Source organism: Amycolatopsis sp. H20-H5 (assembly GCF_035828755.1).
Classification (GTDB): domain Bacteria; phylum Actinomycetota; class Actinomycetes; order Mycobacteriales; family Pseudonocardiaceae; genus Amycolatopsis.
This window is the reverse complement of sequence record NZ_JAYMZS010000068.1, coordinates 1-47,356: the sequence shown is the minus strand read 5'-3', so window position 1 is coordinate 47,356 and position 47,356 is coordinate 1. Positions and strand designations below refer to the sequence as shown.

General features: G+C 70.5%; 38 protein-coding genes and 3 pseudogenes. 13 read left to right on the top strand and 28 right to left on the bottom strand.

Features of this window, described 5'->3' with window-relative positions; all coding sequences use genetic code 11:
- Positions 1 to 61 precede the first annotated feature (61 nt).
- The 5 genes and pseudogenes from QMK34_RS30110 to QMK34_RS30090 form a co-directional block, all read left to right on the top strand.
- Positions 62 to 697 (top strand): annotated as a pseudogene (locus QMK34_RS30110) (AMP-binding protein); the annotation flags it as partial.
- Between the two features lie 81 nt (positions 698 to 778).
- Positions 779 to 2,614, top strand: a complete 1,836-nt coding sequence (locus QMK34_RS30105) for a thioester reductase domain-containing protein (protein ID WP_326417897.1) — start codon at positions 779 to 781, stop codon at positions 2,612 to 2,614.
- The gene (locus QMK34_RS30100) at positions 2,611 to 3,972 is read left to right on the top strand and encodes an MFS transporter (RefSeq protein ID WP_326417894.1); all 1,362 of its coding nucleotides are present in this window, start codon (positions 2,611 to 2,613) and stop codon (positions 3,970 to 3,972) included. The genes QMK34_RS30105 and QMK34_RS30100 overlap by 4 nt, the downstream gene beginning before the upstream one ends.
- Positions 3,969 to 4,577 (top strand): response regulator transcription factor, encoded by a 609-nt coding sequence (locus QMK34_RS30095; RefSeq protein ID WP_326417893.1) that lies wholly within the window; start codon positions 3,969 to 3,971, stop codon positions 4,575 to 4,577. The genes QMK34_RS30100 and QMK34_RS30095 overlap by 4 nt, the downstream gene beginning before the upstream one ends.
- Before the next feature lie 538 nt (positions 4,578 to 5,115).
- Complete coding sequence (locus QMK34_RS30090; protein ID WP_326417892.1) at positions 5,116 to 6,012, top strand: HNH endonuclease signature motif containing protein; 897 nt, start codon at positions 5,116 to 5,118, stop codon at positions 6,010 to 6,012.
- Positions 6,013 to 6,140: 128 nt separating this feature from the next.
- Here the strand turns inward: QMK34_RS30090 and QMK34_RS30085 are convergent.
- A pseudogene (locus QMK34_RS30085) lies at positions 6,141 to 7,198 on the bottom strand (aldo/keto reductase).
- On the opposite strand from QMK34_RS30085, the gene QMK34_RS30080 reads away from it, so the two are divergent.
- A complete protein-coding gene (locus tag QMK34_RS30080; RefSeq protein WP_442785247.1) occupies positions 7,188 to 7,667 on the top strand; it encodes an MmyB family transcriptional regulator in 480 nt (159 codons plus the stop codon). The pseudogene QMK34_RS30085 and the gene QMK34_RS30080 sit on opposite strands and share 11 nt — an antisense overlap.
- Before the next feature lie 4 nt (positions 7,668 to 7,671).
- Here the strand turns inward: QMK34_RS30080 and QMK34_RS30075 are convergent, their stop codons facing one another.
- The 4 genes from QMK34_RS30075 to QMK34_RS30060 all read right to left on the bottom strand — a co-directional run bounded on the left by QMK34_RS30075 (position 7,672) and on the right by QMK34_RS30060 (position 17,441).
- Positions 7,672 to 7,887 (bottom strand): response regulator transcription factor, encoded by a 216-nt coding sequence (locus QMK34_RS30075; protein ID WP_326417891.1) that lies wholly within the window; start codon positions 7,885 to 7,887, stop codon positions 7,672 to 7,674.
- Between the two features lie 39 nt (positions 7,888 to 7,926).
- Positions 7,927 to 10,857: an amino acid adenylation domain-containing protein gene (locus QMK34_RS30070; RefSeq protein WP_326417890.1), complete on the bottom strand. Its 2,931-nt coding sequence runs from the start codon at positions 10,855 to 10,857 to the stop codon at positions 7,927 to 7,929.
- Positions 10,854 to 17,147 carry a non-ribosomal peptide synthetase gene (locus tag QMK34_RS30065; RefSeq protein ID WP_326417889.1) on the bottom strand — a complete coding sequence of 2,098 codons (6,294 nt, stop codon included), beginning with the start codon at positions 17,145 to 17,147 and terminating at the stop codon, positions 10,854 to 10,856. Before QMK34_RS30065 ends, QMK34_RS30070 begins: the two co-directional genes overlap by 4 nt.
- 84 nt (positions 17,148 to 17,231) lie before the next feature.
- A complete protein-coding gene (locus QMK34_RS30060; RefSeq protein ID WP_326417888.1) occupies positions 17,232 to 17,441 on the bottom strand; it encodes an MbtH family protein in 210 nt (69 codons plus the stop codon).
- Between the two features lie 171 nt (positions 17,442 to 17,612).
- Here QMK34_RS30060 and QMK34_RS30055 point away from each other — a divergent pair, with 171 nt between their 5' ends.
- The gene (locus tag QMK34_RS30055) at positions 17,613 to 20,612 is read left to right on the top strand and encodes a non-ribosomal peptide synthetase (RefSeq protein ID WP_326417887.1); all 3,000 of its coding nucleotides are present in this window, start codon (positions 17,613 to 17,615) and stop codon (positions 20,610 to 20,612) included.
- A 165-nt stretch (positions 20,613 to 20,777) separates the two neighbouring features.
- Here the strand turns inward: QMK34_RS30055 and QMK34_RS47965 are convergent.
- From QMK34_RS47965 to QMK34_RS30040, 3 genes and pseudogenes are all read right to left on the bottom strand, one after another.
- Positions 20,778 to 22,202, bottom strand: a pseudogene (locus QMK34_RS47965) (amino acid adenylation domain-containing protein); the annotation flags it as partial.
- A 142-nt stretch (positions 22,203 to 22,344) separates the two neighbouring features.
- Positions 22,345 to 23,586 (bottom strand): lipase family protein, encoded by a 1,242-nt coding sequence (locus QMK34_RS30045; protein ID WP_326417885.1) that lies wholly within the window; start codon positions 23,584 to 23,586, stop codon positions 22,345 to 22,347.
- A gap of 162 nt (positions 23,587 to 23,748) precedes the next feature.
- Entirely contained in the window at positions 23,749 to 23,913 is a 165-nt protein-coding gene (locus QMK34_RS30040; RefSeq protein WP_326417884.1) for a hypothetical protein, read from the bottom strand.
- Here QMK34_RS30040 and QMK34_RS30035 point away from each other — a divergent pair.
- From QMK34_RS30035 to QMK34_RS30025, 3 genes are all read left to right on the top strand, one after another.
- Positions 23,912 to 24,898 (top strand): hypothetical protein, encoded by a 987-nt coding sequence (locus tag QMK34_RS30035; protein ID WP_326417883.1) that lies wholly within the window; start codon positions 23,912 to 23,914, stop codon positions 24,896 to 24,898. The two genes, QMK34_RS30040 and QMK34_RS30035, sit on opposite strands and share 2 nt — an antisense overlap.
- Positions 24,899 to 25,064: 166 nt before the next feature.
- On the top strand, positions 25,065 to 25,670 hold the full coding sequence (gene sigK, locus QMK34_RS30030) for an ECF RNA polymerase sigma factor SigK (RefSeq protein ID WP_326417882.1): 606 nt from the start codon (positions 25,065 to 25,067) through the stop codon (positions 25,668 to 25,670).
- Complete coding sequence (locus QMK34_RS30025) at positions 25,667 to 26,383, top strand: anti-sigma factor (protein WP_326417881.1); 717 nt, start codon at positions 25,667 to 25,669, stop codon at positions 26,381 to 26,383. Before sigK ends, QMK34_RS30025 begins: the two co-directional genes overlap by 4 nt.
- Positions 26,384 to 26,438: 55 nt before the next feature.
- Here the strand turns inward: QMK34_RS30025 and QMK34_RS30020 are convergent, their stop codons facing one another.
- Together QMK34_RS30020 and QMK34_RS30015 are read right to left on the bottom strand one after the other, a co-directional pair.
- On the bottom strand, positions 26,439 to 26,762 hold the full coding sequence (locus tag QMK34_RS30020; protein ID WP_326417880.1) for a winged helix-turn-helix domain-containing protein: 324 nt from the start codon (positions 26,760 to 26,762) through the stop codon (positions 26,439 to 26,441).
- Positions 26,759 to 27,229, bottom strand: a complete 471-nt coding sequence (locus QMK34_RS30015) for a hypothetical protein (RefSeq protein ID WP_326417879.1) — start codon at positions 27,227 to 27,229, stop codon at positions 26,759 to 26,761. Before QMK34_RS30015 ends, QMK34_RS30020 begins: the two co-directional genes overlap by 4 nt.
- Positions 27,230 to 27,338: 109 nt before the next feature.
- On the opposite strand from QMK34_RS30015, the gene QMK34_RS30010 reads away from it, so the two are divergent.
- Entirely contained in the window at positions 27,339 to 28,109 is a 771-nt protein-coding gene (locus tag QMK34_RS30010; RefSeq protein WP_326417878.1) for a class I SAM-dependent methyltransferase, read from the top strand.
- Positions 28,110 to 28,218: 109 nt separating this feature from the next.
- Here QMK34_RS30010 and QMK34_RS30005 read toward each other — a convergent pair whose 3' ends face one another.
- The 3 genes from QMK34_RS30005 to QMK34_RS29995 form a co-directional block, all read right to left on the bottom strand.
- The gene (locus QMK34_RS30005; protein ID WP_326417877.1) at positions 28,219 to 29,487 is read right to left on the bottom strand and encodes an HNH endonuclease signature motif containing protein; all 1,269 of its coding nucleotides are present in this window, start codon (positions 29,485 to 29,487) and stop codon (positions 28,219 to 28,221) included.
- 501 nt (positions 29,488 to 29,988) lie between these two features.
- Positions 29,989 to 30,363, bottom strand: coding sequence for a hypothetical protein (locus QMK34_RS30000; RefSeq protein WP_326417876.1), 375 nt, complete (start codon positions 30,361 to 30,363; stop codon positions 29,989 to 29,991).
- A gap of 194 nt (positions 30,364 to 30,557) precedes the next feature.
- Complete coding sequence (locus tag QMK34_RS29995; RefSeq protein ID WP_326417875.1) at positions 30,558 to 32,048, bottom strand: DUF2867 domain-containing protein; 1,491 nt, start codon at positions 32,046 to 32,048, stop codon at positions 30,558 to 30,560.
- A gap of 299 nt (positions 32,049 to 32,347) precedes the next feature.
- Here QMK34_RS29995 and QMK34_RS29990 point away from each other — a divergent pair, with 299 nt between their 5' ends.
- Both QMK34_RS29990 and QMK34_RS29985 read left to right on the top strand, forming a co-directional pair.
- A complete protein-coding gene (locus QMK34_RS29990) occupies positions 32,348 to 33,292 on the top strand; it encodes an ATP-binding cassette domain-containing protein (RefSeq protein ID WP_326417874.1) in 945 nt (314 codons plus the stop codon).
- Between the two features lie 36 nt (positions 33,293 to 33,328).
- Positions 33,329 to 34,171 (top strand): ABC transporter permease, encoded by an 843-nt coding sequence (locus tag QMK34_RS29985; RefSeq protein WP_326417873.1) that lies wholly within the window; start codon positions 33,329 to 33,331, stop codon positions 34,169 to 34,171.
- A 377-nt stretch (positions 34,172 to 34,548) separates the two neighbouring features.
- Here QMK34_RS29985 and QMK34_RS29980 read toward each other — a convergent pair whose 3' ends face one another.
- The 15 genes from QMK34_RS29980 to QMK34_RS29910 form a co-directional block, all read right to left on the bottom strand.
- Entirely contained in the window at positions 34,549 to 35,052 is a 504-nt protein-coding gene (locus tag QMK34_RS29980) for a YbaK/EbsC family protein (RefSeq protein WP_326417872.1), read from the bottom strand.
- Between the two features lie 32 nt (positions 35,053 to 35,084).
- On the bottom strand, positions 35,085 to 35,831 hold the full coding sequence (gene fabG, locus QMK34_RS29975) for a 3-oxoacyl-[acyl-carrier-protein] reductase (protein ID WP_326417871.1): 747 nt from the start codon (positions 35,829 to 35,831) through the stop codon (positions 35,085 to 35,087).
- A gap of 11 nt (positions 35,832 to 35,842) precedes the next feature.
- Complete coding sequence (locus QMK34_RS29970; RefSeq protein WP_326417870.1) at positions 35,843 to 36,334, bottom strand: 3-hydroxyacyl-ACP dehydratase FabZ family protein; 492 nt, start codon at positions 36,332 to 36,334, stop codon at positions 35,843 to 35,845.
- Positions 36,331 to 36,726 (bottom strand): 3-hydroxyacyl-ACP dehydratase FabZ family protein, encoded by a 396-nt coding sequence (locus QMK34_RS29965; protein ID WP_326417869.1) that lies wholly within the window; start codon positions 36,724 to 36,726, stop codon positions 36,331 to 36,333. The genes QMK34_RS29970 and QMK34_RS29965 overlap by 4 nt, the downstream gene beginning before the upstream one ends.
- Positions 36,723 to 36,986 (bottom strand): acyl carrier protein, encoded by a 264-nt coding sequence (locus QMK34_RS29960; protein ID WP_326417868.1) that lies wholly within the window; start codon positions 36,984 to 36,986, stop codon positions 36,723 to 36,725. The genes QMK34_RS29965 and QMK34_RS29960 overlap by 4 nt, the downstream gene beginning before the upstream one ends.
- 40 nt (positions 36,987 to 37,026) lie before the next feature.
- Positions 37,027 to 38,124 carry a beta-ketoacyl synthase N-terminal-like domain-containing protein gene (locus tag QMK34_RS29955; protein ID WP_326417867.1) on the bottom strand — a complete coding sequence of 366 codons (1,098 nt, stop codon included), beginning with the start codon at positions 38,122 to 38,124 and terminating at the stop codon, positions 37,027 to 37,029.
- 89 nt (positions 38,125 to 38,213) lie between these two features.
- On the bottom strand, positions 38,214 to 39,158 hold the full coding sequence (locus tag QMK34_RS29950) for a beta-ketoacyl synthase N-terminal-like domain-containing protein (RefSeq protein WP_326417866.1): 945 nt from the start codon (positions 39,156 to 39,158) through the stop codon (positions 38,214 to 38,216).
- Positions 39,158 to 40,297, bottom strand: coding sequence for a beta-ketoacyl-[acyl-carrier-protein] synthase family protein (locus QMK34_RS29945; RefSeq protein WP_326417865.1), 1,140 nt, complete (start codon positions 40,295 to 40,297; stop codon positions 39,158 to 39,160). Before QMK34_RS29945 ends, QMK34_RS29950 begins: the two co-directional genes overlap by 1 nt.
- Complete coding sequence (locus QMK34_RS29940; protein WP_326417895.1) at positions 40,294 to 41,526, bottom strand: beta-ketoacyl-[acyl-carrier-protein] synthase family protein; 1,233 nt, start codon at positions 41,524 to 41,526, stop codon at positions 40,294 to 40,296. Before QMK34_RS29940 ends, QMK34_RS29945 begins: the two co-directional genes overlap by 4 nt.
- 139 nt (positions 41,527 to 41,665) lie before the next feature.
- Complete coding sequence (locus QMK34_RS29935) at positions 41,666 to 41,923, bottom strand: acyl carrier protein (protein ID WP_326417864.1); 258 nt, start codon at positions 41,921 to 41,923, stop codon at positions 41,666 to 41,668.
- 80 nt (positions 41,924 to 42,003) lie between these two features.
- The gene (locus QMK34_RS29930; protein WP_326417863.1) at positions 42,004 to 43,710 is read right to left on the bottom strand and encodes a phytoene desaturase family protein; all 1,707 of its coding nucleotides are present in this window, start codon (positions 43,708 to 43,710) and stop codon (positions 42,004 to 42,006) included.
- Positions 43,711 to 43,720: 10 nt separating this feature from the next.
- Complete coding sequence (locus tag QMK34_RS29925; protein ID WP_326417862.1) at positions 43,721 to 44,440, bottom strand: 2-hydroxychromene-2-carboxylate isomerase; 720 nt, start codon at positions 44,438 to 44,440, stop codon at positions 43,721 to 43,723.
- Positions 44,441 to 44,481: 41 nt separating this feature from the next.
- Positions 44,482 to 45,483 (bottom strand): thioesterase family protein, encoded by a 1,002-nt coding sequence (locus QMK34_RS29920; protein ID WP_326417861.1) that lies wholly within the window; start codon positions 45,481 to 45,483, stop codon positions 44,482 to 44,484.
- 18 nt (positions 45,484 to 45,501) lie between these two features.
- Positions 45,502 to 46,326: an alpha/beta fold hydrolase gene (locus QMK34_RS29915; RefSeq protein WP_326417860.1), complete on the bottom strand. Its 825-nt coding sequence runs from the start codon at positions 46,324 to 46,326 to the stop codon at positions 45,502 to 45,504.
- Between the two features lie 269 nt (positions 46,327 to 46,595).
- The coding region (locus tag QMK34_RS29910; protein ID WP_326417859.1) for an FAD-dependent oxidoreductase at positions 46,596 to 47,356 on the bottom strand (761 nt) is incomplete at its 5' end.

Here is a 47,356-nt window from a genome sequence, read left to right as displayed (position 1 = left end):
CGCCGAGGACACCGAGCCCGCCGAGACCGCGCCCGAGGTCACGGTCTGACCGGACGACCTCGCCTACGTCATCTACACCTCAGGCTCGACCGGCGCCCCTAAGCCGGTGGCCGTACGGCACGGCCCGCTCGCCGAGCTGGCCGAGACCTTCCGGCGGCTGCACGGGTTCGGCCCCGGCGAACGGGTGCTGATGATCCCGCCGCTGACCTTCGACGCCGCCGCCGGGGACGTCTTCCCCGCGCTGATCAGCGGCGCGGCCGTGCTCCCCTGGCGCGACCCCGCCGCATTGACCGGCCCCGGCCTGGTCGAGCTCTGCCGGGCGCACGGGGTGACCATGGTCGACACCGCGTCCGCGCTGTGGCAGAAGTGGGTCGCCGAGCTGGCCGCGGCGGAGACTCCGTTCGACTGTCCACTTCGGACGATGATGGTCGGCGGCGAGGCCGTCCCGGTCGCCACCGTCGCGACCTGGGCGCGGCTCACCGACGGCCGCGTCGAGCTGCACAACCACTACGGCCCGACCGAAGCGACCGTCTGCGCGACCAGCTATCGCACGGTCGACGGCTCGGAGCTGGGCGGCGCGGTCCAGCTGCCGATCGGCACGCCGCTCCCGCATGTCCGCGCCTACGTGGTCGACGAGCGGCTGCGTCCCGTGTTGCCCGGCGTCCCCGGCGAACTGTGCCTCGGCGGCGACGCGCCCGCGTGCGGCTATCGCGGCCGGCCCGGCCTCACCGCGGAGAAGTTCGTGCCGGACCCGTTCGGGCCGGTCCCCGGCGCGCGGATGTACCGCACCGGCGACCTCACGCGACTGCGCGGCGACGGGCAGTGGGAGTTCCTCGGCCGGGTCGACCGGCAGCTCAAGGTCCGCGGCCACCGCATCGAACCCGCCGAGGTCGAAGCGGCCTGCCGCCGCCACGATCGCGTGCGGGACGCACTGGTCGTGGCCAGGGACGACCGGCTGGTCGCCTATCTCGTGGCGGCTCCGGACCTCGACCCGCTGGAGGTCCGCGCCGCCCTTCGGTCCGCGCTGCCCGGCTACCTGGTGCCGGACGCCTTCGCCGTGCTGGCAGCGTTGCCGCTCAACACCCACGGCAAGGTCGACCACCGCGCGCTGCCCGAGCCCGAAGACACCGCCGCGACCGAGTTCAGCGAGCCCCGCGACGGCGTCGAGCGGCGGCTCGCCGAGATCTGGGCGTCGGTGCTGGACAAGGACCGGATCGGCAGGGACGACGACTTCTTCGTGCGCGGCGGGCATTCCCTGCTCGCGGGCACGCTGATCGCCAGGGTCCGGGCCGAACTCGGCGTCGACGTCCCGGTACGGACGCTGTTCGAGGCCACCACGCTCGCCGCGTTCGCCGAGGCGGTGGAACGGCACTCGGACCCGGAGTACCACGAAGACGACCCGCTCGGCGAAGTGCTCGCCGACAGCGTGCTCCCGGACCACTCGATCCCGCGGTTTTCGCCCGCCCAGACCGAAGCGGCCATCCAGCGGGCGATGGCCCCCAGGACCGTGCTGCTCACCGGCGCGTCAGGCTTCCTCGGTTCCCACCTGCTCGCCGACGTCCTGCGGCACACCGAAGCCGAGGTGCGCTGTCTCGTGCGCGCGGGCAGCCCGGCCGAGGGAGCGGCCAAGATCGAGCAGGTCCTGCGCGCCAACGAACTCTGGGACGACGCGTCCGCCCACCGGATCGTCGCGATCCCCGGCGACCTCGCGGCCGGGAACCTCGGCCTGACCGAGCCCGAACTCGACGCGCTCGCCCGGGGCCTCGACCTCATCTACCACTGCGGCGGCGAGGCGAACTTCCTGCGGCCGTACAGCCAGCTGCGGCCGGGCAACGTACTCGGGACCGGCGACCTGCTGCGGCTGGCGTGCCGGGACGGGATCACCCCGGTGCACCTGGTGTCCTCGTTGGGCGTCTACCCGCTGGAACGGGACGCGGTGATCACCGAGGACGTCCCCCCGGACGATCCGGCCGGGCTGAGCCGGGGCTACGAGCGCAGCAAGTGGGCGGCCGACAAACTCGCCAGGTCCGCCCGCGACGCCGGGCTCCCGGTGACCGTGCACCGGCCCGCGCGGGTCACCGGCGACAGCCGGACCGGCATCGGCCCACTCGGGGACCGGTTCGCCAACCTGCTGCGCTGCCTGGTGTTGCTGGGCTCCGCACCCGTGGAGGACTTCACGCTGGAGGAGGACATGGCGCCGGTCGACCACGTCGCCGCCGCGATCGGCTACCTGTCGCGGCGCCGGTCCGCCTACGGCCGTGACTTCCACTTCCACAACCAGCGCACGATCCGGTTCGGCGAGGTGGTGGCCACCCTGCGCGAGTCCGGCCACCCGATCCGGGAGATCCCGTTCGACGACTGGTACGCCGAACTCACCGCGCTGGCGGCGGCGACGGCGGATCCGGCGCTGAGCGCGATCACCGCGATGGTCGGGCGGGAGTCGGCGCCCCGGCGCACGGTCTTCGACTGCTCGCACACCGAGATCGTGGTCGCGGCGGGCGGGCTCGTCTGCCCGCCCGCCGATCGCAAGCTGCTGCGGCGCTACCTCGACCACTACGTCCACATCGGACACCTGCCCACCCCGGCCGGGCACACCGACGAGGAGAACCGATGAACACCACCATGGGGATCCGCGGCTTCCTGCTGCTGTGGTCGGCCCAGCTGGTCTCGATCGTGGGGTCCGCGCTCACCGGGTTCGTGCTCGGCGTGTGGACCTACGAACGCAGCGGCTCGGCCACCCAGTTCGCGCTGATCATGCTGTCCGGCGCGATCCCGGCGCTGCTGATCGCCCCATTCGCAGGTGCCCTCACCGACCGCCTCCACCGCCGCCGGATCCTGGCCGCCGCCGACTGCGTCGCGCTGGCCACCGTCGGCGCCCTCGCGCTGCTGATCTCCTCGGACCAGCTGCAGACCTGGCACATCTACCCCGCCACCGCGCTCACGGCGATGTGCGGCACCGTCCACCAGATCACCTTCAGCGCGATGATCCCGCTGCTGGTGCCGAAACAGCACCTGAGCCGGGCGAACGGCCTGTCCCAGGTGGTGTTCAGCGCGCAGATCGCCGCGCCGATCGTGGCCGGGACGCTGCTGGCGGCCGTCGGGCTGCGCGGCGTGGTGCTGGTCGACCTGGTGACGTTCGGGGTGTCGCTGCTGGTGGTCCTGCTCGTGCCGCTCCCCCGGGCAGCGGTGCGCACGGCCTCGCCGGAACCCGGCGCGCCCTCGATCTGGAGCCAGGTGCCGGACGGCTGGGCGGAGCTACGCCGACGTCCCGGCCTGACCGGGCTGCTCGCAGTGCTCGGCGGGTTCTACTTCTGCTTCGGGATCGCGGGAACCCTCGTGCGGCCGCTGGTGCTTTCGTTCGCGGGCCCGACCGGGCTGGGGTTCCAGGTCTTCGCGGGCGGCTGCGGCCTGTTCGCCGGCAGCCTGGTGATGGGCGTCTGGGGCGGGCCGAAGAAGCGGATGCGCGGGATCGCGCTGTTCATGGCGATCGGCGGGGTGGCGCTGGCGATCCACTCCCTCGCGCCGTCGCTGGCGCTGGTCATCGCGATCGGCCCGTTCTTCCTGTTCACCCTGCCGGTGATCACCGGCACCGCGCAGACGCTGCTGCAGACCAAAGTGGACCCGGCGAACCTTGGCAAGGTGATGGCCACCTCGCGGGCGATCTCCCAGGCCGCGAGTCCACTCGCCTACATCGTCGCGGGCCCGCTGGCCGACGGCGTGTTCGAGCCGCTGATGCGCCCCGGCGGCGGCCTCGCGGGTTCGATGGGCCAGCTCATCGGGACCGGCCCCGGCCGCGGCATGGCGCTGATGTTCCTGCTGGCGGGGGTGCTGCTGGTGGTGCTGGGCGCGCTGGCGGCCAGGCCGTCCCTGCGGCGGGTGGAGGACCTGCCCGACCTGATGACCGAAAGCACCGGGGAAGACGTCCGTGAACCCGCCGTCGTCCCGGCGATCCGAGAGGGGCAGCGAAAATGACCACCACGGAAACCAGCACCCGGATCCCGGTGCGCGTGCTGGCGGCCGACCCGTTCTTGCGGGTAGGACTGGAAAGCGCGCTCGGCGAGTGCCCGGAGTTCACCTTCGACCGCGACGGCACCGGGGTCCAGGTACTCGCGGCCGACGAGATCGACGACGCCGTCCTGTGCGCCATCCGCGCCGCGAGGGAGCGGAAAAGCACCGTCCTGCTGGTCGTCGGCAAGGTGGACGCGAGCACGGCGGTGCGAGCGATCGAAGCGGGCGCCTGCGGAGTGCTGCGACGCGAACAAGCCTGCGCGCAGACGCTGATCTCGGCGGTCCGGGCGGCCTCCACCGGCCACGGCACGATGTCACCCGATCTGCTCAGCGGCCTGTTCGAGACGGCGGGACGGCTCAGCTCAACCCCAGCGGCGCCCAGCCTCGACGCCCGCGAGCGCGACGTGCTGCGAATGGTGGCCGACGGCCACGAGACGGCGGAGATCGCGTCCGCACTGGCCTACTCGACCCGCACCGTGACCTCGATCGTGCACGACATCACCCACCGCCTGCGCCTGCGCAACCGCGCTCACGCCGTCGCCTTCGCGCTCCGTCAAGGCCTGATCTGACAGCTGCGGACCACGAACCCATGCTGCGGCCGGGCGCCGCCCGTCTTGTTTCGTCTGCAACTTCCCCAAAGGGGTGATGGCCAAGCTTTTTCGATGCCTCTCGGTAATGTATCTTTACCCAGTTGAGTGATGACCATACGTTCGATTTATGGTTGCATAGAGGTGTGACCAGCTCACCTGCCCCGCTCCTCACACCGCCACAGGACCTGTGGCGGTCAGGATCACGCGAACTCGCGGAGACCCTCCATCGTTTGACGGAGACTTCGCGGATCGTCGACGCCTCGATCGGGCGTGTGCTGGCCGAGATCGACGCTCAAGGCGCGAAAGAGCTGTACGGGTACGTCAATACGGCGCGTTTCCTAGCCGATGCCGAGCGGATGACAGTGCGAGACGCGAAGAAGCTCGTGGATCGGGCCACCGCGATCAACCCCGGTCGAAGACTCGACGGCTCCGACGACCCACCCGTGGCGCCACTGACCGGCGCTGTCGCGACGGAAGGTGTCCTCGGAGCCGGCACATCGACACCATCGTCGGTGTCATGGCGAAAATCCCCACCGGCGCGACCGACGAACAACGCGTCGACGCCGAAGAAATCCTCGTTGATCTCGCCCGCAAAGCGTCACCGGCCGAGGTGCACCAGGCGGGCCAGAACATCCTCGCCAGACTCGACCCCGACGGACGCGAACCCGACGACCGCGAACCACTGAACCCCCTGCGGACGTTGCGGTTCCAGCGGAAACGCAACGGACGGCTGGGCATCCTCATCGAGGTCGACCCCATCCTCGCCGCCCAAACCCGCGCCGTCCTCGACCCGCTCGCCGAACGACGCACCACCGACGAAGGCGAACCCGACACCCGATCCATGGCCGAACGCTACGGCGACGCCTACGGAGAGATCATCGGGCTGGTCATCGCCAGCCCGGAACTCCCCATCCAGGCCGGGGACCACACCCACATCGTCGTCACGATCCCCTTCGACATACTCAAAACCGGGTACGGGCAAGCCTGCCTGGACTTCACCGAGACAATCAGCGCCACCGACGCGCGCATCCTGGCCTGCGACTGCGGCATCATTCCCGCCGTCCTCGGCACCGAAGGCGAACCCCTCGACGTCGGCCGCATGAAACGCATCGTCACCCCCGGACAACGCAGAGCCCTGCGCATCCGCGACCGTGGGTGCGGCTTCCCCGGCTGCTGCCGCAAACCCAAGCACTGTCAGGCACACCACATCGTGGATTGGATCCTCAATGGACAATCCAATATGGACAACCTGGCGCTGTTGTGCGCCCACCACCACCGGCTCATCCACCGATCCCCCTGGCAAGTCCGCATCGCCAAGGACGGACTGCCCGAGTTCATCCCGCCGGACTATCTCGACCCGCTACAGAAGCCCCGGCGGAACACCATGCACCCGCCCCTCGCCTCCGCGAGCTGAACCACCCACAGCCAAGCCGGTGACCCCGCCACCACGGCGGGGCCACCGGCCTGCCCACACGACTGAACATGAACGGCACCGCGCGTGGGCCAGATGAATTGACGCACCCCATCGACCCCACCCGGGAATCAGCGGCGGGTTTCGACCTTCAGGTCGCCGCTGGTGAACGCGCGGCCCCGGTCGCTGGCGAGCAGGTCGTGCGGGATGCCGAGGCCGATCGCGCTGGCCTCGTCGAGGCGGGCCAGCTGGGCGGTGGTGAAGTCGACTTCCAGGGCGCCCAGATTGCCCTCCAGCTGCGCGGGGGTGCGCGCGCCGATGATCGGTGCCGTCACGCCCGGGTTCCGCAGGGTCCAGGCCAGCCCGACCTGGGCGGGTGTGCGGCCCAGCTCGGTAGCGACCTCCTTCACGACGTCCGCGATGTCGAGGTTGCGTTCGGTGACGTCGCCGTTGGCGATGTTGAAGCCCTTGCGGGTGCCGTCGGCAGGTACCGCCGCGGCCAGGTCGTCGCGGCTGTACCTCCCGGCGAGCACCCCTCCGGCCAGCGGTGAATAGGGGATCACCCCGAGCCCCAACTCGCGTGCCATGGGGATCAGGTCACGTTCCCCGGTGCGCTGGGCCAGGCTGTACTCGATCTGCAACGCGACCAGCGGCGACCAGCCACGCAGGTCGGCGATCGCCTGCATGCGCGACACCTGCCAGGCCGGGGAGTTGGAGATCGCCACGTACAGGACCTTGCCCTGGCGGACCAGATCGTCCATGCCGCGCAGGATCTCCTCGACCGAGGTCGTGAAATCCCACACGTGCAGGTGAGCAGATCGAGGTAGTCCGTGTTCAGCCGTCGCAGGCTGGTCTCCACCGACGCCACCATGGTCTTGCGGTGACTGCCGCCGGAATTCGGGTCGCCTGGGCGGCTCAGCGTCGAGTATTTCGTCGCCAGTACCAGGCTTTCGCGGGTGTCGCGGATGAAATCGCCGAGCAGGCGCTCGGAGCTGCCATTGGTGTACGTGCTCGCGGTGTCGATGAAGTTGCCGCCGCGCTCGACGTAAAGGTCGAACAGCTTGCGCGCATCGTCCTGCTCGGCGCCCCAGCCCCACTCGGTGCCGAAGGTCGCCGCGCCCAGCGCCAGCGGCGAGACCCGCAGCCCGGAGCGGCCCAGCAGCCGGTACGTGTCGAGGGTGAGCGACATCGTGTCCTCCTGTGCTTGTGATCCGTTGTCGAAAACGATCCGTTGTCGAAAACAGAGTCTGTGCTCGCCGCGAGCCGGGGATAAGGGAAAGGACTTCCTGGGAAAGCCAGTCCTACCCTGCGGTGGATCGAGCGGTAAGATCGAAGACAATGACCCGCACCGTGGACAGGGGATCGCCCACCTGCGCACCGCGTGGGCCGCGCATCCGGAGGATCAGGCGTTGACCGACCTCATCGCCGAATTCACCGCCGGTGACAAGGAGTTCGCGCGGTTGTGGGCCGAGCGGGACGTCCAGGTCAAGGGCCGCGGGCGCAAAGTGCTGCGGCATCCTGACGTCGGCCTGATCGCGGTGAATTTCGAAACGCTCACGCCACTTCAAGATCCGGACCAGCTCTTGGTGATCTACCGCGCCGCGGACGATGAGAGCCAGTCTGCCTTGGATCGGTTGCGCGCACGGGACATGGGCTAGCGCTTCAGATCAGTCCATTGCGGACGGCGTAGGCCGCGGCGTGGGCGCGGTTGCGGACGCCGAGGGTGGCCATCAGGTCATAGAGGGTGTTCTTGACCGTGTGCTCCGACCAGCCGAGTTCGGCCGCGATCTCGCCGTTGCTGTAGCCCTCGGCGATCAGCCGCAGCACCCGCAGCTCGCGCTCGCCGAGCTGCGGCGTGTACACCGGCTCGCCGTCCATCCGGCCAGTGTACGGCCCGGCGCCGCCGGGCCCTCAAGATCACCGCGGCAGGGTCGAGCAGCGCGCGGCCGGATCGGCGGCGACGGTGTGCAGGACCTGGACGAACCGGTCGGTGAAGGTCTTCGCGGCCCCTTCGGTGAACAGATCGCGGTCGTAGTGCACCGTTCCGGTGAGGCCGCCCAGGTGCTCACGGACCGTCACGAGCACGTCGAACGGGTTGCCGCCCTGGCCTGCGCGCCAGGGCTCGGTGCGGACGCCGTCGAGGCGTAGCCGGTCCGCGAGCGCGCCGAGCAGCTGGAACGCCACCTGCGCCACCGGGTTCCGGCTCAGGTCGCGCGGCGTGCGCAGCGCGGTGACCAGCCGGTCGAACGGGACGTCCTGGTGCCGGAAGCCGTCGAGCACCGCCTTGCGTACCGATCCCAGCAGCTCGCCGTAGGTCGGGTCGCCCGGCGCGCGGACCCGCAGCGCGAGGGTGTTGACGAAGAGCCCGACCAAGTCCTCCGCCTCGAGCGAGGAGCGGTTGCCGGTGAACGTGCCGATGACGAGGTCGTCGCGGCCGGTGCTCCGGCGCAGTTCGAACGCGAACGCGGCGAGCAGCGCCATGAAGCCGGTCGCTCCGGCGCCGGTGGCGATCGCGTCGAGGGCGTCGGTGACCGGGCGCGGCAGGGAGAATTCCACCGAGGCGTCGAGCTGCCCCTGCCGGGCGGGCCGCGCCAGGTCGCCGGGCAGTTCGAGCACGCGAGGCGCGCCGTCCAGCGCCGACTTCCAGTACGCGAGCCCCTCGGCGGAGGTCTCCTGGCCAGCGGTGAGCGCGTTGTACGGGACAGTCAGTTCCGGCAGATCGGGCCGTTCGCCTGCCCTGCGCGCCCGGTAGCACTCGGCGAGGTCGCGCCAGAGGATCTCCATCGAGGTGTCGTCGGCGATGATGTGGTGGATCACCGCGAGCAGCGTGCACCGGCCGGGTTCACCGCGGATCAGCGCCAGCCGCAGCAGCGGCCCGCGGGCGAGGTCGAACGGGCGCAGCACCTCCGCGTCGACGAACTCCTCCGCCGGGCCGTCGACGACCGTCAGCGGGACGCCGGGCTCGTCGGCGACCACCAGTTCGGGCTCACCGCGCCGCGACCGGAACGTCGTGCGCAAGGTCTCGTGCCGCCGGACGACGTCGGTGAGCGCGTCTCGCAGGGCGTCGGCGTCGAGCTCGCCCTCGCAGCGGTAGGCCTCGTACATGGTGTACATCGCCGACGGGCCGGACAGCTGGTCGAGAAACCACATTCGTTGCTGCGCCGGGGAAACCGATCGTCCCGTGTGGACGGTGCGGACCGTCAGCACCGCATCGGCGGCCAGCACGGCCAGCCGCGCGACGGTCGGCGCGGTGAACAGGTCCGCCGGTGAAAGCCGCCGCCCCAGCGCGCGGGACACCCTGGCACAGATCTGGGTGGCGGCCAGCGACCGGCCGCCGAGCTCGAGGAACGGGTCGTGGATGCCGACCGGGGACACCCCGAGCGTGTCGGCCCAGATCTGCGCGATGACGGTCTCGGTGTCATCGCGGGGCTCGGCGTAGGCGACGTCCAGTGCGGGGCGGGCGCCGTCCGGGGCGGGCAGGGCGGTGCGGTCGGTCTTGCCGCTGGGGGTGAGCGGGAGGGCGGCCAGTGCGATCCAGACCGTCGGGAGCATGGGGTCCGGCAGCGTGCGGGCCAGCCACGCGCGAAGGTCGGCGAGTGCGGGAGCCTGGCCGGGGGCGGCCACGAAGTAGCCGACGAGCCGGTCCTCGTGCACCGCGACCACGGCCGCCGTGAGCGCGGGATGGCTGTGCAGCGCGGCTTCGATCTCGCCGAGTTCGATCCGGTTGCCGTGGATCTTGACCTGGTGGTCGATCCGGCCCAGGTACTCGATCGTCCCGTTGCCGCACCGGCGCGCGAGGTCGCCGGTGTGGTAGAGCCGCTCGCCCGGCGTCACCGCGAACGGGTTCGGCACGAACCTTTCCGCGGTCAGCGACGGCCGGTTCAGGTACCCGCGGGCCAGCTGGACCCCGGCGATCGTCAGCTCGCCGTCGACGAGGTGGATCCGCGTGTTCGCGATGGCCCGGCCGATGGTGACGGGCACCCCGGGCAGGCATTCGATCGCGGTGACGTCGACGGACGCCTCGGTCGGCCCGTACAGGTTGTGCAGCTCGCAACCGACTTTCCGGTGGAACCGCTCCGCCAGCTCGTCCGGCAGGGCCTCACCGCTGCACAGCACGCGGCGCAGCGGCAGCCGCGGGACCGGTTGCGCCAGGAACGCGCGCAGCATCGACGGCACGAAATGCGCCGTCGTGATCTCTTCTTCCACCAGCACTTCCGTCAGATACGCGGGGTCGCGATGCCCACCGGGACGCGCCATCACCAACGTCGCACCCACCGAGAGCGTCCAGAAAAACTCCCACACCGACACATCGAACCCAAACGGCGTCTTCTGCAGCACCCGATCCACCGGCGTCAGGCCATACTCCGCCTGCATCCACCGCAACCGGTTCACAATCCCCCGATGCTCGACCACCACCCCCTTGGGGCGACCGGTCGACCCGGACGTGTAGATCACATACGCCGCGTTCTCACCGCGCACCACCACATCCACCGGCGTACCAGGCTCATCGAGATCCATCAACATGCCCGGGGAGACCACCACCTCGGCACCCGAATCCTCAACCATGAACCGAAGCCGTTCCGCCGGATACCCCGGATCCAACGGCAAATACGCACCCCCCGCCTTCAAAATCCCCAGCAACGCCACAACCAACTCCACACCACGCTCAAGCCGGACCCCGACCACCGACTCGACACCAACACCCAACGACCCCAGCCGACGCGCCGCCTGGTTCGACAACACCTCCAGCTCCGCATACGACACCTCGACATCACCGGACACCACCGCCACACCCCCAGCAGCCACCCCCTCGGCCACCAAGTCCAGCAGCGTTCCCTCGTACTTCACGCGTCCTCACCCACGGTCTGCCGGACCACGGCACGCGGCCTGATGGTCGCCCGGATCCCCGGCGACGCCGCGAGCGGCGGGTACCCGGCGACCGCGGCGGTGAGGGCTTCGACGGTCGGGTGGTCGAACAGCGCGCGCACCGGGACGTCGACACGCAACGCCGAGCGCAGCCGGACCGCGATCCGGGTGGCGACCACGGAATGCCCGCCGATGTCGAAGAACTCGTCGCGCACGCCCACCCGCTCGACGCCGAGCACCTCCGCCCAGACCTCCGCGACGAGGGCCTCGGCCGGGGTGCGTGGCGCGAGGTGCTCCCGTTCGGCCGTCTCCGGGCCCGGCGCGGGCAAGGCCGCCCGGTCGAGCTTTCCGGCCGGGGTCAACGGGAACTCGTCGAGCACCACGAACCCGCTCGGCACCAGGTAGTCCGGCAGACTGCGACCGAGTCCGGTTCGGACGTCCGTTATGGACAGTGCCATGCCGTCGGCCGGTACCACGTAAGCGGTGAGCTCCAGCTCGCCGGTCGGCGTGGGTGCCGGCTGGACGACGGCGTCGCGGACGCGGGGATCGGCGAGCAGCACGGCCTCGATCTCCCCGGGTTCGACGCGGTGGCCGCGGATCTTCACCTGGTGGTCGGCCCGGCCGAGGATCTCGACGTGCCCGTCCGGATACCGGCGCGCGAGATCGCCGGTGCGATAGAGCCGGGCACCGGGCCGCGTGGCGTGCGGATCGGGCACGAACCGGTCGGCGGTCAGCCCCGGCCGCCCCGCGTAGCCACGGGCGAGGCCGTCTCCGCCGAGGTAGACCTCACCGACGACGCCCAGCGGAACGGGCGCCAGCTGATCATCGAGCAGCCGGACGTCGGTGTTGGCCACCGGTTCCCAGGCCGTGACGGTGTCACCGTCGAGCCTCGCCACCGTCGACCAGATCGTGGTTTCGGTGGGCCCGTACAGATCCCACAGCGCGGCGCCGCCCGCGGTGAGCCTGCGGGCCAGCTCGCCGGGCAGCTTCTCGCCGCCCGCGAACACGGTCAGCCCCGGCTGCGGTGTCCAGCCCGAGTCGAGCAGCAGCCGCAGCCCCGACGGCGTGGCCTGGATCGTCGACGGCCGGGCCCGCTCGATCAGCGCGGCCTGGCGGTGCGGATCGACGCACTCCTCGGCGGTCGCGAGGACGACCTCGCCGCCGACGAGCAGCGGCAGGTAGAGCTCCAGCGCGGAGATGTCGAAGGAGATCGTGGTCAGTGCGAGGACCGCGGAACCGGGCGCGAGGCCGGGCCGCTCCAGCATGGACAGCAAGAAGTTCGCGAGCGCCCCATGGCTGATCATCACGCCCTTCGGCCGCCCGGTGGAGCCTGAGGTGTAGATGACGTAGGCGAGTTCGTCGCCGTCCGGCCCGGACTCGTCGAGGGCCGCGCTCGGGGGCGAAGGGGCGTCGACCAGCACCACCGTGTGGGAAGCATCGCCGAGCGGCCCCGCCAGTGATGCCTGGGTGAGCACCACCTCGACGGCCGAATCGCCGAGCACGTACGCCACCCGTTGGGCCGGGTAGCGTGGGTCGATCGGCAGATAGGCGGCACCCGCACGGTGCACCGCGAGCAACGCGACGAGCATTTCCGGGCGCCGCTCGAGCAGCACGCCGACCAGCGAGCCGCGCCGGACGCCCTGCTCGCGCAGGCGCCGGGCGAGCCGGGTGACCTGCTGGTCGAGCTCCCGGTAAGTCAGGGTGACGTCGCCGCAGCGCACCGCGGGCGCTGCCGGGTTCGCCGTCGCGGCGGCGGCGAAGAGCTCGGGCAGGGTCTCCCCTGTCCGTTCCGTCCTGGCGGGATTCCAGGTCCGCACCAGCGCGTCACGGTCGGCGTCCGGCAGCCCGCACCGACGTGGTTCCTCTCCTGGCGCGGCGAGGATCCGCTCCAGGACGTGCCGGTACAGCCGCGAGAGGAAGCCCAGGTGCCCGGCGGCGATCCGGTGGGTGAACGCCTCCAGCACGAAGGCGCCCGGCACCGTCGACACCGACAGCCCGAACTCGTTGGGGGTGCTGTCGGCGACCTCGTCGAGGTCGACTCCGCCGTCTTCGAGCACGTGCATGTCGGTGTGGTTGAAGAACACGTCGATCAGCGGACTTTGCCCGCCCCAGGCGGCCTGCATCGCCGGCAACGGGAAGTGCCGGTGCGGCCACATCGCCGTCTCCTCGGCGAACACGGCCCTGGCCAGCGCGGGCCAGTCGGGCGCGACGGGGGCCGGGAACGGGACCGTGTTGAGGAACATGCCGCGGACCTGGTCGCTGCCGTCCCGTTCGAGCCTGCCGTTGGTCACCAGGCCCGTGTGGAACGGGCGGTCGTTGGCCGCGAGCGTCCGCAGCACGGTCAGGTGTGCGGCGAGCAGCAGGCTCTTGAGCGGCACTCCGGCCGACGCGGCGGCGGCCCGCAAGTCCGCGGTCAGGTCGGCGAACGGCACCCGGGCCGTGCGATAGACCCCGTCGTCCTCGCCCGCCCACCCGGACGGGAGGGTGAACCGGTCGGCGGCGGAGACCCTGGACGCCCAGTGGTCCCGGTCCACTGTGGACCGCAGTGACCCACGCTCCCGCGCGATCGCGTCGGCGAACCGCACGGCGGGCGGTTCGACCGGCCCGACGACGCCGCCACGGACGCCGCGATAGTCCGCCAGCAGCTCGGCGACCAGCGAGTTCTGGCTCCAGCCGTCCAGGATCGCGTGCACGTAACTGAACGAGAGCCGCCACTCGCGCGCGGCCAGCCGGTGGACGTGCAACCGCAGCAGCGACGGCCTGAGCAGGTCGAACCCGCGCGCCCGGTCCTCCGCCACGAACAGCCGCACCCGCTCCGCCTGGTCCTCCGCCGATAGCGCGCGCAGGTCCTCGCAGGTGACTTCGAGGGTCGCGTCCGCGTGGACCAGCTGGAGCGGCGCGACCCCGGTGAAGTCGATCGAGGTGCGCAGGATCTCGTGCCGCTCGACCAGGCGGCGCGCCGCTTGTCGCAGCGCGGTCAGTGAGAACTCGCCGTCGTCGTGCACGGGATAGCCGAGGTTGTTCAGGTACAGCCCGCGGTCCGCGCCCGCGAGCATCTCGTGCACCATGCCCGCCTGCGCCAGCGAAAGCGGATAGGCGTCGGTGACGTCGTCGGGCAGCAGCTCTCGCTCTTCGTCGCCGAGCAAGGAAAACGGTGCGACCGAGACCTCGGGCACGACCGCCGCGCCGCTCAGGCCAGCGGCGAACTCGGCCACCCGCTGGCGGCGGAACAGGTCCTGCACCCCGGCCTCGATGCCTTCGGCGCGCAGCAGGCCGACGACCCGGATGGCGCGCAGCGAATCGCCACCCAGTTCGAAGAAATTGTCCTCCGCGCCGACCTGATCGGCGCCCACGGCCGCCGCGAAGGCACGGGCCACGGCTGCCTCGGCGACGGTCCGGGGAGCGATGAACCGCCCGGCGAGGTCGGTCCGCGTGCCGTCCGGGGCGGCGAGCCCCTTGCGGTCGGTCTTGCCGCTGGCGGTCAGGGGCAGCGTGTCGAGGGCGACCCAGATCGACGGCAGCATGGGTTCGGGCAGCGTGCGGGCCAGGTGTTCACGCAGCTCCCCTGGCGCTGGGATCCGGCCCGGCGCGGGCACGAAGTACCCGACGAGCCGGTCGTCGTGGACCGCGGCGGCGGCGGCGTGCACGTCCGCGTGCTCGACGAGGGCGGCCTCGATCTCGCCGAGTTCGATCCGGTTGCCGTGCAGCTTGACCTGGTGATCGATCCGGCCCAGGTACGCGACGCGGCCGTCCGGGAGGCGGCGGGCGAGGTCGCCGGTGTGGTAGAGCCGCTCGCCCGGCGTCACCGCGAACGGGCTGGGCACAAACCGTTCGGCCGTCAGCGAGGGCCGGTTCAGGTAGCCGCGAGCCAGCTGGATCCCGGCGATCATCAGCTCGCCGGGCACACCGACGGGCACTTCGCGCAGCTCGCGATCCACCACGTGGATCCTCGTGTTCGCGATGGCCCGGCCGATGGTCACCGGCTCCCCAGGGCGGCATTCGATCGCGGTGACGTCGACGGACGCCTCGGTCGGCCCGTACAGGTTGTGCAGCTCGCAACCGACCATGCTGGCGAACCGCTCGACGAGGTCGTCGGGCAGCGCCTCACCACTGCACAGGACACGCCGCAAAGGCAGCGGTGGCAACGGTTGCGCGAGGAAGGCCCGCAGCATCGACGGCACGAAATGCGCCGTCGTGATCCCCTGCCCGGCCAGCACCTCGGCCAGATAGCCAGGGTCGCGATGCCCGCCGGGACGCGCCATCACCAGCGTCGCACCCGCCGAGAGCGTCCAGAAAAACTCCCACACCGACACGTCGAACCCAAACGGCGTCTTCTGCAACACCCGATCCACCGACGCCAGGCCATACTCCGCCTGCATCCACCGCAACCGGTTCACAATCCCCCGGTGCTCGATGACGACCCCTTTTGGGCGACCGGTCGACCCGGACGTGTAGATCACATACGCCGCGTTCTCGCCGCGCACCAACACATCCACCGGCGTACCAGGCTCGTCGAGATCCATCAACATGCCCGGCGTGACCACCACCTCGGCACCCGAATCCTCGACCATGAACCGAAGCCGTTCCGCCGGATACTCCGGATCCAACGGCAGATACGCACCACCCGCCTTCAAGATCCCCAGCAACGCCACGACCAGTTCCACGCCACGCTCGAGCCGGACCCCGACCACCGACTCGACGCCCACACCCAACGACCTCAGCCGATGTGCCGCCTGGTTCGACAACACCTCCAGCTCCGCATAGGTCACCTCGACATCACCGGACACCACCGCCACACCCCCAGCAGCCACCCCCTCAGCCACCAGGTCCAGCAGCGTGCCGCCGGGGAACGGCATTTCGGTTTCGTGCCACCACGCCAGCTGCGTCTGCTCGGCTTCGCTCAGCCAAGCCAAGTCGGCGAGGCGCGCGCCGGGGTTCGCGACGATGCCGCGCAGCAGCTCGACGAAATGCAGGCCCAGCCGCTCGACGGTGTCACGGTCGAACAACGCGACCGGGTACTCCAGCACCCCGGCCAGCGTCCCGTCCGGCTGCTCGGTCAACTCCAGGGTCAGGTCGAACTTCGCACTGTGCCAAGGGGAATGCACCGGCTCGGCGTGCAGGCCGCCCGCGGTGAACTCGGCCCGGCCGGTGTTCTGCAGTACCAGCATCGCCTGAAACAGCGGGTTGCGGGACAGGTCTCGATCCGGCGCCAGCTCGTCGGCCAGCCGCTCGAACGGCGCGTCCTGGTTGGCGTATGCCTCGAGGGTGTCGTGCCGCGCCCGGCCCAGGAAGTCCTTAAAGGACATGTTCGCGTCGAGCCGGGCCCGGAGCACCAGCGTGTTCAGGAACAGGCCGATCAGGTCCTGGGTCTCGGCGCGGGCCCGCCCGGCGATCGGGGTGCCGACGGTGACGTCGTCCTGCCCGGCGTACCGGCCCAGCAGGACCTGGTAGGCGGCCAGCAGCACCATGAAGGTCGTCGCGCGATGCGCCTTGCCGAGTTCGGCGACGGCACCGGCGAGCCCGGCGTCCACGGTGAACCGCAGGATTTCACCGCGAGGGTCATGCACCGGGGGGCGGGGATGATCAGTCGGCAGGGTCAGCGGCTGTACCCCGTCGAGGCGACGGCGCCAGTAGTCCACCTGGGTCGCCACGGCCTGGCTTCCGGCGTGCTCCCGTTGCCAGGCGGCGAAGTCGGCGTACTGCGTGGGCGGCTCGGGCAGCGTGGTGCCACTGTAGAGAGCGGCCAGCTCGCGCGCGACGATCGACGCCGACCAGCCGTCGTAGGCGATGTGGTGCACGACCAGCAGCAGCACGTGCTCGGTCCGCGACAACCGCAGGATCCGGACCCGCAGCGGGTGGTCCTTCTCGAGGTCGAACGGCTGCGCCGCCTCCTCACGCGTGACCTCGGCGACAGCGTCCTCGCAGACGTCCATCATGGTCAGGTCGACGTCGCCCGCTCCGACGACCTGCTCGGGAACCCCGTCACGCTCGGCGTAGGTGGTCCGCAGGACCTCGTGCCGCGCCACGATGGTCCGCCAGCAGGACCGTAAACGCTCGACTTCGAGCACGCCGTGGAGCCGCCACGCGGAGGTGACCACGTACTCGGTACCGCCGGGGCGGAGCTTGTCCAGGACCCACATCCGCTGCTGGGCAAGGGAAAGCGCCAGCGGACGGCTGCGGTCGGCCGACGGCGCCGCGCCGGGGCGGACCGGCGTCGCGCTCGCCAGGTACCGGTCCAGCAGCTCCTGGCGCCGGGACTGTTCGGTGCTCATCGCTCCCCCTGCGGGTCGATCCGGGTGTTCGGTGCCGGGCTCTCGGACTGGCCCGCTCAGACTGGGCCGCTCAGACTGGGCCGCTCAGGATGTCGCGTCCTCGCGCATCCGTTCGCGCAGGCTCAGCGGGCGCATGTCGGTCCACACCTGGTCGATGTGGTCGAGGCACTCCTGCTTCGGCCCGCGCTTGCCCTCGAACCGCCAGCCCGCCGGCAGCTCGCGATCCACCAGCCAGAGGGAATACTGCTCTTCGTGGTTGAGCACGACACCGTAGGTGCGCTCGTCCTCGCTCATCCCGACCTCCTCGCGTACGGCGGGCACACCTGTCCCCGCGACAGCCGAGCCTGGCCGGTCCGGGACGCGACGGACAGAGAAGAACACGCAGAAACGAAGGCACCGACGTTCGCCCGCGAGACCGCCGACGCGACCCTGGCCACGGAGCCGCCGGGCGGTCACCCTGGCGTCATGACCATGCCCGGTGACCTGCCACTGTCCTTTTCCCAGGAGAGACTGTGGTTCCTCGACGCGCTGCGGCCCGGCGGGACCGAGTACCTCCTCCCACTGACCCTGCGGGTGCGCGGCGACCTGGACGTCAGGGCGCTGAGCCGGTCGCTCGACGCGTTCACCGCCCGGCACGAGGTGCTGCGGACGCGGTACCTCGGCCGCGAGGGCGTCCCCGTCCAGCTCGTGGACGAGCCAGCGCCGGTGCCGCTGCCGGTGGCGGAGGTCCGCGAGGCCGAGGTCGACGACGTGATCGCCAGGGAGCTGAGCCGGGCGTTCGACCTGGCCACCGAGCCGCCGCTGCGTGCCAGGCTGCTCCGGCTCGCCGCCCGGGAGCACGTCCTGCTGGTCGTGGTCCACCACATCGCGTTCGACGGCGCGTCCTGGGACGTCCTGGCGGCCGAGCTGCGCGAGCTGTACCGCGCGTTCACCACCGGCACCGAACCCGAACTGCCCGCGCTGCCCGTCCAGTACGCCGATTTCGCGCTCTGGCAGCGGGAAGACGCGGCGGCCAGGCTCGACGGGCAGCTCGCCTACTGGCGCGAACGGCTGGCCGGACTCGGCCCGCTGGAGCTGCCTGCCGACCGGCCACGCGGGCCCGTCTGGGATCCCGCGGGCGCCGGGACCCGCGTCGACGTGCCCGCCGCGCTGGCCGACCGGCTCACCGCGCTCGCGCGGTCCCACCGGGCCACCCCGTTCATGCTGTTGCTGGCCGCCTACCAGGTGTTCCTCGGCAGGCACACCGGCGGCACGGACATCGCCGTCGGCTGCCCGGTCGCCGGCCGGACCCTGGCCGAGGTCGAGAACCTGGCCGGGTTCTTCGTCAACACGCTGGTGCTGCGGACGGATCTCGCCGGCGATCCCTCGTTCGGGGACCTGCTCGACCGGGTGGCCACGACCGCGCTCGACGCGTTCGGCAACCAGGAGGTGCCGTTCGACTGGCTGGTCGGCGAGTTCGAACCGGACCGCGACCTGTCCCGCAACCCGCTGGTGCAGGCGGTGTTCGGCCTGCACGAGGTGCCTGCCGACCGGTTCTCGCTGCCCGGCCTCGCCGTCGAAGAGTCCGATGTGGACTGGACGGCCTCGTCGTTCGACCTCGGCCTGCAGTTCGAACACCGCCCGGACGGCTCGCTGACCGGGACCCTCACCTATCCGACGGCCCTGTTCGATCCCTCGACCGCGGCGCGCCTGGCCGCGCGTTTCCGCCGTCTGCTGGAGAGCATCGCCGAAAACCCCGCGAACCGCCTGAGCGAACTGGACCTGACCCCGGCCGCGGAACTCGGCGTGCTGATCGACGACTGGGGGTCGGTGCCGTGGCCGGGCGAGGCAACCGGGTGCTTCCCGGAGCTGTTCGCCCGCCGGGTCGCCGCGGCACCGGACAGTCTCGCGGTGCTGTCCGGTGGCCGGGAACTCACCTACGCCCAGCTCGACGCCAGGGCGAACCGCCTGGCGCGGCACCTGCGCGCGGGCGGGCTCGGGCCGGAGTCGACGGTCGGCGTCTGCGTGGAACGCGGCCTCGACGCCGTGGTCGCGCTCGTCGGTGTGCTGAAGTCCGGCGCGGCCTACGTGCCGTTCGACCCGTCGAACCCCGCCGACCGGCTCGCGTTACTGGTCGAGGACGCGCGCACGGCGGCCGTCCTGACCCAGGAGCGGTTCGCCGGGCTGTTCGCCGGGTCGGGCTGCCCGGTGATCGCGCTGGACCGGGACCACGCCGCCATCGACGCCGAGCACTCCGGCAGTCCTGAGTGGACTGTCCAACCAGAACACCTCGCGTACGTGATCTACACCTCGGGTTCGACCGGCCGCCCCAAGGGCGTCCAGATCCAGCACGGTTCCTACGCCGAGCACGCGCTGGTCATCGCCGGGGAGTACGGGATCACCGCGGCCGACCGGGTGCTGTCCCTCGCTTCACTGGCTTTCGATGGCTCACTGGAGCAGCTCGGCGCGCCGCTGCTCGCGGGTGCGTCGGTGCTGGTGAGCGACCCGCTGTTCTGGGAGCCGGAGGAGCTGGCGAACCAGCTCGGCAAGCACCGGATCACCAGCTTCAACATCACGCCGCACTACTTCCGCGAGCTGCTGGGGGTGCTCGCGCCCGGCGACCCGCGGGCGGCCCACCTGAAGATGATGAACGTCGGCGCCGACGTCGTGACCACCGAGGACGCGCGCCGCTGGCGGGAGCTCGGGCTGCCGGGCCGGTTCGTCGCGTGTTACGGCCCGACGGAGGCGACGATCTCGAGCTTCCTGCACTGGGCGGCGGAAGAGGACCTGACCGCCACGACCCTCCCGATCGGCAGGCCGGTCCCCGCCACCAGCGCGTACGTGCTCGACCCTGCCGGACGGCCGGCACCGGTCGGCGTGCCGGGGGAACTGCACCTCGGCGGCCTGCGCGTGGCTCGCGGCTACCTGCGCAGACCCGGCCTCACCGCGGACCGGTTCGTCCCCGACCCGTTCTCGCCCACCCCGGGCGCGCGGCTCTACCGCACCGGCGACCTGGCCCGGTTCCGCGCCGACGGGACGGTCGAGTTCCTCGGCAGGATCGACCGGCAGGTGAAGATCCGCGGGTTCCGCATCGAACTCGGCGAGATCGAAGCCGCCCTCACCGCCCATCCCGCGATCCGGGCGGCCGCGGTGGTGGCCAAGGACCTCCCGGACCGTCAGCTGGTCGCCTACGTCGTCCCGGCACCGGGCGGCGCGGACCTCGAAGCGCTCGGCACACACCTGCGGGCGCACCTGCCCGAGTACCTGGTGCCGGGCCTCTGGGTCACGCTGGACGCCCTCCCGCTGACGCCGAGCAAGAAGGTCGACCGGGCGGCCCTGCCCGACCCGGAGCTCAGCCGCTCGACCCTCGCGGAACCGTTCGCCGCACCGGCTTCGGCGGTGGAGCGGGCGCTCGCCGGGATCTGGAGCGAGGTCCTGCGGGTCGAGGAGATAGGCGCCCACGACGACGCAGTCGATGCCCAGTAGCTCCGACCACACCTCGGCGACGGCCTGCTCGACCGGGGTCCGGGGCGCGACGAACGACGCCGCCGAAGCGGTGTCCTCCGGCACTCCCAGTGCCGCGCGGTCGACCTTGCCGTTCGGCGTGATCGGCAGTTCGTCCAGGTGGGACCACAAGGAGGGGACCAGGTGTTCGGGCAGGCGGGTCAGCAGGAACGCACGCAGCTCGTCCTGGGCGGGACGCCGGTCGGGGTCGCTCACGACGTGGGCGAGGAGGACCCGGTCGCCCGCTCCCCGTTCGTGGGGCACCACCACGGCGGCGCGGACGAGGGGGTGGGCGGTGAGCGCGGCCTCGATCTCGCCGGGCTCGATCCGGAAGCCGCGGATCTTGACCTGCTGGTCGAGCCTGCCGAAGAACTCGAACACCCCGTCCGGGCGCACGCGGACCTCGTCGCCGGTGCGGTAGAGGCGGCCGCCACCGCCCGCGGGATCGGGCACGAACCAGTCCGCCGTCAGCGACGCCCGGCGGTGGTAGCCGCGTGCCACGCCCGGCCCGCCGAGCAGCAGCTCGCCGCGCTCCCCCGTGGCGACGGGCGTCCCGTCGGCGTCGGCGACGAACGCGTGGGTGTTCGCGATGGGCACGCCGATCGGGATCGGGCCCTCGGTGTCGGCGAGCGACATCCCGCGGTGGGCGCAAGCGAACGTGGTGCATTCGGTGGGGCCGTAGCCGTTGCTCATCTCGGCGCCCAGCTCCTCGATGACCCGGCGGGCCTGCACCGGCGGGACGACGTCGCCGCCCGCGATCACGTGCCGGACGCCGGAGAGCGCGCTCACCCGCGCGTCGACGACCTGCCCGAACAGCCCGGAGCTCAGCCACAGCACGGTCACGCCGAACCGGCGGACGGCCTCCTCGATCGCGGCGGCGGTGGGCACCCCCGGCGGCAGGACCGCCAGCGTCGCGCCGTTGCCGAGGGCGCCCCACAGTTCGAAGGTCGACACGTCGAAACACAGGGACGTGAGCAGCAGGAACACCTGGTCCGCGTCGAAGTCCGCGAAGTCGGACCGGTGCACCAGCCGCACCACGCCGCGGTGGGTGACCTGCACGCCCTTGGGGCGGCCGGTCGAGCCGGAGGTGTACATCAGGTAGATCAGGCTGTCCGGGGTCGTCCCGGCCGCGGGCGGTGTGTCCGGCCGCCCGCTCAGATCCGTCTCGTCGACGAGCACCACGGTGGACGCCGACGCGACCCGGCCGGCGAGCCCGCGCTGGGTGACCGCGACGGCCGCGCCCGAGTCGGCGAGCATGAACTCCAGCCGCTCGGGTGGGTAGGCGGGGTCGAGCGGGACGTAGAAACCGCCCGCCTTGAGGATTCCCAGCATCGCGACGAGCAGGTCCGCACTGCGTTCGAGGCACAGTGCCACCGGGACCTCGTGGCCGACGCCCAGCTCACGCAGCCGGTGCGCGAACCTGTTGGCCCGGCGGTCGAGCTCGCCGTAGTCCAGCCGCTCGTCCCCGAAGAGCACGGCGGTGGCCTCCGGGGTGGCGGCCGCGTGGCGGGCGAACAGTTCGTGCACGCAGACGTCCGGCAGCGGCACGGCCGCGCCACGCTCAGGCAACATGATCATGAAGGTGTCCTCCAGCACGAATACATCCGGCGTCTGGAGCATGACGGGACGCCGGGCGCCGCGGCAGAGACGAACGAGCAGACTCGACGGCAGCCCGGAGCGCCCGGGACCCCTCGGTCCCGGGCGCTCCGAGACGTCAGAACTTTCCGCAGTTGGTCGGCGCTGGCTGACCACCGAAGCGGGAGGCGACCCAGTTCGCGCTGTTCGTGGCCGCGGTGAACCCGGACAGGGCGTGGGTGAAGAACGGGAAAAGGCCGTTGATGGGGCTGTATTGCACCGCCGCGCCCTTTCCGCACCAATCCTTGGCCAGCTGCACGACCTGCGAATTGGGGACGACGTCGTCGTTGGGCGACGATTCCACCAATACCGGCGCGGCCGGCTTCACGTTACCGATTTTCTGTGTCGCGATCACCGACGCGTAAGGCTCTTTGGCGAGGTAGTCCGAAACCTGCTTGCCGTCCTTGGTCAGCGTCGCGGTGTTCTTGAACGCGAAGCCGAACACCGCGTCCAAAGTGCAATAGCCGCCCAGCTGCTGGAGGGCTTCCTTGCCCTGCGCGTTGGTCAGGTCGGTGAGGTTCAGTTCGGGGTAGGCCGCGTTGACTCCCACGATCGCGAACCCTTCGAACCCGGCGTAGAGGCCGCCGTCGAGCGATTTGGCCAGTACGGCCAGATCGGCGGGCGGGGCGCCGGCGTAGGTGCCGACGACGTTCAGTTCCGGCGCGTAGGCCGACGCGAGTTCGGCGGCCGCGGCGGCCGCGCCCCCGCCCTGCGAGTACCCGGCGATCGCGACCGGCGCGCTCGGGGACACCCCGTTGGCGGGCAGCTGCCGGGCGGCCCGGAGCACATCCAGCACGGCGTGCGCCTGCGGCAGCCGCATGGCGTACGTGTGGTCGCCCGGGGTGCCAAGGCCCTGGTAGTCGGTCTGGGCCACGGCGTAGCCCTTAGCCAGGAACCCGTTCATGAACGTGGTCTGCACGCTGCCGACGAGGTCGGACGAGGTGTCCCCGGCGATCGCCTTCGACACGGCGCACTTGTCCGCGACGCCCGCGGTGAACGGGGCGTAGGCGACCACCGGACGCGCGCCGGGACCGGTCCACGGGGCCTGCGGGACCAGCACCGTCCCGGTCACGGCCATCGGCTGGTCGTGGGCGTCCCGCGACAGGTACATCACGCGCGTCGAGGTGACACCGCTCTGGCTGGTGTAGGTCGACGGCAACGTCTTGACCACGTCACCGTTCTGCCCGGCGGGCAACGACGTGGGCGGCGTGTAGAAGTCGGCAGGCGCGGCGATCGAGGCGGGCGCCGCCACCGCCAGGCCACCAGCCGAAGCCAGTAAGGCCAGGAAAACGGCGAGTTTGTGCCGGAAAGGGGAAGCCATTCGAACTCCTCGGCAAGTTTGTGAAACGTTTTCACGCTCGATGGATTCGGATGTTCGTTCCTCCCGGCGCGCGCTGTCAAGACGCCCGGCAGCGGTGCTGACGTACGTCCGGACAACCGCCGATCGAGTACTCACCGCGGTGACTGCTTTTGCCGCGTTCGACTACCCGGCCCGTTCGCGCCGTTCCCGTTGCCGGGCGGGGTCGGGCACCGGCGACGAAAGCAGCAGCGCGCGGGTGTACTCGCGTCGTTCTCCCTCCGGCGAGGGAGACGGGTCCGCCCGTGGCGGGAAGTCCGGGCGGCCGGGAGGGACCAGGCTTCCTGGCATGACAGATTCAGCTCATGTGCTCGACCGGGTGCCCGCGTCCCCCGGTGCCTCCAGGCTGCGGATCGCCCGGCTGGTCGCCTGCTGCGGAGCGATCGCCGCCTGCGTCCCCTACCTCACGCTGAAGATCGCGTGGCTCGCCGGCAGCTCCGTCGGCACGGTCGGCCAGGGCACGGCCGAGATGGCCGACACGAAGCACGTGGTGGGCAACGCCGTCACGATGGGCATGGATCTGGTCGCCATCGTGGTGGCACTGGCGTTCACCTGCCGCTGGGGGCAGCGGCTGCCCGCCTGGCTGGTGCTGATCCCGATCTGGGTGGGAACCGGGCTGCTCGCCCCGATCGCGCTGGGCGTGCCGCTGGGCATCGTGGTCCAGGGATTCGCCGGTGGATCGCCGATCGGAGCCGACAACGGCCTGCACGGCTGGGTGTACGGCGTCGTCTACGGCGGCTTCACCGTCCAGGGGATCATGCTGGTGGCCACGTTCGTGCTGTACGCCCTGGCCCGCTGGACGGAGCTGTTCCGGATGCGGACCGCGGACCTGCGAGCCGCGGCGAGCCGACCCCGCCGGACCGTGCTGGTCACCGTCGCCGCGGTCGTCGCCACCGGCTATGGCGTGATCCAGCTCGTGTGGGCCATCGACGGCGGCGCGCTGGGCGGCTACCCCGCGGCCGTGCAGACCGCCACGCAGCAGACCTTCTGGGCGACCCAGGGAGTGCTGAGCATCGCCGGTGTCCTCGGGCTGCTGACGCTGGTGCACCGCTGGGGACGCGGCCGCTTCCTGCTGCCGCTGGCCGCCGCCTGGATCGGCACCGGAGTCATCTTCGCTTCGGGCCTTTACGCCGCCACCGTCGAAGGCGCCGCGTCGCCGGTGCGGCTCTTCGGGCTCCTGCTCGGCGCGTCCGCCGGGCTCCTCATGGCCGCCGCCGGCCTGCGGCTCCTCGCCGAGCACCACCGGACCCCGGCCGAACCTCACGCCGCAGCCTGAACTGATTGCCCCTGAAGGCCACCATGACGGCGTTAGACGCTGTGATGGTGGCCTTCAGGGGCACGCGGGCGCCGACCAATCCACGAAGCGGTCGGCGCCGAATCACCGATGACACACAGGCTGCGCAAGGATCCGGCTCGGCCCCATTACCTCTGAAGGGCTCAGCATGGCCACTGGCGCCTCGGTGTTCGCACTCCCCTCCGCGACGACTGCCGTCGACGAGGCCCCACCCAGTCCGGAAGCACTGCTGAGCAGAGTCACGCTGGGTGACGAGCAGGCCTTCGCTGGGCTCTACGACCTGCTGGCCGGCCCGATCCTGGGGCTGGTGACCCGCATCCTGCGCAACAGGGCGATCTCGGAAGAGGTCACCCAGGAGGTGCTGGTGGAGATCTGGCGGAAAGCGAGTCACTTCTCGGCCGAACGCGGCAACGTGAAGACGTGGGCACTGACGATCGCCCACCGGCGCGCCATCGACCGGGTCCGCTCGGAACAGGCCGCGAGCGATCGCGAGGAGCGCGCCGAACGGCTGGACCTGCGGCGCCCCTTCGACGAGGTCTCCGAGACCACACTGGCCACTTTGGACCGCGAGCGCGTCAAGGTCGCACTGTCGAGCCTGACGGAGATCCAACGTGAATCCATCAACCTGGCCTACTACAAGGGTTTCACCTATCGAGAGGTCGCCGAGGTGCTGCACGTGCCCGTCGGCACCATCAAAACGCGAATCCGGGACGCTTTGATCCGCCTGCGTGACGCACTGGGAGCGCACTCATGACCACAGCCGACGTCCACGCCCTCACCGGCGCCTACGCGCTGAACGCGGTCACCGACCTCGAACGCGCCTCCTTCGACCGGCATCTGACCGAATGCCCGGCCTGCCGGCAGGAGGTGCTCGAGTTCCGCGAAACCACCGCCCGCCTCGGCGCCGAAACCGGCTCGGAACTCAGCGAGTCCCTGCGCGCCCGGGTGCTGGCCGAGATCGTGGTGACCCGGCAGCTGCCGCCCCGCGTCGCCGGTACCGGGTCCCGCGCTTCGCGGCGGTGGGTGAAGCGGGCCGCGATCGGCGTCCTGTCTGCCGCTGCGGCCGCGGCGCTGTTCGTCGGTGGCATCAACCTGGGCCGGCAGGGGCCCGCGCAGGAGCAGACTCAGGCACAAGGCGTGCCCGGCGCCGCCGTGCTGGCGGCGTCGGACGCGGTGACGGTCGCGGCGCGCGGCACGGACGGTGGCGACGCCACCGCAGTCGTGTCCCGCGGCCAGGGCCAGTTCGTGCTCAACGTCCGCGACCTGCCGGCGCTGGACTCCGCACACACCTACCAGGCCTGGCTCGTCGGAACGCACGGCCCGCAGTCGGCCGGGCTGCTGCGGCCCACCGGCGTCCTCACCGGTGGCCTCCCCCTCGACACGAAGGTCATCGCCGTCACCACCGAACCGGCCGCGGGATCGCCGCGGCCCACCACCCCGGGCGTGGTCAAGGTCGAGCTGGCCTGATCACGCCTGCCCGGCGCCGCCGGATTCCGGCGCTTCGCCGGTGCTTCCCGAAACGCTAGGTTTCGACGCTCTGTGCGGCGTTCTGTGCGGCGTTCTGCAGCCAGGCCACGTGGGCGCCGAACGCGAGGCGTCCCTGCCCGGTGAGCCGGAACCAGGTCCGCGGCCGACGACCCACCGCGCCCTTGCGGACTTCGAGGTAGCCCGCCTCCTCCAGCGCCTTCGAATGCTTGGACAGCACCGAATCCGACACCCCGACGCTCTCGCGCACGGTCGCGAAATCCACCCAGTCCGCCCCGGCGGCGAGCAGCCCGCAGATCGAGAGCCTGGCCAGCGGGTGGATCACCGGGTCCAGGCCGGCTTTCGGTACCGGCGCACTCACGACACCACTGCCCGGCCCGCCCGGATGTCCTTGCGGATCCCCGCCGTCTGCCACAGCAGGCACCGTACCGCCGCCGCGGTGCACACGACGACGAGCACCACGGCGAACGGCCATCGACCGAGCTCGGCCAGCACCGGGACCCCGACGATCCCGGCCACCGCGAACCCGAGCAGGGTCAGCCCGGCCGGTCGGCTCGACGGGTAGGCCCGCAGGGTGCCGCAGGCCAGTTTCGCACCCGTCACGTAGCCAAGGAGCAGGTCGAACACGAGCAGCACGACCAGCGCCGGCATCATCACGGCCCAGCTGCCCACCTCCCAGGAGACGGCCCGGGTGACCAGCGGAGCGGCGAGCGTGGCCAGCATCGCGAGCGCGAACAACCCCGCGTACCACCACGGCAGCCGCACCTTGGCCGCCAGTGCGGCCCGCTGCCGATCGATCTCCTGCAGTGCCAGCGATGCTTCGTTCACAGCTACTCTCCTCGCTCGTCGTGGCATGTACTTTCTAATATGGAAAGTACATGCCACGCGGACAGTCAGCAAATCGCGGCCCACTCCCCCGTTCGCTACCCTTCCGGTCATGACGGACCCTCGGGGGCGTTCCGAGCCGCGTTCCCGCGCGTTCGGGGACGCGGCGCAGGAGTACGACAGGGTGCGGCTGTCACCCCCGCCCGAAGCGGTCCGGTGGCTTGTCAGCCCCGGTAGCACCCTGGTCCTCGACCTCGCGGCGGGCACCGGACAGCTCTGCAGGCGACTCGAGGGGATGGACGTCGGCTTCGTCGCGGTAGAGCCCGACGAGCGGATGCGCGCGGTGCTTCTCGAGCGCTCACCAGGCGCGCGCGTCTTGGCCGGTCTGGCCGAGAACATCCCGCTACGCGACCAAAGTGTGGACGCCGTGGTGGTCGGCTCGGCCTGGCACTGGTTCAACCCCGGCCGCGCCCTCGCCGAAGTCGCCAGAGTGATCCGCGACGGCGGCAGCCTCGGTGTGATCGGCACAAGCCCGGACCCGTTCGTCGCGTGGGTGAACGAGCTGTTTGGCACGGAAGCGGACCCGCACCGCCGCAAGGTCCGCGAGACCTACGCCGACGTCAGCCTCCCACCGGAAGCGCCGTTCGGGCCCGTGTCCACGGCGTCGTTCTCCTCGTCGGTGACAATGCCGGTCGACCAGGTACTGGCCCTGTTCGCGACGCACAGCAACTACCTCGTCGCCACCGACGAGGAGAAGGCAGAGCTCGACCGGCACGCGACCGAGGTGCTCTCCGGTCACACCGGCGACGCCGGTGCGGTGGAGTTGCCCGTCCAGTCCTGGGGCTGGAGAACCGAAAGAGCGCGACGCCCCGGACGTCCCTGACCCGGGTTGACGACGGAGTCGTCGCCGAGTTGTCGTCGAGTTGTCGCCGTGAAGGCCGCGGACATGCCGGTGGCCCCGCCGTGGGTGGCGGGGTGACCGGCCTGTCTGTTTAGCCTGCGAACGCGAGTGGTGGGTGCAGGGTGTTGCGGCGTGGTTTGCGTAGCGGATCCAAATAGTCGGGCGGTATGAACTCCGGGAGTCCGTCTGTGGCGATCCTGACTTCCCACGCTGAGCAGTGGATCAGCCGGTGGTGATGGCCGCACAGGAGTACGAGGTTGTCCAGGTTGGTGAGTCCATTGAGGACCCATTCCAGGATGTGGTGTGCTTGGGTGTGTTTCGGTTTGCGTTTGCAGCCGGGGAACGCGCAGCCGCGGTCGCGGAGTTGTAGGGCTCGTCGTTGGCCTTGGGTGACGAACCGTTTCATCCGTCCCAGGTCGAGTGGTTCACTCGCGGTACCCAGCACCGCGGGAATGATGCCGCAGTCGCAGGCGATAATGCGTGCTTCGGTCGCACTGATGGTTTCGGTGAGGTCGAGGCAGGCGGTGCCGAGTCCGCTGCGTAGCACGTCGAGGGGGATGGTCACCATGATGTGCGCGTGATCCCCATTCTGGATGGGCAGCTCCGGACTGGTGATCACCAGCCCGATGATCTCCCCGTACGCATCCCCGTAGCGTTCGGACATCGAGCGGACGTCCGGTTCGCCTTCGTCGGTGGTGCGCCGCTCCGCGAGCGGATCGAGGACAGCGCGGGTCTGCGCAGCGAGGACCGCGTCAACTTCGATGTGGATCGCGAGCCGACCGTTGTGCTTCTGTTGAAACCGCAATGTCCGCAACGGATAGATCGGGTCCCGGTGATCAGGCTCCGGACCGTCGGGATCCATCCGGTCGAGAATGGTCACCCCGGCGTTGTGAACGTCGTTGCAGGGGGCTTTGCGGGCGAGGTCGACAAGGATTTCCTCGGCCTGTCTTCGCTCATCGTCAAGCACGTCGGTCGGGATTTTCTTCATCACGTCGACGATCGCGTCGACATGTCCACTACCCAACACCCCGTCCCTCGCAGCAGCACCAGTCAACGGTGCGAGAGGCGGACTGTCCGAGCCATCCAGCCGGCGACCGGGGTTGAGAGCAGTCGCCCGGTCGAGGAGTTTCTTCGCCTCACGATGCGTCATCCGCTCCGCATCCACCAGAAACCGTGCCGTCGAGTTGTAGCCGAACAGCTCCCGCGCACCCTGGCGATCAATCTCCGCGAGCACTCGCCCGATAGACGCATCCACCACACGAGACGCTTCGACCAACTGGTGCACGATGGCCGCGAGTTCGCGCGGGCCTGACCGCCACAGGTCCTGTGGCGGTTCGACATACACGTTCGCACTGGTCACACCTCTATACAACCAGAAATCGCACGTATGTTCATCACTCAGTCAGGTACAAAAACGATCACAGAGAGCAGCAGGAAACTCAGTCCACCACCCGAACGGGAAATCGGCGGTCCGTCGCTGCCTGACTGCCGGGCCAGTGTCAGAGGGCGTCCGGAAACTGATGTCATGTCGTCCAGTTTGGCGCCTGGGGCCGCGTGACTGACGGGGACTTTCACATGGTCTGTTCTGGTGAAGGGGACTTTTGTGAGGTTGAGTCGAGGGAAGGTCCCCTTCAGTCGCGACCCCAGGTTTGCCGTGTGCCCTGATGGGAGCCTTCACGGCGTTTAACGCTGTCATGGTGGCCTTCAGGGGCACGCATGAAACGGTCATGGCGGTATGAAACGGGCGAATGGGCAGATTTTCCGTCCTTTGTGGAGGGTAGGCGGCTTCGAAGGCCAGGCCCCCGAGGCTTCGAGCGGCGGCTGCTACGTCAGTTCTCAGACGCGTTCTCAGAGCCCTCCGCTACCCAGGACCGCGCAGGGCGCCGGGGTTGAACCAGAAGTCCACAATGGACGCCGTGGCGAGGTCGAACGCCGGATCCGGCCGCCCCAGGTACGTTGTGACGATGACGTCGGGCGTGCCGCCCAGTGAATGACGTTTGAGCCGGATCGCGGGCGCTCGGCGGCTGGCTTTCGCGCCGTGCTGGAGGCTGATCGAGCGGGGCAGCCACGACATGTGCGTGCTCAGTGGCGGCAGGCTCCCGTTTTCCCGCGCCGCTGTGACGACGACAGTGCAGACCAGGTGGTCGTCGCCGATCAGGAACACCCCGGTGTGCACCGCGAGTGCCTGCGTCGTGGCTTCCAGCAACTCACCGGTGATGATCGGGTGGTGGTACATGGTTTCCCCTCAGCCCTTGCCCCGCAGCCCTTGCCCCCAGCGCCGCAGAGCGGCGGGTGAGCGACAGCAGGGCTTCGTCACCGTCGTCGCCTCCGGTGGGGAGATCACCGATCATGACCCGTTCGGCGTAAACCGTCGCTGGGTGACCGTCAAGACGAGTGACCACAAAGGACGGAAGACCTGTCCGCTGTGGGCTAGCCGGTGGCGCCGAGGCCCACTCGTCCCGGCCATCGGCCCAGCGAACCGAGCAGGCGCCCGACCGGGGCCAGCAGGCTGGACTCGCGCTGGGCGACCAGCACCACGTTCTGCGCCATCATGCTGTGGAGGAACTCGTGGATCGGGCGCAGCGCCAGCCAGTAGACCTGGCCGCGGGCGCCGCTCGGCCGGAACACCAGCCGCTGCCGGTACTGCGTCTCACCCTTCTCGGTGGTCGAGACCGACAGCTCCAGCCAGGTCTGGCCCGGCTCGGCGGCCTTCGACCGCAGGATCACCCGGCGGTGGACGGCGTCGACGCTTTCCACTCGCCACGGTGCCACCAGTTCGCCCGCGCCGGCGAGCCTGCTCACCAGGCCCTGCACGCGCTCGACCAGGGGCGGCGAGTACCAGCCGGACTCCCCGCCGATTTCGGCGCTCGTCTCCCACACCCGCTCGGCCGACGCGCAGCTGATGAACTCGCGCTCGTCGACGAACGCGGGGCCGCCGGAGCCGGGCAGGTCGCCGGGGTGTGGCAGTGCCGAATTCCGGGGCTGCTCGGCCGAGGCCGGGTCCGGCAGGGTGCACACCATCGCGGCGCGCACGGCGTCCTCGAAGGTCAGCGGGCCGCCCGGGGGCGCCCCGACGTGGCCGACGATGTCGTTGTCCCGGCACACCAGCGGATGCGCGAGCGACTCGATCAGCGGCTCGGCGACCGCGGCGGACACCGGCGTGAGCTGTTCCACCAGGCGGGCCAGCAGTGCGGGTGAGACCATCGGCGTGGTCGGCATGAACCGGGGGAACAGGCCCACCGTCCGGCCGTAGCGCTGGATCATCTGCCGGTAGCTCAGCACGTCCGGGCCGCCGATGTCGAACTCGCGGTTGACCTCGGGCGGCAGCTCGGCGCAGCCGGCCAGGTAGTGCAGCACGTCGCTGACCGCGATCGGCTGGGTGGGGTTGTCCGCCCACGCGGGCAGCGGCAGCACCGGGGCGCTCTCGGTGAGGTAGCGCAGCAGCTCGTAGCTCGTCGAACCGGATCCGACGATCACCGACGCCTGCAGGACCACCGCGGGCACCCGGCCCCGCAGGAACAGGTCGCCGACCTCGGCCCGGGACGCGAGGTGGCGCGAGGCGGGCCGTTCGTCGTCCTCGGCCGGACGCAGGCCGCCCAGGTAGACAATCCGGCGCGCGCCCGCCGCCGCGGCGGCCTCGGTGACCAGTGACGCGGCGGTCGCGTCCAGCTCCTGGAAGTCACGCTCGGCCAGCGAGTGGACCAGGTGGTAGACCACGTCGACCTCGCGCAGGGCGTCGCGCACAGCGGCCGGGTCGAGCACGTCGCCGGTGACGATCTCGACCTCGGCGCACCCGCTGGGCAGGCGGACCTTGGCCGGAGTGCGGACCAGGCAGCGCACGTCATAGCCCGCCGACACGAGCCGGGGCACCAGCCTGGTGCCGATGTAGCCGGTCGCTCCAAGAACGAGAACGCGGTTCATGATCACCCTCCTGGTCGGTGAAAATCCACAGTGGACGGAACAGGGTCCCGCCGGGCGGAGATAAAAGCACAGCACCGTCGTCCGGCGAATTCGGAGAAAGCAATCGTGTATCGAACAATTCGAACCATCGCGTTTCCGGTGCTGGTCTCATGACAGCCCGCTGAGCTGCGGGAAACAAGGCAGGTACACGAACCTGCAGCAGGACCGTCGCACTGGGCGGGCCGTTCTAACATCGCGGAAGAATCCGAATCCAGACCGGGCATTCAGCGCCGGCAACAATACAACGGAGGGCCAGGCAAGTGGCCAAAACCATGATTGAGGCCGTCGGCGTCACGAAGTCGTTCGGCTCCGTGACCGCGCTGCAGGGCATCGACCTGTCGGTGGCCGAGGGGTCGATCCACGGCCTGCTCGGGCACAACGGCGCCGGCAAGACCACGCTGGTGCACATCCTGTCCACCCTGCTGCCGCCGACCAGCGGTTCGGCGAAGGTCTGCGGGTTCGACGTGACCGCCCAGCCCAAGCAGGTCCGCAAGCGCATCGGGCTGACCGGGCAGTTCGCCTCGGTGGACGTCGCGTTGTCCGGCCGCGACAACCTTGGCCTGATCGCGCGGCTGCTCGGCGCGAGCCGCAAGCAGGCACGCGGCCGCACCGACGAACTGCTCGAACTGTTCGACCTGACCGAAGCCGCCAAACGACCGGCCGCCCAGTACTCGGGCGGGATGCGCCGGCGCCTCGACATCGCGGCCAGCCTCGTCGGCAGGCCCGAGGTGATCTTCCTCGACGAGCCGACGACCGGGCTGGACCCGACGGCGCGCCTGAGCGTCTGGGAGACCATCGAGCGACTGGCCGGGGCGGGCGCCGCGGTGCTGCTCACCACCCAGTACCTCGACGAGGCCGACCGGCTCTGCGACCGGATCACCGTGCTGTCCGAGGGCGCCATCGTGGCGGGCGGCGCGCCCGCCGAGCTCAAGGCCGAGGTCGGCCAGCGCATGGTCACCGTGACCTTGCGCGCCGAGACCGACGTGCCCTCGGCGCTGAACGCCGTCGCGCTGGTCGGCCTGCGGGGCAGGCACGAGTCAGGGGCGGCGGTGAGCGTCCCGGTCGCCACGTCCGGCGACCTCGCGATCGTGGTGCGGGCGCTGAACGACGCCGGTACCGAGGTCGCCGAGCTGGCCTTCTCCGAGCCGACGCTGGACGACGTCTACCTCGCCCAGACCCGCAGGCCCGCCACGCAGGCGGCGTAGCCCACCCGACTCTCCACCCACGAAGGAGCCACCCAGATGACGGTCATCGACGCCGCCACCACCCAGCAGGGCTCACCGGCCCCGCCCCAGCCCCGCACCGAGCAGTGGCAGGCGAGCAGTGTGTTCACCCAGACCCTCGCGCTGACCGGCCGGTCGATCCGGCCGTACCTGCAGCCGGGGGTGCTCATCATCACCTTCATCGAGCCGCTGGTGATGCTACTGATGTTCGGCGGCGTGCTGCGCGTGCTCGGCGAGGTCCCCGGGCTGCCGTCCGGGGTGTCCTACATCGACAACCTGGTGCCGGCGATCATGGTGATCACCGCGGTCGCCGCCGGCGCGCAGGCGGGCAACGGCCTCATCGCCGACCTGCGCAACGACGTGATCACCCGGTTCCACACCATGCCGATCGCCCGGTTCACCGTGCTGCTGGCCCGTAGCCTCGCGGACTCGGCCAGGGGCCTCTACCAGCTGATCGCGGTCGCCATCCTCGGCGCGCTGATCTTCGGGTTCGACCCGCCCGGCGGGATCCCGGGCATCCTCGGCGCGATCCTCGTCAGCCTGATCGTGGGCTGGTCGATGAGCTGGATCTTCATCACCATGGCCGCCCTGCTGCGCAACGGCGACGTGCTGCGGATGATCACCACGATGCTGACGTTCCCGCTGTTGTTCGCCTCCAACGCCTTCGTGCCGATCGACTCGCTGCCGAGCTGGCTGCAGGTGATCGCCAACGCGAACCCCGTCTCGTCGGCCAACGCGGCGGCGCGGGGCATGGCGACCGGGCAGATCACACTGGGCCAGTTCGTCACCACCGTGCTCGTCTGCCTGGCCGTGGTGCTGGTGTGCGGGCCGGTCGCCAACCGGGCGTTCCGCGTCCTGTAACCAAAGACCACCTTCGCGGCTGCCTACCCTGCAGCGACGGCGAAGGCCCGCCTGCCCGGCAGATCCCGCTCACCAGGCGAACACCGGGCCGGCCTCCCTGGCCGGTGCCGGCGGACTCCCCCTCCCGCCGGCGCCGGCTTCCCCCGATCCCGTGCCGCCCACCAGTTCACCGCTGGTGGGCGGCACTGTCTTGTGTGGACAGTGCGCCCATCGCGGACGGTACTGTCTCGTGTGGACATACCCCCCCGGCGGGCTGGCCCACACCCTGACACAGCGAGAAGCCCCGCCCGTGGAATACGGGCGGGGCGGCGTTGACCCATAAGGAAAGCCGCCACCGGGGCGGGGAGCCCTGGCGGCGGCTTTCGCCGCACACGAAGTTACTGGCTGATGCTCGCGGTGCGCGGTCTGGTGACGCGGACGTAGTCCGCTGTGGACAGTGCCATGGACAGGTCCAGCTTGGCGGCGTTGAAGTACAGCGTGTCCTGGTGCAGCAGGTCTTCGTCGACGAGCAGCTCCAGCTCGGGGTGGAACGAGAACGGCATGATCGTGCCGCTCACGCACCCGGCCAGCCGCTCCGCGGTCTCGCGGCTGGCGAAGCCCGCCTTGCGGCCGCCACCCAGCTCACGGACCTTGTCGAGGTCGAGCCGCCGGTCGCCGGGGACGACGGCCAGCACGAACCGGCTGGTGCGCTTGTCCGGGCGCACCACCACGACGAGGCATTTGGCGGCCTGGGCGAGGTCGTGCCCGCGCAGCTCGCTGGCGAGCTCCGTGCACCCCTGGGGTTCGTGCTCGATCAAGCGGTACGGGGCATCCTGCTCCGCGAGCAGCGCGCACAGTCTCCCGTACGCGCTGCCCGTGGTGGTCTGTTCGGTCGTCGTCATGTCTTGGCCTCGAATCCGGCTTCGGCGCGGGATCAGACGGTGATGCCACCGTCGATCTGGAACACCGAGCCGGTGACGTAGCCCGCCCGCTCGCTCGCGAGGAAGGCGACCAGGTCGGCCACCTCCTCGCCACGGCCGAACCGGCGCAGCGGGATCTGCTTGGCCGCCTGCTGCTTGACCTTGTCCGACAGCCCGGCGGTCATGTCCGTCTCGATGTAGCCCGGCGCCACCACGTTGGCCCGGATGTTGTACCGGCCGACCTCCTTGGCCAGGGCCTTGGAGAAGCCGATGATGCCGGCCTTGGACGCCGAGTAGTTGGACTGCGTGGCGTTGCCGTACACGCCGGCCACCGACGACAGGTTGATGATCGAGCCGGACTTGCGCTTCATCATCTCGAAGATCGCCGCGCGGCAGACGTGGTAGACGCCGTCCAGGTTGGTGTCGAGCACGCTGTGCCAGTCCTCATCGGACATCAGCACCAGCGGGTTGTCCTTGGTGATCCCGGCCGAGTTGACCACGACGTCGATCGGCCCGAGCTCGGACTCGGTGCGCGCGACCCAGGCCTTCACCGACGCCGACTCGGTCACGTCGACCTTCGCCGCCAGCACCCGCACGCCCAGCTCGCCCGCCGTCTTCTCCAGCTCCAGCGCCGCCTGCTCGTTGGACTGGTAACAGAAACTGACGTCGAAACCGTCGGCGGCCAGCCGCGCCACGATGGCCCGGCCGATGCCGCGGGACCCGCCGCTGACCAGTGCGATCCGCGATTCGTTCGCTGCCATGACCTACTCCCTCACTGACTGCCTGATTGACCGGCGCGCGCGGAGCTGAGCAGCTCGCCGGGCCGGAACGCCATCGTCATCCGGCCGACGGTCAGCACCGGTTCGGCGCCGACGCGGCTGGTTCCTTCGAAGATCATCGTGTCGTTCAGCGCGCGGTAGAGCCGGGCGTGGTGTTCGACCAGGTCACCGGGGAACACCGGGCGGTGGAACTCGACGTCGTTCATGGAGCCGAACAGCATGATCTGGCCGTCGGCCGCCGAGCGGGCGATCTGCTTGGCGAGGATGCCCGCCGTCTGGGTCCACGACTCGATCAGGAGGAACTCCGGGTAGGCGAGATCCGCCTCACTGGCGTCCGGGCCGAGCCGCGAGTACCACGGTTCGTTGATGGTGACGGCCTTGACCGTGCGGACGAAGTCGGGCTCGCCCACCTCGAGGATGCGGTCGACGAGCAGCATGGGGTATCGGTGTGGCAGCATGCTCCGGACACTGGCGGGGCCGATCATGACGCCTCCTCGGGCTGGTAACGCAGTCGGACGGACGCGGCCGGGCCCCGATCGGTGCCGACCCGCGCGCTGCAGCGCCAGTCCAGGCCGCGCTGGGCCCACTGGAGCTCGATCGAAAGCACGTCGCCGGGGTAGACCGCGCTGGTGAACCGGGTGGACTCCACCGCGGCCAGGCGCAGGATGCCGGCGTCCGCGGGCGCGGCGACCTCCGCGCCGCGCCGGACGCATTCCAGGACGCACACGCCGGGGAAGATCGGGAAATCCGGGTAGTGCCCGGCGAAGACGGGCTCGTCCGCGTTGATCGACACCGAGACGGTGGCGGACCACTTCCCGCTGAGGTCGTCGAACTCCAGCCGCTCCACCCGCCGTTCGGCGAGGACCGGGCTGGTCACGGGCGCCCCCGCAGCTTCGCGGAGACCAGCTCGTGCGCGCTGCGGAGCGTCCGCACCGAGCGCATCTCCGACTCGCTGAACTTGACCCCGTACCGGCGTTCCAGCACGACGATGACCTCCAGTGCCATCAGCGAGTCGACCGCCAGCGTCTTCACGAAGTCGGCGTCGTCGGTGACCTCGGTGAGGTCCGCGTCGACGGTCTCCGCCAGCAGCACCCGCATCTCTTCCCGGTCGAGCTCGGCGATCGTTTCGATCGACATGTCGTTCCTCCTTGGTGATAGTCGTCAGTTCAGTCGCGGGTCAGGCACCGAGCAAGCGCAGCGCGGCGCAGGAAACGAGGCCGTTGTCGTCCACAGCGGACACGAGCGCGACGGCGCCGGACGGCGCGGCGGACCGTTCGGCCAGCCCCAGCAGCGAGGCGATCTGGAAGGCGGCCGACGCCGCCGCGGTGTCCCCGATCGGGGCCATCGACGGCGCCCGGCCGAGCACCTGCTCGCCGAAGCGCGCCGTGAGCACCGCCTGTTCCTGTTCGCCGGTGAACCCGCCGATGCCCGAGGGCGACACGGCCCACACCTGCGCGTCGGCCACGCCACCGCGGGCGAGGACGCCGTCGACACAGGCGCGCAGCGCGGAGCGCAGGTCACCTTCGAGGTAGACGCGCGACTCGATCGCGAGGATCTCGGCGAGTGCGGGCTTCTCCGGGGTCGCGGACCCGGCGGGCTGCAGGAGGAACATGGCGCAGCCCTCACCGAGCAGGGCGGTTTCCGCGCCGCGCCGGTGGTGGTCGAGCCACGCCCGTGCCGAGGAGAACTCCTCGGCGGCCCCGCACAGCACGGACTCCGCGCGGCCGGAAGCCAGCAGGCCCGCCGCGTAGCTGAGCGCGGAGAGCCCCGCGACCCGGCCACCGGCGATGGTGGTGTTGGGCCCCTTGAGCTCGTGCCAGATGGCGCACTGGCCCGCGGCGCAGTTCATCACCGCGTTGGGCATCTGCGACGGGTCGACGTAGAACGGGCGCTCCCCGACCAGCGAGGCGCGGGTGAAGTCCATCATGGACTGTGCGCTGCCGGTGGTGGTGCCCAGCACGAGGCCGGTCCCCTCGGCGTCGCCGAGCCTGGCCCCCGCCGAGTCGCGCAGCAGGTCTCGCACCGCGGTCACGGCCAGGCCGGTCACCCGGTCCATCGAGCGGGTGCCCTTCTTCCCGAGCACCTCGCGCAGCGCGAAGCCGGGCACCACGCACGCGTGGTCGTCCGGGCCGGACCACTGTTCGGCGTCCAGCGTCGAGACACTGTCCTTTCCGGACACCACCCCGGCTGCGAACTCGTCCTTGCCGATGCCGAACGGGGACACCGCGGACCACGCGGTGATCACCGGCCGGGCCGGGATTGTCGAAGAGGTCACGATCGCTTCCGTTCTGCTCGGTGTCCGTATTCAAAGTCCACTGTGAAGTCCGCTACGCAGTCCGCTGTGTGGTGTCCGATGTGGACTCATCAGGCGGGGACCGGTTCGGTTGCGGGCGAACGCAGCACCAGCACGGCGCTGCCGTCGTCACCGTCGCTACCGGAGGTCAGGTACACCGGACCGCCGTCGCCGTCACGGAACCGGCCGATCGCCGCCGCGCACTGCACGACGCCCAGCGCACCGGAGAGATGTCCCCAGGTCGCGGACAGGTCGTGGCGCGCGACCCCTGCCAGCGTGGCCGAATCCGCCTGGAGACCCGCCGGGACGAACCAGCCGGTGGGACCGTCAGTCTCGGTGGCGGCGACCTTTTCGAGGCAGCCCGCGAGATCCGGGCCGCGGGTCTGCGCGCCGAGCACGGCGTACACCGTCGCTCCGCGCTCCGCGGCGGCCTCGGCCGACTCCAGCACGATCGCCGCGCCGCCGTCGGCCACGCGCTCGCCGACCAGGCTGCGGACGATCTCGTTGTCCGGCTCGATGCCGACCACGACCGCCCGGTCCGCTCGCCCGGAGCGCAGCAGCGTGGCCGCCCACCGGACGGCGTCCAGCCCGGAGGTCGCACCGTTGCACATCATCAGGTTCGGCCCGTGCAGGCCGAAGCGGATGGCGACCTCGGAGGAGATGATGTTGCTCGACGCGTTGGGGGTGTCCATCGGGCTGAGCCCGCGGCTGGTCTCCTCGGCGATCGTCTTGGTCACCCGGCACGCCGTCTCGACGTTGCCCAGGTTGGAACTGACCACCACGGCGACCCGCGTGCCGTCGACGGTCAGTTCGCCGTCGGCCAGCAGGCCCGCGTCGACCAGCACACGCTGTGCCACGCTCAGGCCGATCTGGGTCGCGCGGTCCTTGTAGCGCAGGCCTTTGCGGCCGAGCACGGCCGACGGATCGACCACGCCGTCCGGGCCGGCCGCCGCGAACAGTGCCTCTGCGGACTCGGCGCCCGGCAGGGCGACCCCGACCCCGGTCACGGTGATCATCACGGTGCCTCGACAATCGCCACGGCGTTGATCCCGCCGAATCCGAACCCATGGACTTCCGCCAGGGAGACTTCGTGCTTGGCCTCGGCGTCCCGGACGAGCCGGAACCCGTCGGCCTCGGGAATGGGGTCGGTCAGGCCGAGGATCGGCGGGACCTTCCCGGTCGCCATGACCTGCAGCGCCACCACGAGGCTGAGCAGGCTGGACGAACCGCTGGTGTGCCCGGTCATCGACTTGATCCCGGTCATCACCGGGCCGCTCGCGGCCTCGCCGAACACCTCGGCGTAGGCCTGCGCCTCGACCAGGTCGTTGAGCGGGGTGCCGGTGCCGTGCAGCATGACGAGGTCGATGTCGCGAGGCGAGACCCCGGCGTGCGCGTGCGCCTGCCGGATCGTCGCGGCGACCCAATCCCGATCCGGGGCGGTGGGGTGCTTCGCGTCGCAGGTCAGGCCGACCCCGCGCAGGCGCCCCCACAGCCGTCCGCCAGGCCAGTCGAGATCCTCGCGGCGCAGCACCACGGCCGCGGCGCCGTCGCCGAGGATCGTGCCCTGGCGGTTCGCGTCCAGCGTGCGCACCGCGGTGGGCGGGGTGGGCTGGACCCGGTCGGCCAGGCCGAACATGCTCTCGGTGATCGAGTCGACGCCCGCCACGATCACGGTGTCCGCCTCGCCGAGGTTCAGCAGGTCCGCGCCGAGGGCCAGCGCGTACAGCGAGGCCGAGCAGGCGTTGGAGATCGTGTGGGTGTCGGCGGCGCCGAACCGCTCGCGCAGCGCCGTGCCGAAGTGGAGCCGGTCCGCGCCGAAGGCGGCGGAGTCGCGCCACCACAGCTCCGCGGAGCGCAGTTCGCGCAGCCCGGTCCCGACGAGGACGGGGATCCCGGAGAGGTCCTCCCCCAGCCCGGCCCCGGCGGCCGCCTGGCCGACGGCGTCGAGCAGGAACCCGGTGGCACGCAGCGTGCGGTCGGGCGCGGGGCCGGTCCGGTCGTCGATCTCGTAGAGCCGCCCCGCGGTGAACCGGCTGGGGTCGAAGCCCCGCATCGCGCCGAGGCCGCTGCGGCCGGCGCACAAACTCGTGAAGACCTCGGTGCTGTCGCGGCCGATACTGGCCACCGCACCGACGCCGGTGATGGGAATCCTCACCGCTCGTCCTCCAGATACTTGCCAAGGATCACGATCGCGTTGTTGCCGCCGAAGGCGAGCCCGTTGTTCTGCACGATGCGCAGGTCGGCCTCGACCGACTCGTTGGGCACGCAGTCGATCTCGCACTCCGGATCGGTCTTCCGGTGGTTGATGGTCGGCGGGATGAACCCGTGGTACACGGCCAAAGAACAGGCGATGGCGGCCAGCGCGCTGGCGGCGCCCATCGTGTGCCCGAGCATCGACTTGAGCGACACGGTGCGCGGCGGGCCGTCGCCGAAGACGTCGTGGATCGCCCGCGCCTCGGTCACGTCGTTGGCCTTGGTGCCGGTGCCGTGCGCGGAGATCAGGTCGACCTCCTGGGCCTTGATGCCCGCGTTGTCCAGCGCGATCTGCATGCACCGGGCGACACTCGCCTGGTTCGGCGCGACCTGGTGGTAGGCGTCGCAGTTCATGCCGTAGCCGAGGACTTCGGCGTAGACGCGCGCACCTCTGGCCCGTGCCGAAGCCAGGCTCTCCAGCATCAGCACGGCGGCGCCCTCACCGGTGAGGATGCCCTTGCGGTCGGCGTCGAACGGGCGGCAGACGTCCGGCGCGATCGTGCCGAGCCGGTAGAAGCCGGTGAAAGTCTTGCGGCACATGGCGTCCGCGCCACCGCACAGGGCGTAGTCCACCTGCCCGGAGCGGATCGCGTCGAAGGCCTGGCCGATCGAGTAGTTGCCCGCGGAACACGCGGTCGCGATGGTGACGGCCTCCACATTGGACAGCCGGAGTTCCTGGGCGGCCGCGATGGACAGCCGGTTGGGCGACACCCGGCGGGCGACCACCGGGTCCATGGCCTCGGGGCCCCCGTCGACCTCCATCCCGACCAGGTGGTCGAGGTCGTAGGACTCGCCGTCGGTGGTGCCGATCGAAATCATCCCCCGCTTCTCGCGGAGTACTTCCAGGTCGACCCCCGCGGAGTCGACGGCCATCCGCGCCGCGGCGACGGAGAACTGCGTCGCGCGGCCCAGCGTCTCGATGGGCAGGTTCTTGATCCAGCGCTCGGGCTCGAAACCGACGATCTCGCAGCCGTTCGCGTGGGCGAAACCCTCGGTGTCGAAAATCGTGATCGGCTTCGCGCCGCTTCGCCCGGCGCGTAATCCTTCGGCAAAGGCGTCGGCGCCGACACCGATACTGGAAAACACGCCGCAGCCGGTCAGGACGACGCGGTTCGCCGCATCGTCTCGCATCGCATCATCAGTGGTCACAGACATGGGTCTCCCTCGGTACGGTCCGATCGCCGGTGCTCTGGCCGGCTCCGATCCGGGAGGCCCGCACGAGGCCTGCCTCCCGGATCGGTGAAGCTCTGCTTCCAGCCGGGAATCCCGGCTAGCCCGCGTTGATCGACTCGTCGATCACGGCGTACACACCGTCGAGGTTGACCATGCGCTCGAGCTCGGTCTGGTCGATCATCACCTTGAACTCCTTCTCCAGGCCGGCGAGGATCTCGATGGCCAGCAGGGAGTCGGCGCCGTGGTCCTCCTTGAACAGGCTGGTCGAGGTGACCTCGACCTGCTCGAGCTCGAGGACGTCGCAGACGACCTCCTTGATGCGTGCCTGGCGGTCGGTGTCGATGCTGATAGTCACAGAAATTCACTTCCCTCTCTGGGTGGTGTTCATTTTTCGGGCGGTCATCGTTCGCGAATCCGACCGCGCACGTTCTGGGGTCATCCGGCCACTTCGGCCAGAGCTTTGGTTCCGGTCCGGCCGCGCCGGGCGCCACCCCGGCAGACGTCGCGCGGGTCCCAGCCCGCGCCCCGGCCGGGCAACCGGTCCGGGTCGCCGAGCACCTGCCCGCGGCGGGCGTCGGCGAGCAGGTTCGCGCCGAGGATGCCCGCGGCGCAGGAGATCCCGCCGAGCATGACCCCGGCGACGCCGTTGCCGGTCTGGGTGCTGGCGCCGACGACGTGCAGGCCCCGGACACTGGTGGCGGTACCGGGCCGCGCGGTGCCGCCCCAGTCCGCCATGCCGAACGGCGTGCCGCCCGACGACAGGGTGTAGCGCTCGTGGGTCAGCGGGGTGGCCGCCTCCAGGTGCGTGATGTGCCCGCGCACGGGCCCGATGGCCTTTTCCGCCGCCCGCAGCGTCGCGTCGGTCAGCAGTTGCTTCTTACGCAGGTATTCCGGGTCACGGCGGTAGTCCCCGCCGCTCGCGGGCCCGTCGGTGACGCCCCACCAGCCGTAGTCGGCCGGGCAGAGCGTCATCAGCTGGAGGTTCGCGTGCCCCGGCGGGCACAGTGTCCGGTTGCCGGGATCCTTGCGCGAGGCGAACGAGCCGAACAGGAAGGGCACCTCGTCGAGCGACTCGGTGCTCACCTGGCTGAAGTAGCCGTCGATGTCGTCGGTGTCGTACCACCACAGGTTGGCGTTCGGCCGTTCGGCAAGGTCGATGTCCAGGCCGAGGTAGAGCACCAGCCAGGGCATCCCCATCTGGGCGTTGCGGGTGCGGGTGACCAGGGAATCGGGGAAATGCTCCCCGCCGACCAGGTCGAGCACCGTGCGGCGGTAGTCCGCGTTGGACACCACGAGGTCCGCGGTGACGACCTCTCCGCCGTCGAGCCCCACGCCGGTCACGGCGCGGTCCTCGACGAGGATGCGCCGCACCCGGGTGCGGGTCCTGAGCTGCCCGCCGTGTGCCTCGATCACCTCCACCAGCCCGGCGGCGAGGGTCTGGCCGCCGCCCGCCGGGTAGTAGGCGCCGCGCAGGTAGTGGTCGATGACGCTGGTGTGCCTCAGCACCGTCGCCTGTCGCGGGGTCAAACCGTAGTTGGGCGCCTGCGCCGCCAGCACCGTCCGGGCCTTTGTGGACAGTCCGCAGTGGTTGAACAGGTCGTCCAGCCGCTTTCGCCCCCACTGGCGGGTCACCGGGGTGCTCGCCGCGATCTCCAGCGGGGTGTGCTCGTGCCCGGTGAACAGCGCGGTGCGCTGCTCCTCGCCGATCGCCGAGCAGATCTCGACGAACAGCCCGAGCCCGGCGGCCTCGTCCGGCATCGCCGCCCGCAGCCGCTCGCCGTAACCGCGCCAGCCGACCGGCATGTCGACCGAGACACCGGGCACCCGGATCTGGTCGAAACCGTCCGGATCCATCTCCAGGAAACTGATCCGGTCGTGCAGCCCGACACCGTCCAGAATGGACGGGATCACGCCGCCCGGCGCGCAGTCGCCGAGATAGTGGACCCCGACGTCGAACTCGTAGCTGCGACGGCGGCGGAACACGTGGGTGTTCCCGCCCGCCACGGAAAACTGCTCCAGGACCAGGACGCGCTTACCGCTCGCGGCCAGGTAGGCGGCACAGGTCAGCCCGCCGAGCCCGGCGCCGACCACGATGGCGTCCCAGTCATGGCCGCTCGTGGTTCGAGTAGTCGAAGTGTCCACAATGGTCTCCTCAGCCACAGCCGCCGGCGTGGCCCTGGTCCGCACCGGCGGCCAGCAGCCCGGGGTTTCCGGCGAAATCCTGGTCCAGCTCCGCCGGTGTGGCGGGTGCGTGGGTTTCCCGGAAGGCGCGGACGAAGGCGTCCACCCGGTCCACGCCCCAGAACTTCTCGCGGCCGTTGATGAAGAACGGCACCCCGAACAGCCCGTCGTGGGCCGATTCGGCCAGCAGGGCCGCACCGCGCTCGCGCAGGCCCTCGTCCTGGGCCGCGGTGGACAACCGGTCCGCGTCGAGGCCGAGTTCCGCCGCGATACCGGCGATCACGGCGGGCTCGGAGATGTTCTTGCCCTCCTGCCAGCGTGCCCGGGACGCCGCGGCCACGAACTCCTGGCCGCGGCCCTCGTCGGCGGCGGCCAACCACGCCAGGTGGGCGACCTCCCAGCACGGCTCACGGTCGATGGGCCAGGTGATCTCGGTCAGGCCCCTCGCCGTGGCCAGCCTGCGGGTGTCCTGCAGGATGTAGAAGTTCTTCGCCCGGCTCATCGGGACGATCGGCAGGGTCACCCCCTGCTCGGCCAGCAGGCGCGCGGTCCACTCGTCCGGCTCCCAGAACGGCAGCCACTCGACGGCGTCGAGCATCTCCGGGTTGGTCAGGCTCATGTCACGGTAGGCGAACCAGGAATACGGGCTGCGCAAGGAGAAGTACCAGCGCGAACCCCGGCGGGAAGCCATGCGAGTTCCTCCGAACTGTGTCTTGGTGGGGTCGTCTTGGGTTACTGGACGCGCAGCGCGCGGCGGACCTCGTCGTCGAAGACCATCATCTGCCACTCGGCCTCGGCGGATTCCTTGTGGCAGTAGCCATGGGTGATCGAGCCGGTGGCGGTCTGGACGAGCTTGCCGTCGCGGACGACGTAGTAGTCCACGCGCGAGGTGTAGAGCATGTCCTTGAAGACCGACTCGACCGTGTAGACGGTGTAGAGGTCCTCTTCCATGATCGCCTCGTCGGTGAAGCGCAGCTTGCACTGCGTCACCACGGGGATCCAGCCGCGCTCGTTGAGCATCCGCTTGATGCTGATCCCGCGGGAGGCGACGAACAGGTGCTTGGCCTCCTCCATCTGGCGCAGGTAGCCCGACATCTGCATGCGCTCGGTGAAGTGGCAGTAGTAGTAGGGGATCCGCCATTTCCAGCCGAAGGCGTTGCTGTCGCCCATGATCTCGGCCAGCACCGGGTCGGTGTCGGCGGTCTCACCGCGGTGCACGGCGCCGTAGAAGTCGTCCGACGGGGTGGCGGACAGCTCGGTGGGTTCGGCGGTGGCGATCCGGGCGACGACGAAACGGGAGAGCGCGTCGGGCAGCGGCGCCGGGTCGAGCACGTTGGTGTCGCGGCGGAGCAGGACCTTCTGCTTGGAGCTGACGGCCTTCTTCGGGGCGCCGTCGCGCTGCACGGTCGCGGTCACCGAGAAGACCAGCTCGTCGTCCTTGTCTCGGATCTTCGGGGTCACCTCCAGCACCACGTCGTCGTCCAGCGTGAGCACGGTGTGCAGCCGGGTTTCCACCCCGACGACGTCGAAGTTGACGCCGTGGGTGAGGTACAGCTCGGTGGCACCGAGGCCCGCCGCGCGGAAGTGGTCGAGCACCGCGGCTTCGAGCAGGTTGTTGACGCACTTGAACCCGATGGCGGTGTTGATGTTCCCGCCCTCGTAGGACGGGCGCAGCGTGACCGAGCTCGGCTCGGTCAGCAACGCCTGGATCGCGACGTCGGACATGATGGTCATCGAGGTGTCTCCCGTTGCTCAGGTGAGGCCGGCCGGGATCGGCCCGGCAGGCAGGGTGGCGAGGAACTCTTGGACTGCGTGGGAAAACTGGTCGGGACGCTCGATCATCGGCGAGTGTCCACAGTGGTCTATCCGCTGGAGCGAGGCGTTGCCGAGACGGCCGGCGAGTACCTCGCCCTCGGTGGGCGGCGCGATCGGGTCGCGGTCGCCGACGATGACGTGCACGGGCAGGTCGATCAGGTCCACCGGCAGGAACGGCGTCCGGAGGTAGGCGTCGAGGTGGCGCAGCACCCAGTACGGTCCCAGCTGGGTGCACGCGCGCTGAGCCATTTCCCCGCGAATCCCGGGGTCGAGGCTCTTCCGCCCGGCGAGCCGGATTCCCTCGTCCGCGCCCAGCACCAGCCGGTCGAGGCAGTCGGGCAGCTCGTCCCAGGTGAACTCGTCGGCCCGGCGCCGGTAGAACGGTGCGACGAGCACGACGGCCCGGATGCCGTACTCGGTGAACGGGTCCTTGGCCGCCGCCGCGGTTTCGGCGAGCAGGCGCAGCAGCAGGACCGTGGCGAACGAATGCGCGATCACGACGTCGAACCCGCCGGGCACCCGGCCGATCGCCTCGGCGATCCAGGTGCTCTGATCAGGTTCGACGGCCGCGAACGGCCCGCCCGCCCGCCACGGCAGGGCCGCGGTCCAGCAGTCCAGGTTCGCGGGACTGTTCGCCAGGAACGCGTCCCAGCAGCTCACGCTGCTGCCCAGGCCGTGCAGCAGCAGGGCGCGGTGCTCGCCGGTGGCGAACGCGTCCTGCTGTCGGAGCACAAGTGGCTCGACATCGCTGTGACCGGACACCGGAGAACCCTTTCGCGAGATTGAATGCGGGAAAGTACGTCAGCTCTGTTGTTTCATTTGCCGAGTTTCGCTTGCTGAACCGCTGCCACGACGCTACCAATCTTCGGCGCAGAGGCGAACGACTCATCAACTTTTTTGTACCGGGAGTTCTGCGGGCTTTTCTTCCTCGCCAATGATCCCGGGATATTCACGGGACAACCTCTACGGGTGAAAAAGAATTCGCGCAATACACGCGGCCGAATCGGCCGGGGTTTTTCCGGAACCTGCGACTACAAGTTTTTCCATTCGGCCACCACATCGGCGGCCGCACCCGGTGTGAACCCCGCCCGCCTGGCGGCCATGAGCGCCTTGGGCCAGTTCAGGGTCAGCACCGCGCGCAACAGCGGGCCTTGCTGGTAGGCGACGGCGAAACGCCGTCGCGGCCCGGCGCCGTGCACCACGGTGACCGTGTCCGCCGGGTCGGGGTAGCCGAGCAGTTGCAGTTTGCCGCCGTACTGGTCGGACCAGAAGAACGGCTGGTGCCGATGCGCGACCGGCGAGGGCTCGACGAGGTTGCGCACCACGGTGGCCGCCTGCTCGACGGCGTTGGACCAGTGCTCCACCCGCACGTGCCTGCCCGCCACCGGATCGAGGCAGCGGGCGACGTCGCCGAGCGCGTAGACGGTGCGTTCGGAGTCGGCCGCGCAGTACTCGTCGACAGCGCAGTACTCATCACAACGGATCCCGCCGTCGGCGTCGAGGCCGATGCCGGAACCGGCAAGCCAGCCCGTGTTCGGCCGCACCCCGAGCCCCAGCACGACGACGTCCGCGGCGAGCGTGCGGCCGTCGGCGAGCTCCACCCCGGTCACCGCCGGGTCGCCGAGCAGCCGGGTCACGCCGGTGCCGCACACCAGGCGGACGCCGTTGTCCTGGTGCAGCAGGGCCAGCTCGTGCGCGACCTCGGTGCCGAGCACGCCCGCCAGCGGCGCGGGCAGCGCCTCGACGAGCGTGACGTCGCCGCGACCGCGCCGATGAAACCGCCGCCGACGAC

Bases quoted from the DNA above. Each gene is read 5' to 3' on its own strand.
- QMK34_RS30010 (WP_326417878.1), top strand. From the start codon at position 27,339: ATGACGGACCCTCGGGGGCGTTCCGAGCCGCGTTCCCGCGCGTTCGGG.
- QMK34_RS29925 (WP_326417862.1), bottom strand. From the start codon at position 44,440: ATGGCTTCCCGCCGGGGTTCGCGCTGGTACTTCTCCTTGCGCAGCCCG.
- QMK34_RS29980 (WP_326417872.1), bottom strand. From the start codon at position 35,052: ATGACGACGACCGAACAGACCACCACGGGCAGCGCGTACGGGAGACTG.
- QMK34_RS29995 (WP_326417875.1), bottom strand. From the start codon at position 32,048: ATGAACCGCGTTCTCGTTCTTGGAGCGACCGGCTACATCGGCACCAGG.
- QMK34_RS30025 (WP_326417881.1), top strand. From the start codon at position 25,667: ATGACCACAGCCGACGTCCACGCCCTCACCGGCGCCTACGCGCTGAAC.
- QMK34_RS29960 (WP_326417868.1), bottom strand. From the start codon at position 36,986: ATGTCGATCGAAACGATCGCCGAGCTCGACCGGGAAGAGATGCGGGTG.
- QMK34_RS30075 (WP_326417891.1), bottom strand. From the start codon at position 7,887: ATGGACGGCGAGCCGGTGTACACGCCGCAGCTCGGCGAGCGCGAGCTG.
- QMK34_RS30055 (WP_326417887.1), top strand. From the start codon at position 17,613: ATGACCATGCCCGGTGACCTGCCACTGTCCTTTTCCCAGGAGAGACTG.
- QMK34_RS29970 (WP_326417870.1), bottom strand. From the start codon at position 36,334: ATGATCGGCCCCGCCAGTGTCCGGAGCATGCTGCCACACCGATACCCC.
- fabG (WP_326417871.1), bottom strand. From the start codon at position 35,831: ATGGCAGCGAACGAATCGCGGATCGCACTGGTCAGCGGCGGGTCCCGC.
- QMK34_RS30090 (WP_326417892.1), top strand. From the start codon at position 5,116: ATGGCGAAAATCCCCACCGGCGCGACCGACGAACAACGCGTCGACGCC.
- QMK34_RS30040 (WP_326417884.1), bottom strand. From the start codon at position 23,913: ATGCCAGGAAGCCTGGTCCCTCCCGGCCGCCCGGACTTCCCGCCACGG.
- QMK34_RS30035 (WP_326417883.1), top strand. From the start codon at position 23,912: ATGACAGATTCAGCTCATGTGCTCGACCGGGTGCCCGCGTCCCCCGGT.
- QMK34_RS30000 (WP_326417876.1), bottom strand. From the start codon at position 30,363: ATGTACCACCACCCGATCATCACCGGTGAGTTGCTGGAAGCCACGACG.
- QMK34_RS30060 (WP_326417888.1), bottom strand. From the start codon at position 17,441: ATGAGCGAGGACGAGCGCACCTACGGTGTCGTGCTCAACCACGAAGAG.
- QMK34_RS30065 (WP_326417889.1), bottom strand. From the start codon at position 17,147: ATGAGCACCGAACAGTCCCGGCGCCAGGAGCTGCTGGACCGGTACCTG.
- sigK (WP_326417882.1), top strand. From the start codon at position 25,065: ATGGCCACTGGCGCCTCGGTGTTCGCACTCCCCTCCGCGACGACTGCC.
- QMK34_RS30105 (WP_326417897.1), top strand. From the start codon at position 779: ATGTACCGCACCGGCGACCTCACGCGACTGCGCGGCGACGGGCAGTGG.
- QMK34_RS29940 (WP_326417895.1), bottom strand. From the start codon at position 41,526: ATGCGAGACGATGCGGCGAACCGCGTCGTCCTGACCGGCTGCGGCGTG.
- QMK34_RS29920 (WP_326417861.1), bottom strand. From the start codon at position 45,483: ATGACCATCATGTCCGACGTCGCGATCCAGGCGTTGCTGACCGAGCCG.
- QMK34_RS29985 (WP_326417873.1), top strand. From the start codon at position 33,329: ATGACGGTCATCGACGCCGCCACCACCCAGCAGGGCTCACCGGCCCCG.
- QMK34_RS29950 (WP_326417866.1), bottom strand. From the start codon at position 39,158: ATGATCACCGTGACCGGGGTCGGGGTCGCCCTGCCGGGCGCCGAGTCC.
- QMK34_RS30045 (WP_326417885.1), bottom strand. From the start codon at position 23,586: ATGGCTTCCCCTTTCCGGCACAAACTCGCCGTTTTCCTGGCCTTACTG.
- QMK34_RS30095 (WP_326417893.1), top strand. From the start codon at position 3,969: ATGACCACCACGGAAACCAGCACCCGGATCCCGGTGCGCGTGCTGGCG.
- QMK34_RS30100 (WP_326417894.1), top strand. From the start codon at position 2,611: ATGAACACCACCATGGGGATCCGCGGCTTCCTGCTGCTGTGGTCGGCC.